The organism is Mesorhizobium sp. M0772, assembly GCF_040320135.1.
In the GTDB taxonomy this organism is placed as follows: Bacteria; Pseudomonadota; Alphaproteobacteria; order Rhizobiales; family Rhizobiaceae; genus Mesorhizobium.
In genome coordinates this window covers 224,324-280,011 of the sequence record NZ_JAMYPB010000001.1, presented here as the reverse complement: position 1 = coordinate 280,011, position 55,688 = coordinate 224,324, and the positions used below count along the sequence as shown (strand labels likewise).

Sequence of the window (55,688 nt, the reverse complement as noted above, 5' to 3'; positions counted from 1 at the left end):
TCCATAGTGACCGAGCTCGGCCCAGGCGATCTCCTCAACATCCGCGCCACGCCGTCGCCGGTCGGCAGAACCCAGGCGCGCCTGCCGATCGGCTCGAGCGTCAGGAATTTCGGCTGCAGCGAAGTGGACGGCCACCGCTGGTGCAAGGTCGAGGAGATCGACAATCCACTGGTCAAAGGCTGGGCGCCCGCGCGCTATCTTATCCCCGACAATCCGACCGTGGTCGAAGTTGACGCCGCGCCGCTCCAGGCGACCGCCAGCGCTGAAGCCGGCGGCCCGACGCTCGCGCCCGACATGCCGACGCAGCCGGCCGACGTGGCCGCAGCGCCCCGGACGACTGCACCCGCCGCCTCTGCCGCTCCGGCTGCACCCACTCAGGCTCCACCCACCCCGGCTGCACCCGCGCCGGCTCCACTCGACCTGACGGAGCGCCTTGGCAGCACGGATCCGGGCGCGCCGAAGTCCGCCGCCGAGATCGGCAGGACCGCCATGCAGGATGCTTACGGCCTCGCCTTCGCAGCCAATGAAAGCCCGAGGACGGGCGAGATCCCCGCCACGGAGGCTCCGGCGACGGAGGCCACGGGGACGCCGGTACAGGATTCCGCCGCGTCTGCGGGAGCAGCGCCGGATACGGCGTCCGCGCCGGGGGTACCATCCCCGACGCCACGGCCAGACCAGGCCAAAGCTGCGACCGCTACGCAAACCGTTGCACGGCTGGAACCCCCGCCCGCCCTCGGCGCCACCGCCGAGATCCCCTGCGCCCGCTATGTCGGACAACCGATGACCCGCTGCGCCGTCAACATCGTCCACAATGGCGCCGACAAGGCAGACATCACCGTGACCTGGCCCGACGGCGGCACCCGCGTCATCTCCTTCTCTGCCGGCATGCCGGCCAACTCGGATTTGGGCAAGGACTTCCGCTTCACAAGGGAAGGCAGCCTCAACATGATCCGCGTCGGGGTATCAGAGCGGTTTGAGATTACGGATCAGCTCGCGCTGGGGGATTAGGTGTCAGGCAGTAGGGAATGGGCAATAGGCGCCTTAACCTCGCTCCTGCCTAATCCCCACTGCCTGATCCCTACTGCCTAATCCCTACTGCCTAGCCTCATTTTCGGGGTTACATCTCCCAAAACTCTTCCCTATAAGGCCCTCCTAGCCTGATACCAGAATCGCAAGCACAACCGGCCGGGTCTTCCCGTCCCGGTTTTTCGTGCAAGCCGCTCGCCGAACGGAACTCACAACGATGCCAAGACGCACCGACATCAAGTCGATCCTGATCATCGGGGCCGGCCCCATCGTCATCGGCCAGGCCTGTGAGTTCGATTATTCCGGCACACAGGCCTGCAAGGCGCTGAAGGAAGAGGGCTTTCGCGTCATCCTGGTCAATTCCAACCCGGCCACCATAATGACCGACCCGGAACTGGCCGACGCCACCTATATCGAGCCGATCACGCCTGAAGTCGTCGCCAAGATCATCGCCAAGGAGCGGCCCGACGCGCTGCTGCCGACCATGGGCGGCCAGACCGCGCTCAATACTGCTCTGTCGCTGCGCCGCATGGGCGTGCTCGAACGCTACAATGTCGAGATGATCGGCGCCGACGCCACGGCGATCGACAAGGCCGAGGACCGGGCGCTGTTTCGCGAGGCGATGAAGAAGATCGGCCTGGAAACGCCGAAGTCGATGCTTGCCAATGCCACCGATGTCAAGAACGCCGACCGCAAGACGCACGAGGCCGAGCGCGCCGCCGTAAAGGCCGAGGCGCCTGCCGACCTCGATGCCGCGCTCGACGCGCTGGAAACCCGCTGGAACCTCGGCGAAGGCGACCGCAAGCAGCGCTACATCAGCCATGGCATGGCGATTGCCGCCCAGGCGCTCGACCATGTCGGCCTGCCCGCCATCATCCGCCCGTCTTTCACCATGGGCGGCACCGGCGGCGGCATCGCCTACAACCGCGCCGAATTCTACGACATTGTCCAGTCCGGCCTCGACGCCTCGCCGACCACCGAAGTGCTGATCGAGGAAAGCGTGCTCGGCTGGAAGGAATATGAGATGGAGGTCGTCCGCGACAAGGCGGACAATTGCATCATCGTCTGCTCGATCGAGAATATCGACCCGATGGGCGTACACACCGGTGACTCGATCACCGTCGCGCCCGCGCTGACCTTGACCGACAAGGAATACCAGATGATGCGCAACGCCTCGATCGCGGTGCTGCGCGAGATCGGCGTCGAGACCGGCGGCTCCAACGTGCAGTTCGCCGTCAACCCGGCCGATGGCCGCCTCGTCGTCATCGAGATGAACCCGCGCGTCTCGCGCAGTTCCGCCTTGGCTTCGAAGGCGACCGGCTTCCCCATCGCCAAGATCGCGGCAAAACTCGCCGTCGGCTACACGCTGGACGAGCTGGAGAACGACATCACCGGCGGCGCCACGCCCGCCTCCTTCGAGCCGAGCATCGATTACGTCGTCACCAAAATCCCGCGCTTTGCCTTCGAGAAATTCCCCGGCGCCGAGCCGGTGCTGACCACCGCCATGAAGTCTGTCGGTGAAGTCATGGCCATCGGCCGCACCTTCCAGGAGTCCCTGCAGAAGGCTTTGCGTGGATTGGAAACCGGCCTCACCGGCCTAGACGAGATCGAGATCCCCGGCCTCGGCCACGGTGCCGTGGCTGCCAACCACGCCGACGACCGCAACGCCATCCGCGCCGCGCTCGGCACGCCGACGCCCGACCGGCTGCGCATGGTGGCGCAGGCGATCCGCATGGGCACCTCGCTGGAAGACGTGCACGCCATGTGCAAGATCGACCCGTGGTTCCTCGAACAGATCGCCGGCATCGTTTCCATGGAAGCCCGCATCCGCGAGCACGGCATTCCGCAAGACGCCGTCAATCTGCGCATGCTGAAGGCGATGGGCTTCTCCGATGCCCGCCTCGCCTCGCTGACGAAGACCGACGCCGAAGTGATTGCGAAGATTCGTGAAAAGCTCGACGTTCATCCGGTTTATAAGCGCATCGACACTTGCGCGGCCGAGTTCGCCTCGCCCACCGCCTACATGTACTCGACCTACGAAGTGCCCTTCGCCGGCGCGCTGGCCAATGAAGCGCAAGTGTCAGCGCGGAAAAAAGTCGTCATCCTTGGCGGCGGTCCGAACCGCATCGGCCAGGGCATCGAGTTCGACTATTGCTGCTGCCATGCCGCCTTCGCGCTGCGCGACGCCGGCTATGAAGCGATCATGATCAACTGCAACCCCGAGACGGTCTCGACCGACTACGACACCTCCGACCGGCTGTACTTCGAACCGCTGACGGCGGAGGACGTGCTGGAGATCCTGCGCGCCGAACAGGCCTCGGGCGAACTGGTCGGCGTCATCGTCCAGTTCGGCGGCCAGACGCCGCTGAAGTTGGCCGATGCGCTGGAGAAGGCCGGCATTCCGATCCTCGGCACGTCACCCGACATGATCGATCTCGCCGAAGACCGCGACCGCTTCCAGAAGCTGCTTCACAAGCTCAACCTCAGCCAGCCGAAGAACGGCATCGCCTATTCGGTCGAGCAGGCGCGCCTAGTCGCCGGCGAGCTCGGCTTCCCCCTGGTGGTGCGCCCGTCCTATGTGCTCGGCGGCCGCGCCATGCAGATCATCCATGACGAAGGCATGCTGCAGAGCTACCTGCTCGACACCGTGCCCGGCCTGGTGCCGGAGGACATCAAGCAGAAATACCCCAACGACAAGACAGGCCAGATCAACACGCTGCTGGGCAAGAACCCGCTTCTGTTCGACACCTATCTCTCCGGCGCCATCGAGGTCGATGTCGACTGCCTCTGCGACGGCACGTCGACCTTTGTGTCGGGCATTCTCGAACACATCGAAGAGGCCGGCATCCACTCCGGCGACAGCGCCTGCTCGCTCCCCGTTCACTCGCTGCCTTCCGAACTGGTCGACGAGCTGGAGCGCCAGACGGCGGCGCTTGCCCGCGCGCTCAATGTCGGCGGCCTGATGAACGTGCAGTATGCGATCAAGGACGGCACGGTCTATGTGCTGGAGGTCAATCCGCGCGCATCGCGCACCGTGCCCTTCGTCGCAAAAACCATCGGGCGGCCCATTGCCAAGATCGCCGCCCGCATCATGGCCGGCGAGAAACTGGAAGACGCCTTCGCCCATTACGGCGCCCTGCCCGACCCCAGGAACCCCGGCCACATCGCCGTCAAGGAAGCCGTCTTCCCCTTCGCCCGCTTCCCCGGCGTCGACATATTGCTTGGGCCCGAAATGCGCTCCACCGGCGAGGTCATGGGGCTCGACCGCGATTTCGCGCTGGCCTTCGCCAAAAGCCAGTTAGGGGCCGGCGTCGACCTGCCGCGCTCCGGCACGCTGTTCGTCTCGGTGCGCGACGAGGACAAGGCCGGCATCCTGCCGGCGGTCAAGCGCCTCGCCGGCCAGGGCTTCAAGGTGCTGGCGACATCCGGCACGGCCCGCTTCCTCGCCGAAAACGGCGTCGACGCCCAGAAGATCAACAAGGTGCTGGAGGGACGTCCGCACATCGAAGACGCCATCCGCAATCGCCAGGTGCAGATCGTTTTCAACACGACGGACGGCCAGAAGGCGGTGTCGGACTCGAAGTCGCTGCGCCGCGCAACGCTGATGCAGAAGGTACCGTATTATACGACGCTGTCGGGCGCCGCGGCGGTGGCGGAGGCGATTGCGGCGTTGAAGGCGGGGAGCCTGGAAGTCAGGCCGCTGCAGGAGTATTTTGCCTGAGGAGCGCCTAAGCAACCAACCCCTTTATAGCTCGCCGTAGCGGTTCAAATTCCAGTTCTGATTGTTTAGTTTTTAACGGCAGTTTCTTGCCAGTAATCGGAAGCAGAAGATTGCGCTGACGAAGCAGTTCAGAAGACGGTAGGGTCGGCCGTTTTTGAGACAACTTGTCCGACCTTCGCCCTGCCTCTGCCATTGTGACAGTAGTGTATAGCAATGGGCAATCTATACCGTTGCCTGAAAGCAATTCATCGATAGTCTTAATTTGAATGCGAGGATGTCGCCCTTGCGAACTTTCAAAGAAGCCGGCGGTAGCTGCCTCGCGTTCCATCTGTGGTGTAGGCGGCGTTAGACAGATGAAAACGCCCATCTCAGCTTGCTCGCGCTCAACTGTCCCACGCAATTCTCTTATCATGGCCGGGTTGAGGTTCTTCCCAGCTTTGACCGATATGATACCCGTTCCATCAGTTTTGCTGTCCATCTTGAAAAAGAATTGTCCATCCACTCCCTGATCGCCACCCTTACCGTAGCGGGAATGCGCGCCGACCAACGCAACAGCCCAAAACTGGAATTGAAATTTGTCGAGATCGGCCAGAGCCGCGGCATCTTCGGTAGTCTGCGGGATACCGCCAACCACATACTGGGCGGAAGGAAGGTAATGCCGGATCCTATCATTTATGACTTGTATCGCCGGAAATGTGACATCAATGCCAATCCAGTGACGCCCACCCTTTTCCGCTGCATGTACGGCAGTGCCACAGCCACAGAATGGATCGAGTACTATATCGCCGGCGTTGCTCGATGAACGAATAATTCGTTCTAGAAGAGAAATCGGCTTCTGTGTTGGATATCCAAGCCTTTCTTTAGAGCTCGGTGGTTTTATATCATCCCAATTGTTCTGCAGCGGGACACCTGGCATCTCATCAAGATAACGCCTATAGCTAGGCATCCCCGATGTCGCGTAAGCTATTCTACCGCTCTCTTCGAATTTGACCATATTTTCGTAAGAGTAAGCCCAGATCCGCTTGCCATAGGGAATCTTGCCATCATACTCCCACATCGGTTTCGGAGACTTATAACTGTCCGTAAGGTCGGCAACCCAATTTCCACCAAGTGGGCGCATTATGCGCCATTCATAGCGAGTATCTCCGCCGGGCTTAGCCGCAGTAAGGTCGCTAAGGCGATATCGACGGGCCGCGTTTCCATCTGTATACTTATAGAAATCCGCAATGTATTCGACATCATATTCAGTGTATTGCCAATTCCAAGTCCATTCAGCCGCGCTCTTCGAGTAAAATAGAATAACGTCTCTGATATTGCCGTATTGCCTCCTACCCTGTTTTGCATCGTTGTGTGCAGAGGATCGCTTCCAGCTTATTTCCGTTCTAAACGATATTGGGGAAAATATGCTGTCAAGGATCACCTTTAGATAGTGACTCGCCGTTGGATCACAGTGCAGGTAGAGGCTGCCTGTCGATTTCAGAACTCTGTGTAATTCGATCAAGCGAACACACATCATGCTCAGATAGGCAAGGAGATCATTCTCGCCGAGAGAATTGCGTAGCGCACGCAGCGTCGTTGCCGTTCGCGCTCCCGAGCGCATAACATCGTCGTACGCTTCCTCCGCGGCAATGCCCCAATGCCAAGTATCATCAAACGCCTCGATTTGCGCTTGAGACTTTTTGCCGCCGGGACCCTTGAATAGTATATTGTAACTGGCATTCGAATTAAACGGAGGGTCTAGATAGATCAGATCCACGCTATTAGAATTCACATATCTGCGCAGAATGTGGAGATTATCTCCAAAGAAAAGTTGCCCACTCATGGCGATTGCCCCTGAAATCCCGAGGGCATTATGCCGACAATTACTTCCAAATGGCTAAACGATATAAACCCTATCTGGTTCTTGATAGTGCTAAAAACGAGTATCAATCAAAGGCCGTCGAACAGTGGTGAGAATGTACGATTCCGCCAAGTCATAAAGCAAAGAGCTTGACCTGATTAATCTCCCGAACCAGCAAGGGAGAGCAAACCCCTCACGCCACCGCCACACACTCGATCTCGATATCAAACTCCATCGGCCATGACGCCACCGGCACGAAACTGCGCGCCGGCGGGTTGACGCTGAAATACCGGGCATAGACCCGGTTGATGGCGTTGTAGAAGCCGGAATTGACGGCGTAGATGCGCACCATCACCACGTTGTCCAGCGAGGTTCCGGCCGCTTCCAGGCAGTGCTTCAGCGCCTTCAGCGACGCCTCGGTCTGCGTTTCGATGTCGCCGCGCACCATCTCGCCGGTCACCATGTCCACCGGCGGCGTCGCCGAGATGAACACGAAGCCATTGGCCCTCACCGCCGTCGAGCACGGCAGCCCGAGCGCCCGCACCTTGGCCGACATGACGGGCACTTCGATGACTTCTTTTTTCATGGTGATCTTCCCCTTGTTTGCCAAGCTGGCGCCAAGGCCCCCTCACCCAGCCTCCGCTTCGCTCGGCTGACCTCTCCCCGAGGGGAGAGGAGCCGGTCAGCGCCAGCGCTTCCCTCTTCTCCCCAGTGGGGAGAAGGTGGCCGCGAAGCGGTCGGATGAGGGGGCCTGCGCCACCTTTGATTGTGAGGAGCTTATCCCCCCGCCCAGCGAACGCCAGCGCCGGACCATAGTCCAGCCGTCACCCCTGCCCCGGATAGGGCATGCCGTCCTTGTGCAGGAACCTGCCATCCGAACTCGGGCTCATCATGTCGATGTCGGAGCAGGTGATGAGATCATCCGGATCGCGCGAGCCGACCTCGAGATAGCGCGCCGTTGTGGACGAGCGGTTGATCATGTGGTGGCCGTTGCCGCTGTTCTTGGCAAAGGTCGCGCAGTCGCCGGCCTTGAGCAGCGTCTCGCCGCCATCCTCGACCAGCACCAGTTCGCCTTCCAGCACATAGACGAGCTCGTCCTCATGGCTGTGCCAGTGGCGCTGGCTGGACCAGCCGCCTGATGGCAATGTCATCAGGTTGACGCCGAAATCGGTGAGGCCGCCGGCATCGCCGAGGCGCTGGCGTGTGCGCTCGGCGCAAGGGGCGTCGAAGGGTGCGGGGTAGCCGGAGCCCTTGCGGACAGGCACGGTGGACAGGTCGATCTTGGGCATGGGAGCTCCATTGAATTGGTGGCGGCAGTGTATGTCACTGCCGCCGCAGCCACAGAGCCACTTTGCCGCAATGCCTTGCCAACGGCAGGCATCGGCCGTCGCACTCTACGGCGCCCCCCTCTGTCCTGCCGGACATTTCCCCCACAAGCAGGGAGATTGGCTGTCGCCTCAGCCTTCGCCAATTTTCACCGTCGGTAGAAAAGCACGGCGCCGACGCTGCTGATCTCCCCACTCGTGGGGGAGATGTCCGGCAGGACAGAGGGGGCGCCGTAGAATGCTATTGCTGGCCAGTCACCAGTCCTCAACCCTGATGCGCGGCCGCGAGTTCCTTCACGTGCTTCTCGTGCATCTGCAGCGTCGGCAGCGTCTTCTTGGCGAATTCCTTCATCGCCGGGTCGTCGCCCGAGTTGGCATAGCTGCTGAACAGGGCAACGGCCTCCTTGTGCGCGTCCGTCTGCATCTGGATGTACTTGGCGTCAAAATCCTTGCCGCTTGCGCTCTTCAACTCGTCGAGCATTGCCTGCTCCTTCGGCTGCAGGGCCGGTCCCGCGGCTTTGGTCGAACCGGTGGTCTGGCCCTGGCTCAGCGCCGCCTTGAACTCCTTGCCGGCTTTGGTGTGGTCCTTGACCATCTGCTTGGCGAATTTCCTGACGTCAGCCGCCTTGGATTTCTCCTCGGCGAGCTTGCTCGACTGGATTTCGAATTCGTTGGAGCTAGGCACGGTCTTGACGAAGGTTGGGGTATCGACCTTGCTGGCGGCCATGGCAGGCGCGACCGCAGTCGAGTTGGCCGCAAAGGCGGCAGGGGCACCGGCGAACAAGGCGACGGCGGCAATGGTGAGAAGCGTTTTCATCTGAGGTCTCCGATTTGAAAATTTCCCTCGGCTAATCAAACGCGGCATTGGCGGCAGGGTTGCGTCCGGAGAACTATTCGTCAGCGACCATCTGCCGAAGAGCCGTCCCGAGCCCCTGGCGGACAAACCTCAGGACAGCACGCCTCGCCATATTGCAGCTGTTCGTTCCAGTTCGGCCGACCCTCAGGCGTGAAATCCATAAGGTTCCACAGGATCTCGCAGATGCCGATGGCGCGCTGATCCTAATGGACGGCGCTGCATTGGGAGCCGGTTGCACTTCCCTGTATTGCGTCTGCAGGTTAGATTTCCGGAGCTGGGGAGACACATGCAAGAGGATGAAGAGATCGATCTGCGCTGCCCGCAAGTGGTGGCCGACAATGCCGCCAAGGGGTTGAGGCTGCGAAGAGAATTCGGCCGGGGCGGCACCGAGATCGGCGTGGCGCGGGCGACGGAACTCAAGAACCGCGAAAAGCTGGCGCCATCCACTATCCGCCGCATGGTCAGCTACTTCGCCCGCCACGAGGTCGACAAGCGCGGCAAGAATTACGGCAATGAAGACAATCCATCGGCCGGCCATATCGCCTGGCTGCTGTGGGGCGGCGACGAGGGCCGCGCCTGGGCGCTTGAGCTCAAAAAGAAGATCGGCAATGCGCCCGATATCTGAGGGCTGCCGTAAAACGACTGGCGGGCCCCAAACCCCCGCCTGGGACCCGCCAAGGAGTGGCTGAACACATGCCGGTGCAGCCCCTCCACATCTGCCAGTCGTCGATCCGCCATCGGTCGAAAGGCATGGATGGTGAGGTAGCATCCGGTTGCGGCGGCCTATGTGAAGCAGTTCACAATCCGAAGGATTTCAACAGCGCTCGAGCAATTCCAGGAAAAGTGGGAACCGGTTTTCCTGGGAAAAGCGCGTAGCGTTTTCCCCAGGGAATTGCGGCAAGAAAAAAGCCCTTACCCTTCCCAGGCGACAGGCACCATTCCCAGCCGCTCGTAGAGCCCGAGCGCGGCGGCGTTCTCGACCGTGTTGGTCTTGAGGTCGACATGGGCCGCGCCTCGATCGCGAAAGGCGTTGAAAGCCTGCCACATCAGCGCTTCGCCAATGCCTTTGCCGCGCGCTTCGGGATGGACCGCGAGGTCCTTGACGAAGGCCCTGGTCCAGCACAGCGCTGCGGCCGCCAGCCGTCCCTTGGCGTCGATGACCAGGAAACACAGCGCCGGGTCGAATTCGGCATCGCTGGATATGCGCGGCCACCATTCGTCGAACGGGCCGTCGGTGCCGTCGTCGAACACCTCGGTCAAAAGCGCATGCAAGGGCTGCGCGTCACCATGTTCGAAGCAGCGCATGGTAAAGCCGGCCGGCCAGTGCGGTGCAACGAGCGTCTCGTCGAGGATTTTGCGCAGCCGGATGTCGTTTGGAGCCGGCGGGCGCGGTTCAGGCATCGCGCTCAGGCGTCGGGCTGCAGCCGGCGGCGCTTGCGGTCGACACCGAGGCCGGTGGCCTCGAGCAGGCCTTTGCGCTTGGCGTCGAAATAATAGCCGGTCTGGTAGAGCCAATCGGCCTTCTTGGCGTTGCCACCCGCCACCAGCCAGGCGCCACGCAGATATTTGACCGCGTATTTCAGATTGGTTTCGGCGTCGAACAAGCCCTTGGCCGGCCCGTCATAGCCCATGCCGCGCGCCGTCGCGTGCTTGATCTGCATCAGCCCCCAATGGCCGTTATTGTAAGCCTTGGGATTGTAGGTGCTTTCGCGGTTGACGACGTGGCGCACCAGATCGACCGGCACCTCGTAGAGAGCAGCGTATTTCTGGATCAGCCGGTCGACATCGCCGCGCATGCCGGTCGCATGCTCTTCTTCCGGGAGACCGAGCGGAGCGGCGGGGAACTGGCCCAAGGACGCCGGGTCCTGCGGCACGACATAGGCTACCTGCTGCACGCCGGGCATGGCGTTCTGGCCGCCCTTGGCGGTCGCCGGCATGACAAGGCTGGCGGTCGTATATTGCGCCGCGACCGGCTGTCCGGCGTTGGCGGGCGCAGGCGCCTGCCAGGCATTGGCTGCCATCACCGCAGGCACGGCCGGGGCCGTGGGCGTCGCGCCGGCAAAGGCGGCGGTCGCGGCAACCGGCTGCGCAGCGGCATCGAGCGCTGGCGTGGCCGGCGTCGCTTCCGCCGACTGAACGGGTGTTATGCCCGAGGATTGCGGCAGCACCGAAACCGTATCGGGCAGCGGCACGGTGAAGCCGGCATCGCTGCCGGCGGTGGTCGCGGTTTCGGTCAGCGCAGGCGTGGCCTTCATCTGCGAGGTCGATTGGCAGCCGCTGAGGGCAGCTGCGCCGACGATCACAGAGATCGCGAAAAGGTTGAATTTTGCTGGCAAGCCGCGCGGGTCCGATTTGTCGTTGTTAAGAAGTCCTTACACCAGCGATTCCTGGTGGGCAATCGGGACCATCTGGTGGTTTTCGGGTGGCGAGAGCCGGGATCAGATGCCATATTGTTCTGCATATGTACCGGTTGGCATCCCGGTTTTCGCCGCTTTGCGGAAAGGAGCGCATCATGGAAACGGCATCTTCGATCACAGCCGGCCACGCAGTGTTAGAAACAGTGATCGGCTTCATCGGCATCGCCTGGAGCGATAAGGGCCTGATCCGGCTCTGCCTGCCCGAAAGGAGCCGCGAAGCGGTGGAACGCCGGCTGATGCGGCATGCCGGTGTTGCCGCCAATACCACTGCGAACATTGGGCAGCCGCAATGGGTGGTCGAGCTCATCGCCTCGATCAAGGCCTATGCCTCAGGCGAGGACGTCGATTTCTCCGGTGTGCCGGTCGATCTCGACGGCGTCGACGACTTCCGTCTCGCCATCTACGACGCGGCGCGAAAACTGTATTACGGCGAAACCACCACCTATGGCGAACTGGCCAAGCGCGCCGGCCAAGCCGGCCTGCCGCGCGAAACCGGGGCAGCGCTGGGCGCCAACCCGGTGCCGCTGGTCATCCCCTGCCATCGGATTCTAGCCGCGGGCGGCAAGATCGGCGGCTTCTCGGCGCCCGGCGGCTCGGCCACCAAGGAAAAGATGCTGGCCATGGAAGGCGTGCGCGTCGGCCCGCCGCCGGCGGCGCAGGTCTCGTTCGGGTTCTAAGAGCTTGAATGGTATGCCGGCTGGGTATGTTGAGATTCAGGTCAGGCCGCACCGAGAACTATGGTCTTCGAGAACCGGAGCGGAGCGTACTTAATGTACGTGGGCACCGGAAGCGCAGAAGACCATCGTTCGCAGGCCGGCCTCACCTGAATATCAATATGCCCTAATGACGGCGCAGGAAGCGGCGGTGAAAATGGTCGTTCTCGATCCGCTTGCAGAGATAGACCGGGCAGGATTCGGTGTCGGCGCTCGGCACATAGGCGCGCTTCCTGACCTCGCCGACATTGCAGAATTGCTGGCTCTGCACATAGCGGTCGAAGAGCGGCAGCCCCGGCACGCGCCTGGACTGATAGCGCAGGATGACCGCGCCCTGGCGGGCGATCGTGCCTTGCACCCTGTCGCAGCTCATACGAGTGGGGTCGTAGCGCGAGATCGCCTGCGCCTCGGCGGCCGCCAGCGTCAGGCAGGCGGCAAGCAGAATGGTTTTCACAACCGTTTTCATGACAGTCTCCCAAAACCGGACTAACGCCGTCGGGCGTCCCGATCTTCCCGATTGCTCGACGCTTTCATGCGATTGGGGCGGCCTTTGGGCGGCGCCACCGCAACGCCATTTTTCGAGCCATCTTGTTTTTGGTGCGAAACCCGCCTATATCAGCTCCATTGATATTTCGGCCGATCGATCCGGGCCTCGCGATCTTCGCGTTTGCTGACGTCTATCTCCAAAATCTCGATACAAACCGGCTGAACCTCGGTTCGGTCAAACCAAAGCAAATGCGAGGACTATTCATATGGCAACTGGTACGGTCAAGTGGTTCAATGCCACCAAGGGCTTCGGCTTCATTCAGCCTGATTCGGGCGGTGCGGACGTTTTCGTTCACATCTCCGCTGTCGAGCGCGCTGGACTGTCGACCCTGGTCGAAGGCCAGAAAATCAACTTCGAGATCGAGCAGGACCGCCGCACAGGCAAGTCGTCCGCTGGTTCTCTGAGCAAGGCAGCCTGATTTTGCGATAGCGCGCGCCGGACGAGAGTTCGGGGCGCGCGGCAAGTCACGGATGTACTGACGGTCGCGCGAGAAGCGCGCTGGAGCGGAAAGACCCGACAAGCTGGATCAGCAGATAGCTGCCGGCCCGGACTTAAACTCCGATCAGGCTACCGAAAATGGGAAGGCGGGATTTATCCCGCCTTTTTGTTTGTCTGGACTTAAGAGGTCATAGGCGGCCATGGTCTCACCGGTGGTACTTTTGGCCCAATAGTGGTACCATTCCCCCATGACCAAACTTGAACAAGTCGAAAAATCTGTCGCCGAGTTGAGTCCTGACGAACTGAAGGCTTTTGCCGCGTGGTTCGAGGCGCTTCAGGCGGACATGTGGGACCGGCAGATCGAAGCGGACGCGCAATCGGGCCGGTTGGACAAGCATGCCGAACAAGCTTTGGCTGACCATCGCGCTGGCCGGACCCGGCCTCTGTGAACCACGTCGCCTCTCCATCATTCTGGGAGGCTTATGAAAAACTCCCATTATCGATCAGAGCAAAGGCCGATAGGCGTTTTGCCAGATTGCGTTATGACCCTTTTGACCCGTCACTGCATTTCAAGCAGGTCGGACGCTATTGGTCGGCCAGAGTGGATGACAGTTATCGGGCTGTCGCCATTCGCAACAATGACGATGTGATCTGGTTCTGGATCGGCACTCACACCGACTACGATCATCTGCTGAAGTAGTCCCAAGCCATTCGCGCTACGGCCGAAGGCCGCAAGCCCAACCTGGCATCGCGCCCGTTGGCGTCCGGTCCGGAACGAGCCGCGAAGCGGCGGCAAGCGCGAGCACAAATCAGCGCCGCAGATGCAGCGGCACCACCTTGTTGTCGGCGCCAAGCAGCGCCTCGATCGACAGCGGCTCCCGGTTGAAGATCGTGCCGGCCAGCGCCGGGCGGCCGAGATGGAACCCCTGTAGCAGGTCGACGCCGCCATCCAGCGCGACGCGCAGATGCACGGATTGCTCGATGCCTTCCACCAGCACCTTGGCGCCGCGATCGTGCAGCGACGAGACGAGCGGCCGGAAGAAGCGCTCGGCGGCAGCGTGGCGGCAGAATTCGGCGAACCAGCCGCCGTCGATCTTCACAATATCCGGTTGAAGCAGGCTCATCCGCTCCGCGGTCGAGTGGCCGGTGCCGAAATCGTCGATGGCGATGCGGATGCCGTGGCGCCGCATCTCGCGCACCAGCGGGGCCAGCACACGATCGTCGGCCGCCTGTTCGGTGATCTCGCAGACCAGCATGGCGGCATGCAGGTCGAGATCGCCGAGATGCCGCGTCATCAGCCGGATCTCGGCCAGCGCCCGCCCGAGATGATCGTTGATCATCGGGTTGTAATTGAAGAACAGGCCGAGCCCGTCGACGCCGATGTTGCGGAAGTTTTTCAGATGCAGCATCCGGCACATCGTCTCGACAAACAGGCGGTCGCCCGGCGCAACACTGTCGAAGAACATGGCCGGTGCAACCGGCATGGAAGCGCGCTGCGGTTCGATCAGCGCCTCGACGGCAACCGCGGCCAACGCGCCACCGCGTGGCGCAAAGATCGGCTGGTAGGCGCTCTTCAGCCGGAACGCGCCGTAGACGCCGTATTCGATGCCGACCTCGTCGGCAAAGATCGCTTCGCCGATATCGCGACGCCTCTCGCGCTGCCCGGTCATGGCCCGGTCCTGCGCCCGAACACCCTGCCCGGCCGCGCCGGAGGCGCTGCAGTCGGGCCGGCAGGCGTCTTGCCAGGCTCGGCCGCCGCGACAGACGGCTGCCCATCCTTGCCGAAAGCGCGAAAGCTGGTCGGCGCCAGTTCCGGCTTCGCCAGCACGAAGCCCTGCACCATCGATGCGCCGGATTTCTCGGCCAATTCAAGCTGCCAGCCTTCCTCGATGCCTTCGAACACCGTGCGGATGCCCTGTAGTTCGAAGTTCGTCACCATGGCAGTCAAGAGGGCAAAGCCGGCGCCGGATTCCATGAGCTGCGTGATCCAGTGCGCATCGAATTTGACGATGTCGGGCTTGAGCTCCTTGATGCGGTTGATGTCGGATTCATCGGCGCCGTAGTCGTCGACGGCAATGCGAAAGCCATTGGCCCGCAGCGCCTCGACAAAGCTGTAGAGCGTTTCCTGCGACGCCGACTTCTGCTCGGTCACCTCGCAGACGATGCGGCGCGGATCGATCCCGGCTTCGTGCAGCACCAGCCGCATGTCGCGCAGCGCGTTATCGGCGATGGAGCGCTCGGTAAACACCGACGGGTCGAAATTGACGAAGATCGAAGCCTCTTGCGGCAGGCAGGCGCCGGCATTGAGCAAATGCAGCGTGCGCGTCAGCGCCTCGATGTGCAGGCGGTCGCCGGCCGGACAGGTGCGGAAGAAGTTCATCGGCGATTGCGGCTCGCCGTCACGAAACGGCCGGATCAGCCCCTCGAACGCTGCGATCGAGAGCTTGCCGTCCTTGAAGGCGAAGATCGGCTGAAAGGCGCTCTGCAGCGTGTAGGGGCCCCAGACACCTGAAACGGTGCCGTCATCGTGACGGATGATGTGGGCAAGCCCGGTGCTGCGCGACAAGGGTCCCTCGCTCCGCGAGACAGGCGAAATGGCTGGCGATCCTGCCGTCAAAGGTTTTAGCGGCCGTTGATGAATTTAGTCTTGCCGGGGATAAGCCGTCGATTGCAGAGCCCGCAACGCAGAGTGAAACCGTCATGCACGCGCTCCAAAAAGCCGATCTCCACAGGTCCTTGAGCCCTGGCTCATCCGACAATGCTTGCACTTGCCGGGTCGATGCGACATGAGAAGCGCCGCAGCTGTTTGCGGTTGCGCCGACCCCTCTGGAGATATCTGGTCATGGCCTTTCTTGCCGACGCCCTTGCCCGCGTAAAGCCTTCCGCCACCATCGCGGTGACGCAGAAAGCCCGCGAGCTGAAAAATGCCGGCCGTGACATTATCGGCCTCGGCGCTGGCGAACCGGATTTCGACACGCCCGACAACATCAAGAATGCGGCGATCGAGGCGATCCGCCGCGGCGAGACCAAATACCCGCCGGTTTCGGGCATCGCGCCGCTGCGCGAGGCGATCGCGAAAAAATTCAAGCGCGAGAACGATCTCGACTACAAGCCCGAGCAGACCATTGTCGGCACCGGCGGCAAGCAGATCCTGTTCAACGCCTTCATGGCGACGCTGAACCCAGGCGACGAGGTCATCATCCCCCGCCCCTATTGGGTCAGCTATCCCGAAATGGTGGCGATCTGCGGCGGCACCTCGGTGTTCGCCGATACTTCGATCGACAATGGTTTCAAGCTCACTCCCGCCGTGCTGGAAAAGGCGATCACGCCGAAGACCAAATGGCTGCTGATGAACTCGCCGTCGAACCCGTCCGGCGCCGCATACACGGAAGCCGAGCTGCGCGCGCTGGCCGACGTGCTCTTGAAGCATCCGCATGTCTGGACACTGACCGACGACATGTACGAGCACCTGACCTATGGCGACTTCGTCTTCAGGACGATCGCCGAGGTCGAGCCGAAACTCTACGAGCGCACGCTGACCATGAACGGCGTCTCGAAAGCCTATGCCATGACCGGCTGGCGCATCGGCTATGCAGCGGGTCCGGTGCAGCTGATCAAGGCGATGGACATGATCCAGGGCCAGCAGACCTCGGGCGCCTGCACAATCGCGCAATGGGCCTCGGTCGAGGCGCTCAACGGCCCGCAGGATTTCATCGCGAAGAACAAGGCGATTTTCCAGGGCCGTCGCGATCTCGTCGTGTCGATGCTCAACCAGGCGCGCGGCATAACCTGCCCGTCGCCGGAAGGCGCTTTCTACGTCTATCCGTCCTGTGCCCAGCTGATTGGCAAGAAGACCAAAGCCGGCAAGATAATCGACACCGACGAGACCTTCTGCTCCGAATTGCTCGAAGGCGAGGGTGTCGCAGTGGTGTTCGGCTCGGCCTTCGGCCTCGGCCCCAACTTCCGCATCTCCTACGCTACGTCGGAGACGCTGCTGGAGGAAGCCTGCACCCGCATCCAGCGATTCACTGCATCGCTGACCTGATCAGGCTCCGAGACATGAAACCCGGCCTTTCGAGCCGGGTTTTTGTCAAGAGCAGACCTCAGCCGCCATACTGCTCGCTGGTGACCGCTTCCATCCAATCTGCGTGGACGCCGTCCAGCGCTTCCTGCATGGCGACGTGGGTCATTGTCGTCTTTGGACCCGCGCCGTGCCAGTGCTTCTCGCCGGGCTCGAACGAGATCACGTCGCCCGCCTTGATCTGCTGGATCGGCCCGCCCCATGTCTGCGCAAGGCCGGCCCCCGCAGTGACATAAAGCGTCTGGCCGAGCGGATGCGTGTGCCAGTGGGTACGCGCACCGGGCTCGAAGCTGACCAGCGTGGCTCTGAGCCGGGCCGGCGCTTCCTTCTCGATGATGGGCGTCTGCAGCACGCGGCCGGTGAAATACTGGTCCGGCGCGATGATGGTCGGCACGCTGCCGCAGGCAATGATCTTCATCTCTGGTGATCCCTAAGTTTGGCAGAACCTACCCTGCCCCGGTGCCGGCTACCACCCCAGCCGGGGCCAGAACAGGCCGGCACGTACGCGATAGTCCGCGTAGGCTCCGGCCAGCGGCGTGCGCGAAAATTTCTTCTCTTCGTCCAGCGCCGCAAACACATAGAGGATAGCGATCCCGGCGACCGGCACCAACGCCCAGACCGACCAGGTCGCGATCCCCCAGCCGATCCAGAAGACGATGTAGGACGTATAGAAGGGGTGGCGGACATGGCCGTAGGGGCCGTGGGTCAGCAGGCTGTGCGGATCGTCGGGTGCGAAGACGAAGCGCAGCCGCACCTTGCGCGACGTGACGATCGCCCACCAGAACAGGGCAGCGCTCGCCAGTTCGACGGCAAGTCCGGTGAGCTTTGCCGAACCCGGCTGCAATTGGATCCAAAGGGTGGCGAGAAAGAACAGCGCCGTGGCGATGACCGCCGCCGAAATCACCATGGCGCCTGGAGACATCGCCTGCGATTGGAAATGCGCCCGCATCGACCAGACATATTGGCCAAGCATCGCGATGCTGCAGATCGAGACAAGAAGATCGAGGACTGGTTCCATTGTCGGGATTCCGCGCGTGATTGCCATGAGCCAGCAATCGTGCCGGCTATCTCTTTAGAAATCCTTTCTTAACCACATGTTTAAAGAACATATAGAGCCAGCGATGCGATGTTGGCGGTCAGGCAAATCTCAAGGTCTAATCCAGCATGAGCATCACTCACCGCACCATCCGCACGCCGCAGGCCGACTTGCGCCTCAGCCAGTCGTCTGGGTCCGGCATTCCCATCGTCATGATCCATGGCTCGGGCAGTTCGCGCGCCGTGTTTGCCCGTCAGTTCGATAGCCCGCTTGCCGACGCCCATCGGCTGATCGCCTTCGAACTTCCCGGCCACGGCGAGTCCTCCGATGCCCGCGACCCGGCGACCGCCTATACGATTACCGGCCTTGCCCAGACCACAGCCCGGCTTCTCGACGCTTTGGGCATCGGCCACGCCATCATCTTCGGCTGGTCGCTCGGCGGCCATGTGGCGGTCGAACTGGCCAGCTTTCACCATGCGGTCAGCGGCCTGGTGCTGACCGGAGCGCCGCCGGTGTCGCGGGGGCCGCTTGGCATGCTGCGCGGCTTTCACGCCAACTGGGACATGCTGCTCGCCTCCAAGAAGGTCTACTCCGAACGCGACATCGAGCGTTTTGAGGCTCTGTGCTACGGCGACACCGCCAGTCCGTCTTTCCGCGAAGCCATCAGGCGCACCGACGGTCGGCTTCGCGCCGGCGTGGCGCGCTCCATGTTTGCGGGCAAGGGCGCCGACCAGAAACAGGTGGTCGAGCACGCTCCGTTCCCCGTCGCGGTGATCAATGGCGAGCATGATCCGCTGGTGCGGCTGAGCTATTTCGAGACCGTCGCCTACAGCTCGCTGTGGGAACAGTGCCATGTCATACTAGGCGCCGGCCATGCGCCCTTCTGGGAACGTCCGGACCTGTTCAACCCGTTGCTGTCGCGCTACGCCGAGATGGTGGTGAAGCAGAGTGCAGCCGCCACGCCCACGCGCCGCACTCAGGCAAGCTGAAATCGCCCGACGGTTCTGATCCCCGGGTCTTGCCTCGGCCGCCTGACGGCGGCGCGATTTCTATTTTCCTTGCCCTCCCGGCTAACCCGTGGGACGATGGGTTGGGCAGGTGGCTAAATGAAAACAACCCCGCCCGCGACGGTCGAACAGGCCGGCCGCCGCTCACGACAGGGTGCGATCGGCGCAAAACCGTTTCCACTTTTGCTGATCGCACTCCAAGGGCAACGCCTGAGTGGAGGTCAGCCATGGGTACTCGCGCCGGAAGACGACGCACGGGACCGAAATGCATTGCCATAGTCGGTCCCTTTGCAAGCGGTAAGACGACACTTCTCGAAGCCATCCTCGCCCGTACGGGCGCCATCCCCCGCCAAAATCCCGTTTCATCGGGAAGCACCGTTTCCGATCATTCGCCCGAGGCGCGGGCGCACGCCATGAGCGTCGAGGCGACCTTTGCCACCACCGAATTCATGGGCGAGCAGATCACCTTCGTCGACTGTCCCGGATCGATCGAATTCTCCTTCGAGGCCGAGCCGGTGCTGGCAGCCTGCGATCTCGCGGTGGTCGTCGCCGAGGCCGACGAGAAGAAGATCCCAGCCTTGCAACTCATCATGCGCAAGCTCGACGATCTCGGCGTGCCGCGCATCCTGTTCCTCAACAAGGTCGACAAGGCAATCGCCGGCGTACGCGATACGCTGAAGATGCTGCAGCCGACGAGCGCGGCGCCGCTGTTGCTGCGCCAGATTCCGCTGCGCAAGGACAATGTGGTGATCGGTTCCATCGACCTGGCGCTAGAGCGCGCCTACATCTACCGCGAATATGCCGAAAGCCAGGTTGCCGAAATTCCAACTGATGACAAGGCGCGCGAACTGGAGGCTCGCTTCTCCATGCTGGAGACGCTTGCCGACCATGACGACCAGTTGATGGAGCAGTTGCTGGAGGAGATCGAGCCGCCGAAAGACGCGGTCTTCGACGATCTGTCCGCCGACCTGCGCGCCGGCGCCATAACGCCGGTGCTGATCGGCACCGCCGAAAAAGGCAACGGCGTGCTGCGCCTTTTGAAGGCGATCCGCCATGACGCACCGGATGTCGAGGCGACGCGCAAACGGCTCGGCGTCCCCGACGGCAATCACACCGTGGTCCAGGTGATGAAGACCATCCACACCGCGCATGGCGGCAAGCTGTCCGTGTCGCGCGTACTCTCCGGCCAGATCGCCGATGCAGCCGAACTCTATTTGTCGAATGGCGAGACGGCGAAGGTCTCCGGCATCTACAAGATGCTCGGAAAGGACCAGTCCAAGCTCACCGCTGCCAAGGCCGGCGACACGGTGGCGTTGGGCAAGCTGGACGAGGTCAAGACCGGCCAGACGTTGAGTTCCACGAAGGGCGGTATCAAGCCGCTGGTCACGCTTACGCCGCCGCAGCCGGTCTTTGCCTTTGCGCTACGGCCGAAGGAGCGCAAGGACGAGGTCAAAATGTCGGCGGCCATCCAGCGCCTGGCCGAGGAAGATCCCTCGCTCACCTTGCGCCACAATCAGGACTCGGCCGAGACCGTGCTGTCCGGCCATGGCGAGATGCATCTGCGGGTCGTGCGCGAGCGGCTGGAAGGCAAGAATCAGATTCCGGTCGAAGGCCATGCGCCTGCCGTCCCCTATCGCGAGACGATCCGAAAGACGGTGCAGCAGCGCGGCCGCCACAAGAAGCAGTCCGGCGGCCATGGCCAGTTCGGCGATGTGGTGATCGAGATCAAGCCGCTGCCGCGCGGCTCCGGCTTTCAGTTCTCGGACACCATCACCGGCGGCGTCGTGCCCAAGACCTACATCCAGTCGGTCGAAACCGGCGTGCGCGATTATCTGAAATCCGGCCCGCTCGGCTTCCCTGTGGTCGATGTCGCCGTCAACCTCTCCGACGGCTCCTACCACGCCGTCGATTCCTCCGACATGGCTTTCCAGATGGCGGCCAAGCTGGCCATGAAGGAAGGCATGGCGGCCTGCTCGCCGGTGCTGCTCGAGCCGGTCATGAAGGTCGAGATCGTCACGCCGTCCGAAGCCACTTCGAAGATCATCGCGCTGATCCCGCAACGGCGCGGGCAGATCCTTGGCTACGACGCGCGGCCTGACTGGCCGGGATGGGATGTCGTGGAGGCGACCATGCCGCAGGCCGAGATCGGCGACCTGATCATCGAACTGCGATCGGCGACCTCCGGCGTCGCCAGTTATCGTTGCGCCTTCGATCACATGGCCGAGCTGACCGGACGGTTGGCCGACGAAGCGATGAACGCCAACGGCAAGGCTGCCTGACAGGCCAAAGGATGATCCGCACAAAAAACGGCGCCCGGATGATCCGGACGCCGCTCTTATTGCGGACCGTCTTCTTGGGAGGAAAACGGCAGGTCCGCCGCACGTATCCGCCGCGCCATACGGCACTGGCAGACGAATAGGTTCGGACGCGGTAGCCGCCTGAGCCCGGATCTTCCGAGTGATGCCCCCATCTCCCGGTCGAACCACACCGCGTCCTATGATCTGCTTAAACGATGAATCGCGCCTGCGGCATGTTACCTGAGGTTACATGTCACTGTTACGCGGCGATTTTGCTCGATTTTTCGCTGGCTACGGCAGGCCCGGAAACAAAAAAGCCGGATCAATGAAGATCCGGCTGAGTTTGATTGGAAGTGCCCGTTAAGGCTAACCTCCAGAGGGGAACACTCGAGGGCGCTAATGGGAGGAGAACGCGCCCAGGAGATGATCTGTATATGTGCTGTTCATGCCCAAGAAACAAGCATCTATTTTGCAACACACGCATGCAAAAAGGTACAGGCTGTGGTCTAACCCATGTCTAGGGGTCATAGTACCACGAAAATCTGCCAAATGAATGGCGCGACGGTGCTGTTGCCTTCGCAGAACCGCAAGTCGGGCTGATTCTCGCGCTCGCGGGCAAAAAGCCGAATGACGTTGAATCGGGCAGCAGGCGTTTATTTTTGCGGCAGCGGGATGGGAAGGGTCGGCCGGAAGAAGGGAGACCTGACATGCGGACACCCCAGGCGATCGCCGGCAGCGCGGTCTTCTTCATCGCCGCACCTTGTGTCGTCGCCGGGCTGGTGCCCTGGCTGCTGACGGACCGCTACCGTCTGCCGCTGTCGACGGTGCCCGGCTTCGTGCCGGCTGGCTCCCTCCTGATCGTCGCGGCCATCGCCCTGCTCGTCCATTCCTTTGCCCGCTTCGCGCTCGAAGGCCTGGGCACGCCGGCGCCTGTCGCACCCACCGAGAGACTGGTGGTCGGCGGCGTCTACCGCCATGTCCGCAACCCGATGTATGTCGCCGTGCTGTCGATCATCCTCGGCCAGGCGTTGCTGTTTTCAAGCTGGAGCGTCGCTACCTATGCCGCCATCGGCGCGATCGTCATGGGCTCTTTCGTCAGGTTCTATGAGGAGCCGACTCTCGCCCGCCGCTACGGCGGCGAATACGAGACCTACCGCCGCAATGTTCCCGGCTGGCTGCCACGGCTGACGCCGTGGCGGGGGTGACCAGCACCTCCCAAGGGCATGTTTAAAATGACCAGCTGCGCGCCTTGGCGATGATGAAGTCGCGGAAGACGTGCAGCTTGGCCTGGTTCTTCATTGCATCGGGATAGGCGAAATAGGTGTCGAAGGACGGCACCTCGGTCTCCGGCAAAAGCTGCACCAGATCCGATTCCTTGGAGATCACGTAGTCGGGCAGCATGGCGATGCCGGCGCCGCCCTGCACGGCGCGCTTGATCGACAAGATGTCGTTGATCTGCAGCGTCGGCACCCTTTGCCCACCGTCGAAATCGCCGATCGTTTCCAGCCAGTTCAGCTCCGACAGATGCGACGGCACCGGCACGCCGAAGGTGACGATGCGATGGTTCTTCAGATCGGCGACCGAGGTCGGCTTGCCGTGCTTGCCGACATAGGATGGTGAGGCATAGAGGTGGAAATGCACGGTGAACAGGCGGCGCTGGATAAGGTCGGGCTGCTGCGGCTGGCGCAGCCGTATCGCGCAGTCGGCCTGGCGCATGGTGAGGTCGAGTTCCTCATTGGCCAGGATCAGCTGCAGGCTGATTTCCGGATAGAGCTCGATGAATTCCTGCACCCGCTCGGTCAGCCAGCCGGCGCCGAGCCCGACCGTGGTCGTTACCCTCAGCACGCCTGAGGGACGGTCCTTGGCCTCGGTCAGCTTCGACTTGATGGTCTCCAGCTTCATCAGCACGTCATGCGCCGTGCGGAACAGCATTTCGCCCTGCTCGGTCAGCACCAGGCCGCGGGCATGGCGATTGAACAGCGGCACCCCGACATCATGTTCGAGCGCGCTGACCTGGCGTGAAATCGCCGATTGCGACAGGTGCAAAGTCTCGGCGGCATGGGTAAACGACCCAGCCTCCGCCGCTGCGTGAAACACGCGAAGCTTGTCCCAGTCCAACGCCATTGAATTCCCCTCGTTCTGTTCTTGGCGTCTGAATGAAAAATCAGGCTTTTGAACGGCTTGCGACGCCGTCTTGATAGATTTTATTCCGCCGCTTCGCGGTGCACCTCGATGCCGGCCAGGTATTTTTCCGCCTCGAGCGCGGCCATGCAGCCGAGCCCGGCGGCGGTCACCGCCTGACGGTAGATGTCGTCGGTCACGTCGCCGGCGGCGAACACGCCGGGAACGTCCGTGCGGGTCGAATTCGGCGCCGTCCACAGATAGCCGTTCGGCTTCTGCTTCAGCTTGCCGACAAACAATTCCACCGCCGGCGCATGGCCGATCGCCACGAACACGCCGTCCACCTGGAGATGGGTGACCTCGCCGGTCACCGCATTTCTGAGCTTCAGCCCTTCGACCGAAGGCGGCAGCGGCGTCTTGCCGGGCCGGCCGGTGATCTCGTCGACGATCGTATCCCAGATGACTCGGACATTGTCCTTTTTCAACAGCCGCTCACGCAGGATGCGCTCGGCGCGGAAATCGTTGCGCCGGTGGATGACGGTCACGCTCTTCGCCAGATTGGAGAGATAGAGCGCCTCCTCCACCGCCGAATTGCCGCCGCCGATGACAGCGACATCCTTGCCGCGATAGAAAAAACCATCGCAGGTGGCGCAGGCCGACACGCCGAAGCCCATGAAGGTCTGTTCGGTGGGGATGCCCAGCCATTTCGCCTGCGCGCCGGTGGCAATGATCAGCGCGTCGGCCGTGTAGGTGGTGCCGGAATCGCCCGTGGCGCGGAACGGCCGCACATTGAGGTCAACCTCGGTGATGATGTCGTTGATGATATCGGTGCCGACATGCTCGGCCTGCTTCAGCATCTGCTCCATCAGCCACGGGCCCTGGATCGGATCGGCGAAGCCCGGATAGTTTTCGACATCGGTGGTGATCATCAGCTGCCCGCCCTGCTGCAAGCCTGCTACGAGCATCGGCTTGAGCATGGCGCGCGCGGCGTAGACTGCGGCGGTATAGCCGGCCGGGCCAGAACCGATGATAAGGACAGGCGCGTGCTTGGTGGTCATCTAAAGCCTCTGCGGGGCAGACAATCGAGTGTGCCTTGGAAAACGACGTGAAACGGTGCTGGTAATGTAAGGGTTGCCAACCACACCAGCAAGACGATCAGGCCGTCGTCCCCGGAAAGCTTCGGCCTACAGGCTTATTCGCGCAATGGCCGCTTTCGTTACGGTTGCGAAATCGCCCGACCAAAGGGCTGGCATCGACACAAAAGTCGTTTAAGGACGAGAGCGCGAAAGATTCTTGCGCTTAAGCTGAGACCGCCATGCCCCTGAAAGCCGACCTCGACGCCATCGACTGGAAGATTCTGCGCGAGCTTCAGGCCGACGGGCGCATGACCAATGTCGAACTGTCGAGCCGCGTCGGCATTTCCGCCCCGCCCTGCCTGCGCCGTGTCCGGCGGCTGGAGGAAACCGGCATCATCAGAGGCTATCGCGCCTTGCTCAACGCGCCGGCGCTCGGCATGGATGTCGTCGCCTTCTGCCTGATCGGCCTGCATCACCAAGCCGACGCGGAGCTCAAAGCTTTCGCCGAGCGCACTCGCGGCTGGCCGATCGTGCGCGACGCCTGGATGGTCTCGGGCGAATCCGACTTCCTGCTGCATTGCGTGGCGAGCGACCTCGGCACGTTCCAGACCTTCGTCATCGAAGAACTGGCCTCGGCCCCCAATGTCGACACGGTGCGCACCGCGCTGACCATCCGCCGCGTCAAGGATGAGGGGCTGGTGGCGTTCAGCGCCCCATGATCGTCCTAGATTCGGGCAAGCGACTCGACAGCCCTCAAAAGCCGTTCCAGATCATCGGGGTTGCGCAGCGGCAGAACCTCGAAGCCCGACTCATTACTTCCCTCGCCATCCACCAGCCAGCCGCGCGGCAGGCCGGCACGTTGTCCGGCCTGCATATCCGCGGCCTTGTCGCCGACGATCAGCGAGCGTTTGAGATCGAGGCCGAGGCGCTGCTGGGCCTCGAGCAGCATGCCCGGATTGGGCTTGCGCATCGGGTGGTCGGCGACCGCCAGTGGCCCGCTGCCCGCCTCGTGGTAGGCGCAGGCCAGAACCATGTCGACGAAGGCATCGCCGGCGGCAAGCAGCTTGAGAACCCGGCCGTTGACCGCGGCAAATTCCTTCCAGCCGAAATAGCCGCGCGCGATGCCGGACTGGTTGGTGACGATGACCACCGGGATGTTGCCCCGGTTGGCCGCCGCGATGACCGGCACGATGCCGTCGCGCAGCACCATTTTGGCGGGATCGTCGGGATAACCCGTATCGACATTGATGGTGCCGTCGCGGTCGAAGAACAGCGCCGGGGTCCCAGCGAGAAAGGACTGCAAACCCACCCGCTCGACCCACAGGCCGGGTTCAGCCAGCGGGTATGGGCCGTAGGCCCCGGTGTCAGCCATTCGACAGACGGTCTTCCACCACCTCGCAGAGATAGTGGTAGAGGCAGAGATGTCCCTGCTGGATGATCGGCGTCGAGGTCGAGGGCACGTTGAGCAGGATGTCGGTGAGCGGCTTGAGTTTGCCGCCGCCGTCGCCGGTGAGGCTGACCACCGTCATGCCCATCATGCGCGCCTGTTCGGCGGCAGCCAGAATGCTCGGCGAATTGCCGCTGGTCGAGATCGCCAGAAGCACGCCGCCGGCCGCGCCATGCGCTTCGACCTGGCGCGAAAACACGGTGTCGAAGCCATAGTCATTGCCCCAGGCGGTCAGCATGCCCGCGTTGGCCGGCAGCGCAATCACATTGTAGGCCTTGCGCTCCTTAAGGAAGCGGCCGACCAGTTCGGTGGCAATGTGGATGGCGTCGCTGGCCGAGCCGCCATTGCCGCAGACCAGCAGCGCCTTGCCCGAGGAAAGCGCGGCGACGACCGCACTCACAGCACGTTCCATCTCGGCGGTCAGGTCACGCTCGACTGTCGCGGTGATCGCGGCCGCCGAGCGGACCAGATAGTCATTCAGTCCGGACATGAAATCCCTCAGTTGGTACCGCCGCCGGCGCGCAATTTGCCGATCGTGCCGGTGGTGCTCTTGCCGGCGACAAGGTCGACCAGGACGACGCGCCCGCCCGCCTTCTGCACCACATCGGCGCCGACAACGGTTTCGACCGTGTAGTCGGCGCCCTTGACCAGAATGTCGGGCAGAAGCGCCTCGATCAGCGCCAGCGGCGTATCCTCTTCGAACACCACGACCGCATCGACCGAGGCCAGGGCGGCCAGCACGCAGGCACGATCATGCTGATCGTTGACCGGGCGCCCGGCGCCTTTCAGCCGACGCACCGAGGCATCGCTGTTGAGGCCGAGCACCAGCCGGTCGCACTGGCTGCGCGCCGCGTGGAGAAGACTGACATGGCCGGCATGCAATATATCGAAGCAGCCATTGGTGAAGCCGACGCTCAGGCCCTCGTCCTTCCACGCCGCCACCATGCGCGCGGCCGATGCGGCGTCGAGGATGGCGTCCTTGTGGGCGGTGGGGCCGTGCGAGCGGAACAGCGCGCCGGTGAGTTCCTCCACGGTCAGCCGCGCGGTGCCGCGTTTGCCGACCACCACACCGCCGGCGGCATTGGCGATTGAGCCGGCCATGACGCGATCGGCGCCCGCGGCCAGAGCCAGCGCGAAGCTCGCGATGACCGTATCGCCGGCGCCCGAAACGTCGAACACTTCGCGCGCCTGGGTGGCGATGTGGCGCGCCTCATCCGCGCCGACGACGCTCATGCCCTTTTCGCTGCGGGTGGCGACGACGAAGTCGAAGCCATGTGCCGAAATCAGCTGGCGTGCCGCCGCGACGATCTCGTCGTCGGCGAAAACCGGGCGACCGACAGCTTCGCCAAGCTCCTTGCGGTTGGGCGTGATGGCGGTCGCGCCGGCATAGCGCGCATAGTCGCGGCCCTTGGGATCGACCAGCACCGGTTTTCCCGCCTCGCGGCAGATGGCGATCAGGTCGGCGGCGACGCCGTCGAGCAAGATGCCCTTGCCATAGTCGGACAGAATGACGATGTCGGCGCGCGTGAGTGCGGCGCGAAAATGCCGGACCAGGTCCGCCCGTTCCTTGTCGTCGAGCGGCTTGATCTCTTCCTCATCGAAGCGCAGCACCTGCTGATTGAGCGCGCTGAAGCGGCTCTTCGACGACGTCTTGCGGCCGCGCTCCTGCCCCATATCAGCCGTGTCGGCGCCGAGTTCGCCAAGCATCCGCACCAGATTGTCGCCGGCCACATCGGTGCCGATCACCGATATGGGAATAGCGCTGGCACCCAGCGAGACGATGTTGGCGACAACGTTGCCTGCGCCGCCCATCGTCGAGGTCTCACCGCGCCCGTGCAGCACCGGGATCGGCGCTTCCGGCGAGATGCGCTCGATGACGCCGTTGACGAAACGGTCGAGGATGAAGTCGCCGACCACCAGCACGGCAACGTCGCCAAAGCGGGCAATGGCGCGGTGCAAAGGTTCGGGCGAAGGCGGATTGTGCTTGATCATGTCACTGGCAATGCGAGGGAAAGGCCGACCTCAATCACGCTGAAAATTGTCAATTTACGGGCCGGATCGTTCATGGCGAAGCCGATATACCGCAAATCCGCGCAGCGCAACGTCAGGGCGGCCGTCAGCTCTTCTGCAACGCGACGTGGACGCCCAGTCCGACCAGCACCGCCCCGCCCGCCCGCTGCATGATGCGCTGCGCACGGCTGGAGCGCTTCAGCCGGGCGATCACCATGCCTGCCAGCAACACGCAGACAATATCTGCCGAAGAGAACATTAAATTGACGATGGTGCCCAGCACGACGAATTGCAGCCACACCGGGAACCCCGCCGAGGCATCGATGAACTGTGGCAGGAACGCCATGAAGAAGATCGCCGTCTTCGGATTGAGCACTTCGACGGTGATGCTCTCGAAAAATGCCCGGCGCGCCGATTTGCGCTCGATCGCCGGCAGCGCCGTGTCACCGTCCCCGCGCTTGCGGAACAAGGACACGCCAAGCCAGATCAGATAGAGCGCGCCGATGAGCTTGACCGCCATGTAGAGCGGCGGCACCGCATGGAAGAGCACCGACAGCCCGGCGGCAGCCGCAAAGACATGGAAATAACCGCCAAGATGGATGCCAAGTGCCGCCGTCAGCCCCGACCAGCGCCCGCGCGCCATGGTCTGCGCGGCGGCATAGAGCATCGCCGGTCCTGGAATATAGGCAAAGATCGCCGTGGTGGCGAAAAACGCAATGAGCAGTTCGGTCGACGGCATTTTTTGTCCCCTAGCTTGCGGGCCTCGAATAAAGCGGGCCGCTCCGCGGTCTCACTATGGCGTCGTGGTGCTTCATCGACAGCCCGGCTGCCCTCCCTTATAAGGACCGGAATCGCAAGCAACCAGAGGCCTTCATGATCATCGTCACGGGCGGGGCCGGCATGATCGGCTCCAACATCGTCGCCGCACTCAATGCCGAAGGCCATGATGACATCCTCGTCGTCGACGACCTCACCGACGGCCACAAGATCGCCAACCTGGCCGATTTGCAGATAGCCGACTATCTCGACAAGGACGAATTCTTGGCCACCTTGGAAGCCGGCGACCTAGGCCGCGTCGAGGCCGTCTTCCACCAGGGCGCCTGCTCGACCACCACGGAATGGAACGGCAAGTTCATGATGGACGTGAACTACGCCTTCTCAAAGCGCTTGCTGCATGGCTGTCTTTCGCTGCGCATACCGTTCCTCTATGCCTCCTCGGCTTCCGTCTACGGCGGCGGTTCGGAGTTTCGCGAGGATCCCGCACTTGAGCGGCCGCTCAACGTCTACGCCTATTCGAAGAAACTATTCGACGACTATGTCAGGCGCACCGTGTTCGACACCGATCATTCGCAGGTCGCGGGCCTGCGCTACTTCAACGTCTATGGCCCGCGCGAGGCGCACAAGGGCGCCATGGCCTCGGTCGCCTTCCATCTGTTCAATCAGGTCGGGCGCGGCGAAAACCCAAAGCTGTTCGGCGCCCATGACGGCTTCGGCCCCGGCGAACAAAGCCGCGACTTCATTCACGTCGGCGATGTCGCCGACGTCAATCTGTGGCTGTGGAAGCGCGGCTCGAGCGGCATCTTCAACTGCGGCACCGGCCGCGCCCAGCCGTTCCGCGCCATTGCCGAGACCGTGATCGATACGCTGGGCCAGGGCGAGATCGAGTTCATCGAATTCCCCGATCACCTCAAGGGCAGCTACCAGAGTTTTACCCAGGCTGATATGTCCCGCTTGCGCGCAGCCGGCTATAATGGGCAATTCCGCAGCGTGGAAACCGGCGTCAGAGACTATGTCGAATGGCTGAAAGCCCAACGATCCTCGTGATCGGCCCACGCTGGGTGGGCGATATGGTCATGGCTCAGTGCCTGTTCTCGGCATTGAAGGAGCTCCATCCCAACGCCGCCATCGACGTGCTTGCCCCGGCCTGGGCGGCCCCGCTGGTCAAGCGCATGCCCGAGATTCGCCAGCAGATCGATTTCCCGCTGCAACCCGGCGCGCTTGAATTCATCATTCGCCGCCGCTTCGGCCGCCTGCTGCGCGGCCGCTACGACATGGCCTACGTCCTGCCGGGTAGCTGGAAATCGGCGCTGATCCCGTTCTTTGCCCGCATTCCGCGCCGTTTCGGCAATTTGCGCGAAATGCGCTATGGCCTGCTGACCGACATCTTGCCGCTGCCCGATGCCGTCAAACGGCACACCGCGCAGGCCTATTTTGGCCTCGCCCAAGGCGGACATTTCCGGCCGCCGCGGCTCACCGTCGACGCCGGCAATCAGAAAGAGCTGCTCGCTCGTTTCGCACTTCAGCCGGGAAAATTCGTCGCCATGATGCCCGGCGCCGAATTCGGTCCGGCCAAACGCTGGCCTAGCGAAAGCTATGCCGGCCTCGCCGGAGAGATGATGGCGAAAGGATTCAAGGTCGCGTTGTTCGGCTCGAAGAACGATCGCGACGTCACCGCCGAGATCGCAGCACTCGCGCCCGGTGTCGTCGATCTGGCAGGAAAGACACGGCTGGAGGACGCCATCGACCTGATCGCCGCGGCCAGGCTGGCGGTGTCCAACGACAGCGGGCTGATGCATGTCGCGGCCGCCGTCGGCACGCCGGTCGTTGCCGTCTACGGTTCGACCTCGCCGGAAAACACGCCGCCGTTGGCTGAACAGCGCGAACTGATCTGGTTGCATCTGTCCTGTTCGCCCTGCCATCGGAAGATCTGTCCGCTCGGCCACCTCAACTGCCTGAAGACGCTGGACGTTGCCCGAGTGGCAGCGGCGGCGGACAGGTTGCTGGAACTCCCGGCCGCCGCATGAAGGTGTTGATCGTCAAGACCTCCTCGATGGGCGACGTCATCCACACCTTCCCCGCCGTCGAAGATGCACGCCGCAAGCGCCCCGATATCGCCTTCGACTGGTGCGTCGAAGAAGCCTTTGCCGGCATCGTCGCGCTGCATCCGGCGATAGCAAAGATCCATACCGTCGCCATCCGGCGCTGGCGCAAGCATCTGTTCAACGCCGGCACATGGCGGGAGGCGACAAGCTTGCGCCGCGCTCTGCAAGCAGGCGAGTACGACCTCGTCATCGATGCGCAGGGGCTGCTGAAATCGGCCCTGGTGGCGAAACAGGCAGCGGCACCAATCGCAGGTTTCGACCGCGCAAGCGCGCGGGAGCCCTCGGCAACGTTGTTTTACCAGCGCAAATACGCCGTGCCGCGCAACCTGCACGCCATCGAACGCACGCGCCGGCTGTTCGGGCTGGCGCTCGGCTACGAGCCCGATCTTTCGGCGCTCGCATCCGGGATTGTGCCGCCTCCCGGCGGCCTGGCCGGCATTGACGGCAAGACGGCCTTCCTGCTGCACGGCACCAGCCGCGAGGACAAGAAATGGCCCGCCGAAGACTGGATCGAAACCGCTCGCCTGCTGGTTGGTACCGGAATGACGCCGGTCACCACCTGGTCGAACGAGCGTGAGAAGGCGGTCGCCGAGGCAATCGCGAAAGCCGTGCCGTCAACGATCGTGGTGCCGAGATCGCCGCTGGGAGACATTGCCGCGATCCTTGGCCGCTCGACGCTGGTTATCGGCGCCGACACCGGTCTGACCCACCTCGCCAGCGCCTTCGGCCTGCCGACGGTAGCGGTGTTCCTGGCGACCGAGCCGGGTTTGACCGGCCCGCGCGGGCAATATGCCTCAACGTTGCTGGCCGCATCGGGGGAGCGCCTCGTGCCGGCACAAGTGGTGTCGGAAGCAGAAAAGCTATTAGCCCTTAAGCTCCAAGCTGCGGCATAGGACCTTCCAGCAATTCTGAGGCGCTAGATAAATTGCACCTGGACGATCTCGTAACCCCTGGCGCCGCCAGGTGCGTTGACCTCGATGGCGTCGCCGACTTCCTTGCCGATCAGCGCGCGCGCGATCGGCGAGGAGATCGAAATACGGCCCGATTTCACATCCGCTTCCTGGTCGCCGACAATCTGGTAGGTCTTCTTTTCCTCGGTGTCCTCGTCGACCAGCACCACCGTGGCGCCGAACTTGACCTTGTCGCCGCTAAGCTTGGTGACGTCGATCACCTCGGCCCGAGCAATATAGTCTTCCAGTTCGTTGACACGGCCCTCATTGAGGCTCTGCGCCTCTTTGGCGGCATGATATTCGGCATTTTCGGACAGGTCGCCATGCGAGCGCGCTTCGGAGATCGCCTCGATGATACGCGGCCGCTCTTGCTGCTGGCGCCAGCGCAGTTCTTCCTTCAATGACGCGAACCCCTCGCCTGTCATCGGGACCTTGTTCATGATGCCTGACCTTTCCTGCCGCCACCCCCGCATTTCGGGGAAAGCCTTGTCGATGGGTATAAAAAGAAAACGGGTCCGGCAGCCTCGGGCTAACGGAACCGTTTCACCGCAGTTTTCCCCAATATAGCGATCCTCGCGCGTTTTTCACGCTGAAAAAGCAGGCTTTTTGAAAAATCATGAGCCGATTGTCCAATTGTCGTTACGGCACGTGCAGCGTGTTGCAGTTGCGACAACAAAAACCGGCTGCGATTGCTCGCAGCCGGCCCAGAGAAGCCGTTGGGGTGGGGTCAGCTTCTCATGAAATGGTAGATCTGTTCGGCCAGCATGCCGTATTCGCGCGAATCTTTGCCCGTCCGCTTCTCGATCTCGGCCAGTTGCGCCTGGGCGCCGGCCAGATCGCCGATTTGCAGATGGGCCTCGCCGAGATATTCGCGCACCAGCGTGTAATCCGGGTTGATGCGGAGCGCTTCCTCGTAATAGCCGAGGCCGACGGTGACACGGCCGGAATGGCGATGCGAATAGCCGAGATAGTTGAGGATGCGTGGATCCTGCTTGTTGGCGGCAAGGCTGAGCACGGCGATCGCCTCATCATAACGCCCGGCCATGGCCAGGTCGTGACCAGCATCGTAGATGTTGTCGTCGTCCAGCATGCCGTACTTCGGCGCGACGCATTTCTGCCTTTTCTTGTCCCAGACCTGCCCCTTCTTGCACTGGGTGGTGGTCTCGGTACCACCGCCACCGCCGCCGGCCGCAAACACCGGAACCGCAAAGAACTGCAGCGCCACAAGCGCCGCAGCCGCCTGGATCAACACTCTTTTATGCATCGAAGCCTCCTTGAGGGATAATGACGAGCTTGAGGGAAAATGACGATAATGAAAAGCTAACGCCGGGATGCAGACTTTTCATCCCGGAAACCCGCAGCCGCCGAAACTATTTGTGCGGCCGTGCCTGACCTGAATTCGGTCAAAGGCGGGAGCCAGGGATCAGAACATGACGTGACGCGCGCTGCAAATCCGCTATCATTCGGGAAATGATCAGCGGGGGTGCCCGAGAGTGCAACAGCGCCGTGAGCGGGAATGGGAGCTATCGATCGGCCCGGACACCGTGCGCCTGTTCATTCTCAAGGCAAAGGGACTGAGTGCTGCCGTCAACGAAGACTATGCCGACGGTGCCGAGCATGAGGTCGAGCTCGATGGTGAATCACATGCCAATCACCACCATGACGGTCTGGCGGAGGAAAGCGCGGAAGACCTCACCGAGGAAGAGCTGCGCGAGCTGATCAACGACCTCAACGTCGACGAAGCGGCCGAGTTGATCGCGCTGGCCTGGGTCGGCCGCGGCGACTATGACGCAGCGGAATGGTCCGATGCGGTTGCCGCTGCGCGCGACCGCGCCAACAAGCGCACGGCGAAATACCTGCTCGGCATGCCGCTTTTGGCCGACTGGCTGGAAGAAGGGCTGGAAGCGATTGGCGCGTAACGACGTCGTTACCGTTCGTGATGGGCCGCAGGCAACCTCCGGGCGTCCGCGCCGTTGAGGACGATGGGGTCTGTTGTACTTTCCCGAACATGCAGGGTTGCACTGGTCATGGTCGTCACGGCTCTGCTGCTGACGCCCCTGCTGACGCAAGCCGACGCCAAACAGCGCAAAAAGCATTACACGCCGCTGTCACAGCGGTTGGAGCAGCTGTTTTCACCGCGGGTCGACTCGCATCCTAAGCCGCGCAGCAAGCACCGCCAGAAGCCCAGTCCAAAGCGGCACATCACGCCAAAGCAGGTGGAACAAAAGACCCCGGATAAAAAGCCCTCGCCCGCCGATGTTCCGGTGCAGCCCTCGCGCGTTGTCCCGCTGCCCGAGGCGCGTCCTTCAGAGGCGCCGAAGACCGGCGCGGCACCGATCGAAAAGCAAAAGGCCGAAGGTCCGAACCCCCTTGGCGCGCCCAACCGGTCCAATGACGATCGATTCAACGAAGAAAAGTCCCGTTTTAAAAAGCAGGCGCGGCCCGGACCGTCAGCCCCGAAGCCGTCGACCGATAGGCAAAGCGAGCCCGAGCCGCCGGCCGCGGTGCCGATTCCGACACAAAAGCCAGACACTTCGGAACCTGAAGCTCAGCCGCTGGCCGTTGCTCCGCAACCACCTGAAAAACCCGATGCCGGCGACAAGAAGATGCTGCCCGATGCGCGCTCGGCCGATGTGCCCGATGCAAAAATGCCGGCGGCGGAAGTCGCCTGTCGCGAGCGGCTGACGGCCCTTGGTGTCGAATTCGAGGAGCATAAGGCGGAAAGCAATCCCGACATCGGCTGCTCGATCCCCTATCCCCTGGTGCTGAAGTCGCTCGGAAAATCCATCGCCATCGGACCCATGACCGAACTCAACTGCCCGATGGCCGAGGCGGCAGCCCGCTTTGCCGCCGAAATCATACAGCCGGCGGCGAAAGCCGAGTTCGGAGCCGACCTGAAATCGATCAACCAGGCATCGGCCTTTGTCTGCCGGCCGCGCAACGGCACGCGCCATCTGTCGGAACATGCCTTCGGCAATGCGCTCGATATTGCCAGCTTCACGTTGTCGGATGGCAGAAAGGTCGAAGTCGGTCCAACGCCGCCCGAGAAGGACGGCAAATTCCTCAATGCGGTGCGCAAGGCCGCCTGCGGACCGTTCAAGACCGTGCTTGGGCCGGGCGCGGACCCGGACCATTCCCTGCATTTCCATCTCGATCTCGAACCGCGCCGGAATGGTGGCACTTTCTGCCAGTGATGGCCCTTCAGTGATCGTCATGCCAGTGATGGTCTGGCTGCCGCATTTCGGCCGCAGGCATGAACGCGGACGCTGAGTTTTCCTTTACCCTTGATCGTTAAAATCCCACCGATCAAGGACAGGATTCCGCCCATGGCCGCAATATTTCGCGCCGCGAAGGCAAAAAGCGCAACGATACTGGCCGCCGGTCTTGCGCTGGCCGCCGTTTCGGCTTGCAACACTGGCAGCGTGCTGTCGCTGCAGCCGGCCGTCGATGTCGGCTCGCAGACCGCGGCCGTGCCGCAATATGAAGGCATGCAGAAGCTCGTCCCGTCCAATCCCTATATGACTGCCGCCTATCCGCGCATGGACGAGCCGATGTCGGAGTCGGAGCCGCAGCAGATGCCGGCCAGCGAAACCGATTGCCGTGGCGAGCTGAAGCGCCTTCGCGTCGTCTACACCGATGTCCAGCCGATCCATGAGGGACAGTGCGGCATAGACTGGCCGGTCAAGGTCTCCGCCATCGGCGGCATCCAGATGAAGCCCGCCGCAACATTGACCTGCGACATGGCCGCAAGTTTCGCCGCCTGGACCAGCAACGAACTGGTTCCCTCCGCCCGCTGGCGCTATTTCTCGGGCGTCAAGACCATCCACCAGGGCTCAAGCTATTCCTGCCGCAACATCGCCGGCGAAGGTGTCCTGTCCGAGCACGGCAAGGGCAACGCCCTCGACGTCATGAGCATCGAGCTCAACAACGGCGACGACATCGACGTGCGCAAGCCCGGCCTGTTTGCCTTCCGCACCCGCGGCTTCCTCAACAATGTGCGTGCCGACGGCTGCCAGTATTTCACCACCGTGCTCGGTCCCGGCTACAATTACGATCACCGCAACCATTTCCATTTCGACATCAAGAACCGCAAAAGCGGCTACCGCGCCTGCCGCTAAGGCGTTTCACCGTTCAGAAATCAGTCGGGATTGGCGTTCCTGGTGGAAGCGATGATTTGCTGGGCCACCAGATCCTGGATGCGCCAAAGGTTCCTGTCGCGGATACCGCTCTCTTCCAACTTGCTGACGGTTCGGAACAGGTATTGAGCCGACGAGCCCCAATGCCCGGCAGCCCGCGCCAGCGTGTCGGCAACCTGCTCCAATGGCAGCCGGCCCGCATAGGCCCTGCCGTCTGGCGCGGCGACGAAAGCCAAGGCCCGCAACGGCCCATCCTTGGTCTTGACCTTGATCCAGCATGGCACGTTAGTCGGCGGATTGGCATCGATCTCGCGGCGCATCAACTGGCCAAGTTGCCCGACATGGTCTTCCGCGGGCAGCCGATAGACGATGCCGTTGCAGCTGCCGCCTCGATCGAGCGCCAGCATCAGCGCCGGCAAATCACGGGTTCCGCGCCAACGGGTCAGCGTCAGGCAGAACGAGCGGTGCCATCCTGGCGCCGTGGCCGGGCGCTGCTCGACATGGGCAAATTCGGGGTTCCAGATCAGCGACCCGTAGGCAAAGACCCATAGCGCTTCAGGCCGATGCTCCGACAGAAGTTGCTCGACAAGACTATCGAACTCCGCGTCTGTATGCTCGGTTGTTCCGGGCTCGGGACCCGGATCCGGTTCGACACGCTCGACCCTTGCGACAAGGTCCGCGGTCAATGCCATCGAGCTGCGACCCACCGGCTTCTTATCCATTCCTGCTCACCCCCCGCAAAAACGATGGCCGACGATAGAACGGCTGCTCGCCGCTGGCCATTGATTTCCAGGGTCCGTCAGGCACAGATACCGCACGGATCGAGCCGCTTTCATGAGCCGACGAAGCCTGCAACGACGCGCATTGACCTGGCTCGCCGCTCTTCTGGCGGTCTGGCTGGCCCTCGCCTATGTCGCTGCGCCGGAATTCTGGACGGTTCGCGACCGCGGCTTTCGCACGCAGACTTTCGAGATGGTGACACACACGCCGCAAGGCATTCCGGGCGACCCGATCAATATCGGCCTTGTCGGTACCGAAAAAGAGATGGTCCATGCCTTCGCCATGACCGGATGGGATACGGCCGATGGCGTGACGCTAAAGACCGCGATCGAAATCGGTGAGAGCGTGCTGTTCGACCATCCCTATCCTGACGCCCCGGTCAGCCGGCTGCTGTTCGAAGGCCACGCCCAGGACCTCGCCTTCGAAAAGCCGGTCGGCGGCAGCGCCGACCGGCGCCATCATGTCCGCTTCTGGCGCAGCGATGCGACCGGCGACGACGGCCGAACGCTCTGGATGGGCTCGGCCAGCTTCGACCGCGGCGTTGGTCTCAGCCACGATACCGGCGCCATCACCCACCATATCGCCCCTGACATCGACGCCGAGCGCGATCTCGTGATCCACGACCTGTCGGCGGCCGGCATGGTGATCTCGGCGAGCGACATCCCGGGCATCGGCGCTACCAGGACCGGACGCAACGGCGGCGGCGATCCCTATTTCACCGACGGCAAGGCTGTTGTCGGGGTGCTCAGGCAATTCCCCTGAACCACCGTCATTTTCCAAAAATCATCGCGGACTATTTTCCTGCGGCCCGCCGCAATGCTATTGAGCCCTGATGCTATACGTCGAAATCGCCACCGTGGTCGTCCTCATCTGTGTGAACGGCCTTCTGTCGATGTCCGAGCTCGCCATCGTGTCGTCGCGCCCGGCGCGGCTCAAGGCGATGATCGACCGCGGCGTCAATGGCGCCGGGCGTGCGCTGACACTCGGCTCCAATCCCGGCAAATTCCTGTCGTCGGTGCAGATCGGCATCACTCTGGTCGGCGTGCTGTCGGGCGCCTTCTCCGGCGCCACGCTGGGCGACAGGCTTTCGGTGTACCTGGCCACGACCGGCATGCGCGAAAACATCGCCGACCCGCTCGGCGTCGGGATCGTCGTCGCCATCATCACCTATTTCTCGCTGATCGTCGGCGAGCTGGTGCCCAAGCAGATCGCGCTGCGCGATCCCGAGCGTGTTGCCGCCCGCGCGGCGCCTGCGATGACCATCCTAGCCACCGTCTCCGCGCCGCTGGTGATCCTGCTCGACATTTCCGGCCGCGCCATATTGTGGCTGCTTGGCCAGCGCGGCGAGAGCGAGGAGAAGGTCACCGACGAAGAGATCAAGATGCTGGTCGCCGAGGCCGAGCACCACGGCACCATCGAATCCGACGAGCGGCGCATGATCGCCGGCGTCATGCGGCTCGGCGATCGCGCCGTGCGCGCCGTGATGACGCCGCGCACCGAGGTCGACTGGATCAATTTGCAGTCCGATGAGGGTGCCATCCGCAAGCTCTTGATGGAGACCCAGCATTCGCGCCTGCCGGCCGGCGACGGCGGCGTCGACGTCATGGTTGGCGTTGTTCAGACGCGCGACGTACTGGCCGCCCTGCTCGCCGGCCGCGCACTCGATCCGCGCAAGCATGTGCGCGCCGCCCCCATCGTCTACGACCAGGCCGACGCGCTGGATGTGCTGCAGAAGCTGAAGGAATCCGACGTGCCGATGGCGCTGGTGCATGACGAATACGGCCATTTCGAAGGGATCGTCACACCTGCCGACATCCTCGAGGCCATCACCGGCGTCTTCCGGGCCGATACCGACGCCGGCGACGAGGAAAACGCCGTCAAGCGCGAGGACGGCTCATGGCTGCTCGCGGGATACATGCAAGCCGACGAGATGGCTGACGTTCTCGGTATCGACCTGCCGGAAAACCGCGACTACGAGACCGTCGCCGGTTATGTGCTGTCGCACATGCACCATCTGCCGGCGACCGGCGAATGCGTCGACGCGCAAGGCTGGCGTTTCGAGGTCGTCGACCTCGATGGCCGCCGCATCGACAAGCTGATCGCCACCCGGCTGCCCAGCGGCCATCGCGAAGTGGTGCGTTGACGCTCTGCCGTCAAAGCGAATAGCGCCCTCAGACCGCGGCTTCGATCGGTTCGGCAAGCTTCGGATTGGAGCGCGAGGCGATCAGGCAACTGGCCACGATCAGGGCCGCTCCAGCCAGCGTGGTCCAGGTCGCCGCCTCGTCGAAGAACAGCCAGCCAAACACGATCGCCCAGATGAAGGCGGAATACTCCGTCGGGATTAGATATTGCGCTTCGGCGCGCGCGTAGGACCAGCTCATCAGGAACTGGCCGGAGAGCGACAGCGCCGTCACCCCGGCCAGTGGAAGCCAGAGATTGCCCGGCAGGGCAACCGCGAGCCAGGGAGCGGCGGGGAGAAGGACGGCGGCAACGCACAGGTTCTGGAACAGCATGATCTCGACTGGTTTGGCCACCAGCGCCTGCCGCCGCGAGAGGATCAGATTGTAGGCGTAGAACACCGTCGATGCGAGCACCGCCACCGTGCCAAGCAGGGCATCCCCGGTATAGTTCCCTTGCCCGAACTGTCCGGCCATGATGATGACGACGCCGGCGATGCCCGCCAGCGACGCCCAGATCGCCTGGCGCTGTATGCGTTCGCCCAAAAGCAGCGCCGCCAGCAGGAGAGCGAACAGCGGCGCGACGAAACTAAGCCCGATCCCATCCGCTAGCGGCAATCTGGCAAGGCCCCAGAAGAACGACAGCAGAACGATGCCCACGATCACGGCGCGCAGCGCGTGTAGCCGCAGCACGGAAGGCGTGGGAAGGGAACGCGGCCCCGCCGCCCAGGCCGTGCCCGCGACCACGCTCGCAAGCATGCTTCGCCACAGCACCGTGTTGTAGACACCGACGGCGATGACCAGGATTTTCATCGCCGCATCCATGGCGGACAGAAGGAAGATCGCAAGTGCACAGACCAGCACCGGGGTCATGGGGGAAACGACGCCTGACAGGCTGGGTGACTTCACGGGGCATGCTCATGTGATGGATCGCAGCCGGATATATCAGGGGAGGACGGCCAGGCCAGATGGCAGGGCCGTGCATATGGCGGTCCAACCGATCTTCGCAGCCCCTCGATTTGAATTCGGTGCGTCGGCAGCGCCTTTCGCTATCGGCCCCAGCCTGCCCTCACCCATGATTGATCCGCTGGAAGAATGGCAAAAGCAGCCAAAGCCTCTATATCGATTGTCATGGATGCATCGAACGAACACGCGCTAAACGACGAGCTTCTCCAAGATATCCAGCGCCTGTCCTTCGAGTATTTTCTCAACGAGGCCAACCCTGCCAACGGCCTGGTCGCCGACCGCAACACGCAGGCGTCGCCTGCCAGCATAGCCGCCGTCGGGCTCGCTTTGTCGTCCTATCCCGTCGGTGTCGAGCGCGGTTTCATGACGCGCGATGCCGCAATCGAGCGGACGCTCGCCACGCTTCGCTTCTTCTGGAACGCCCCGCACGGGCCGGAGCCCGATGCCACCGGCTACAAAGGTTTCTACTATCATTTCCTCGACATGAAGACCGGCCGCCGCGTCTGGAATTGCGAACTGTCCACGATCGATACCGCCCTTTTGCTTGCCGGTGTTCTGGCCGCCGGCGCTTATTTCGACGAGGACGATGAGCTCGAACTGGAAATCCGCCAGCTTGCCGATGCGCTCTACCGCCGTGCCGACTGGCGCTGGGCGCAGAACGGCGGCGCCACCGTCACCCATGGCTGGCGGCCTGGAAAAGGCTTTCTCCGCTACCGCTGGGAAGGATTTGACGAGGCGCTGATCCTGTACGTCCTGGGTCTCGGTTCGCCGACCCACTCGCTAACTCCCGAGAGCTACGCGGCCTGGCTGTCCACTTACAAATGGAAGACCATCTACGGCCGCGAGATGGTCTATGCCGGCCCGCTTTTCATCCACCAGTTCTCGCATATCTGGATCGATTTTCGCGACATCCGCGATGCCTTCATGCGCGATCACGACCGGGACTATTTCGAAAACAGCCGCCAGGCGACGTATCTGCAGCGCGATTACGCAATCCGCAATCCGAGGGGGTTCGCGGGCTATGGCGAGAATTGCTGGGGCGTCACCGCCAGCGACGGCCCAGGTCCGATCGCGCGGCGAGCCGATGGACGCCGCTTCTTCGGTTATCTCGCCCGCGGCGCACCGTTTGGCCCCGATGACGGCACGCTGTCGCCATGGGCGGCAATCGCCTCCTTGCCTTTTGCGCCGGAAATCGTGCTGCCGGCGCTGCGCCATTTCCACGAGATGGACCTGCGCGACGGCAACCCTTACGGCTTCACCGCGAGCTTCAACCCGACGATCGCTGCCGACGACGGCCGCGCCTGCGGTTGGGTATCGCCGGACCATGTCGGCATCAACCAGGGGCCGATCGCCCTGATGATCGAGAACTACCGGTCCGACTTCCTGTGGCGATTGATGCGCCGCGTGCCGGCCATCACCACAGGACTGCGCCGGGCCGGGTTTTCCGGCGGTTGGCTGTGACAGGCGGCGATCCTTCGCGCGGGATCGTCAAGGCATCAGCGCGACCTTGCCGGTCCGACTCCACCATCCGGCCAAGGGAGCCGAGAGCGCCTCTTCACGTGAATGAAAAAGGGCGGCGCAAACGCCGCCCTTTGGAAAAATCATCGGTCCTTGGGAGGATAAGGCTCAGGCCGCCTGGGCTTCGCCGGCAATCGCGTCGGCCTGACGCGCTGCCTTGAGCACGCGGGCCCACCAGGCAACGTCGTTGACCAGCGCCGTGGCAGCCTGGTTCAGATGCTCGATCTCCTCGAGCTTCTTCTCGCCCTGGCGCACCGCCAGGAAATCGCTCCAGGCAATGTGAACGGCGGATTTGACCGGCGCCATCTGCAATTCGACCGCGGCAAGACGCAAATGTTCGACAGCGCGCGAGCCGCCGACGCTGCCATAGCCGACGAAACCGGCCGGCTTCTTGTTCCATTCATTGGCGGCGTAATCGATGGCGTTCTTCAGCACGGCCGTCGGGCCATGATTGTATTCGGCGGCGGTGAAGATGAAGCCGTCGAATTCGGCGACCTTCTTTTGCCAGCGCTGGGCAACTTCGTTCTGCGACGGCGCCCAGGCGGACGAGGCGACCTCGTCGAAGAAGGGCAGCGGCCAGTCGCGCAGGTCGACGGTCTCGACGTCGATGTCGGCATGAGATTTCGCGATCTTGGCGATCCACTGGGCGGGCACATCGGCGAAACGCGCGGCGCGTGTCGAACCGACGACGATGGCGATTTTGGGCTTGGACATGGGGCTCTCCATATATGCAAAAGCTGGTATCGTTTGGATACCGGCGCTATATGAGATACTGACAAATGGCAGCGCAAGGAGGCACCGTTATGTTACTGAGGCACCCGCACAACACCGAAGACTGCCGCGCCGTCTCGGAAATCCTGCAGCGCGTCGGCGACAAATGGACCGTTCTGGTCGTCGGCAAGCTGGGCGGCGGACCGCTGCGTTTCAATGAGTTGCGCGCCGCTGTCGGCGGCATTTCGCAGAAGATGCTGACCACCACCTTGCGCGGTCTTGAGCGCGACGGCTTCGTCACCCGAACCGTGTTCCCGACCATCCCGCCACGCGTCGACTATGAGCTGACGGAGCTCGGCCATGAGCTGCTGGTGCCGGTCGGCGCGCTCGGCGAATGGGCGCGGAAGAACACCTCGCGGGTCCAGGCGGCGCGTGAAAGATTCGATGGCGTGCACGCCTGAAAACCGTTGCCCAGCAATAGTTTACGGATTTTGCCGTCGACGACGCGTACCCGGGTTTAACTGGATCCGCCCTGGCATCGTTGGTCGCGCCATCGCGACATAGCTGCAGCGTTTCGTTCGCCGGCGCATCATCATTTTGAGGCTGACGAGGTCTTCCGCTGACGGGCCCTCAGGCCTTTGACGCAGGGTTGCTGCAACACACTGCGCCGCACGTCTCTACCCTTGCAGACCGCTGGGCAGTCCGCTCGTTGCCAACGGTCCGGTCGTGCGTGCAGGCAACGCTTGGAAGCTCTTTCCTGATCTCGGTATAAGCGGTCGTGCCAAGCAGGCAGATCACCGCGACGAGGGCCGCCACGAGCCAGCCGTTCAGCATGTGTTGACGCATTGTCTTCCCTCCGCCGCCCGCAGAATCGGATGTGAAGGCAACCATTGGATGTCGCGCAGCGCATCGCCCGCGCGGGGGATGTTACATAAGCGCAAGCTTGGCAGAATCGACGATGTCAACTTTCGGTTGGAATCGGCTTCGGCTTGCCGTCGCTATCCAGCGCCACCATGACGAAATCGGCGTGGGTGACCTTCTCCATCAGGTCGGAGAGGTAGCGTTGCGCCCAGGCCTCGACCTTGAGCGTCATGGAGGTGCGGCCGACGCGCTCGACATGGGTGTAGATGCACAGCGTGTCGCCGATCTTCATCGCCTTGGCGAAGGACATTTCCTTGACCGCCGCCGTCACCACGCGGCCCTTGGCCCGCTCGGCCGCACGGATGCCGCAGGCAAGATCCATCTGCGCCATCACCCAGCCGCCAAAGATGTCGCCGGCCGCATTTGCATCGGCCGGCATGGCGAGCGTACGCAAGGTCAGATCGCCGATCGGCCGTCCGTCCGCGTAATGCACCATCCGAGATTCCCCTAAAGCGATAGCCCTTGATCCCGTAGCGTCACGGGCCCAAGAGGTCAACGCGACGGGCGAGGCTCCCGGCGCAATGTCGGTTCCATGGTGGCTTTTCCGACCAGGCGTCTCACGGTCGCTTTTTTCACAAGCCATGCCGGAAGCCGCAGGGGCGCGGCCAAGCCGTCGCGGATAGGCTGCGCTCAGTTTTGCGGAGCCGCCAACACCAATCATGCAGACTTATGACTTCATCATCGTCGGCTCCGGCTCGGCCGGCTCGGTTCTGGCCGACAGGCTGTCGATTTCGGGCCGCTTCTCCGTGCTGGTGCTGGAGGCCGGCGGCAGCGACCGCCGCTTTTATGTCCAGATGCCGCTCGGCTACGGCAAGACCTTCTTCGATCCGGCGGTCAACTGGAACTACAAGCCCGAGCCGGACCCCGGCCTTGCCGGCAATGTCGACCATTGGCCGCGCGGCAAGCTGCTTGGCGGCTCCAGCTCGATCAACGCCATGGTCTGGATCCGTGGCGCGCGCGAGGACTTTGACGACTGGCGCGATGCCGGAAATCCCGGTTGGGGCTATGACGATCTGTTGCCGGGCTTCAAGGCGCTTGAGGACAATGAGGCCGGCGCCGACAGATGGCGCGGCACCGGCGGGCCGCTGCATATCACCGACACGACGAACGCCGTCCATCCGCTGACCAGGCGCTACCTCGCAGCCGGCCAGCAGGCTGGGCTGCCGCTCAACCCTGACTTCAACGGCGCCGCCCAGGAAGGCGTCGGCGTCTACCAGATCTCGACCAGGAATGGCCGCCGCATGTCGGCCGCGCGCGCCTTCCTGCGCCCGGCGATGAAGCGCGCGAATGTGCGCGTCGAAGCCAATGCGCTGGCGACCAGAATCCTGTTCGAGGGCAAGCGAGCCGTCGGCATCGAATATCTGCAGAACGGCGAGACCAAGACGGCGCGGGCCGGCCGCGAGGTGATCCTGTCCGCCGGTTCGATCAACTCGCCGCAGCTGCTGCAACTGTCCGGCGTCGGCCCCTCGTCACTGCTCAAGGGGCTTGGCATCCCGGTCGTCCACGGCAACGAAAATGTCGGCGCGCATCTGCAGGACCATGTCGGCATCAACTATACCTTCAAGGGAAACGTGCCGACGCTCAACCAAATCCTGCGGCCCTGGTGGGGCAAGCTGCTGGTCGGCATGCGGTACATCCTCACCCGCTCCGGCCCGCTGTCGCTGTCGATGAACCATGGCGGCGGCTTCTTCCGAACCGACCTGGCGTTTTCGCGCCCCAACATGCAGCTTTATTTCCAGGCTTTCTCGACCGTCATTCCGAAGAGCGGCGAGCGGCCGATCCTGACGCCGGATCCGTGGCCGGGCTTTTCCATCGGCCTCTCCAACTGCCGCCCGTCCAGCCGCGGCGAGATCATGATCCGCTCCAGCAATCCGCTGGACTATCCCAGGATCGTCGCCAACGCCTATTCCACCAACGCCGATGTCGACGAGATGCTGGCGGCGGTGAAATTCGTGCGCAAGATAGCCTCGATGCCCGCCATGGCCGAGATCATCACTGAGGAGGTTTTGCCGGGCCCATCGATCCAATCGGATGCCGATCTGATCCAGGATTTCAGGAAGCGCTCAGGCACCGTCTATCACCCGGTCTCGACGTGCCGCATGGGGCCGGGCGCCGGGGCCGCCGTCGTCGACCCGCGCCTGAAAGTGCACGGGCTCGCAGGTCTGCGTGTCATCGACGCCTCGATCTTTCCCGCCAACATCACCGGCAACACCAACGCCGCCTCGGTCATGACCGGATGGAAGGGCGCCGAACTGGTTCTGGAGGACCAAAAATGAAGATCACCGACGTCAAGACCTGGGTAGTCGGCAACCCGCCGCCCGGCATCGGCGGCAAGTATTTCATCTTCGTCAAGCTGACCACCGATGGCGGCGTCGTCGGTTACGGCGAGGCCTACAACGCCACCTTCTCGGCTCACATAACAGCGAAGCTGGTCGAGGACATGGCCGAGCGTTACCTGATCGGCCACGATCCGCATGACATCGAGACCTTCTTCCGCCGCGCCTATTCCTCAGGATTTACCCAGCGCCCCGACGTTACCGGCATGGGCTGTTTCTCGGCGCTGGAAATGGCCTGCTGGGACATTGTCGGCAAGGAAGCCGACAAGCCGGTCTACAAACTGCTCGGCGGCCAGGTGCACGAGACGCTGCGCTCCTACACCTATCTCTATCCGCACACCGGCAGCGTCCATTCGGAGGACGCGCCGGACGGCCGGAACGTCTACAATGACCCCGAATTGGCGGCCGCCTGCGCGCTCGAATATGTCGAGCAGGGGTTCAACGCCGTCAAGCTCGACCCGGCAGGCCCCTACACCGCCTTCGACGGCCACCAGCCGCGCCTGATCGACATCGATGTCTCCACCCGCATGGTCAAGGCGATCCGCGAAGCCGTCGGCACCCGCGCCGATATTCTGTTCGGCACGCATGGCCAGTTCACCGCATCGGGTGCGCTGCGCATGGCACGCGCCATCGAGCCCTACGATCCCTTGTGGTTCGAAGAGCCGGTGCCGCCCGACATGCCCGAAGTGATGGCTCAGGTGGCGCGAGGCACGTCGATCCCGATCGCCACCGGCGAGCGGTTGACGACCAAGTTCGAATTCGCCCGAATCATCGAGAACCGCGCCGCCACCATCCTGCAACCGGACCTTGGCCGTTCCGGCGGCATTCTCGAAACCAAGAAGATCGCCGCCATGGCCGAGGCATACCACATCCAGATCGCGCCGCACTGCTATTGTGGGCCGATCGTTGGGGCCGCCAACATCCAGCTGGCGGTGACGCTGCCCAATTTCCTCATCCTGGAATCGCTGAAGCAGTGGGACGGCTTCCACGCGACACTGCTCAAGAAGAAGATCGAATGGCAGGACGGCAATGTCATTCCATCGAAGGAGCCGGGCCTCGGCGTCGAGCTGGACGAAGCGGTCTGCGACGCGCATCCCTACACCGGCAAGGACCTGCATTTGCAGATGATGCAAACGCCGCTGATGCCGTGAGCGAACGCTACGCCTTCATCGGCCTTGGCCATCTCGGCGGCAACCTTGCCGCCAGCCTGTTGCGCAACGGTTTTGTCGTCATCGTCTTCGACCGCGACCCCGCCGCCGTCGAGCGCCTCGTGGCGCTCGGCGCCACGGCCGCGACCAGCCCGGCCGAAGCGGCGGCACAGGCCGGCAATGCCATTACTTGCCTGCCCTCGCCCAAGGTCAGCGAAGCGGTGCTGGCTAATGCCGGCGGCCTGCTCGAGGGTCTGCCCAGGGGCGGCTCCTGGATCGAGATGTCGACCAACGGCCGCGACGAGATCCTGCGCCTCGCCGCCCTCGCCGCGGCCAAAGGCATCGAGACGCTGGAGTGCCCGGTCACCGGCGGCGTGCATCTGGCCGCGGTCGGAAAGATCACCGCGCTTGTCGGCGGCGATGCTGCGCTTTACGAGCGCCATCGTCCGGCCATCGAAGCGATGTGCGCAAAGTCGTTCCTGATGGGTCCGGTCGGCTCCGCGGCGGTGATCAAGGTGATCACCAACATGCTGGCCTTCATCCATCTCGTCGCCGCCGGCGAGGCGCTGATGTTGGCCAAGCAAGGCGGCCTCGACCTCGCGCAATCCTACCACGCCATCGTCGCCTCCTCCGGCAACAGCTTCGTCCATGAGACCGAAAGCCAGCTCATCCTCAACGGCTCCTACGACATTGGCTTCACCATGGACCTGGCACTGAAGGACCTCGGCTTTGCGCTTGCGATGGGCAGAGAGTTCAGACTGCCACTCCAACTGGCGCCGCTTGTGAGTGAGATTTTCCTGATGGGCAAACAGGAATATGGCGGCGGCGCCTGGTCGACCCAGATCGTCAAACTGCTCGAGGATGCCGTCGACATGGATCTGCGTGCGCCCGGTTTCCCAGCCAAGCTGGAAAGCTAAGCCGGGTAAATATGTCCTGCGATTTCAGGCCTTTGGCCGGTTCGCCGGAATCGCCGCTCAAACCACCTGAATCAATCCCTCAACGCCTTGATTCAATATCTCAGCGTCAGCGCTCCGGGCAGGATCTCAAACGTCGCGGGTATACGCCCCGGCGACTCGCCATCTATGTCGACCAGCGCGCCGTTCTTCTCGACATCGCCGATAGGTTCGACCACCACTTTCCGGCCACGCAATATGGTGATGGCCGGATGGTTGCGGTGCCGGCCGCCATAGAGCAGCCGAATATCCCAGATCAGCTTCAGCTTGCCGGCCGCGCGCAGGATGACGATGTCGAACTGGCCGTCGGCGAGTTCGGCGTCCGGGGCGATCATCATGCCGCCGCCGAAGAACTTTCCGTTGGCGACCGCCACCAGCGCCATGCGCGCCTCGACCGGGGTGCCATCGTCGACGGTGATCCTGACGTCCTGGAAGCGGTAGCGGATGAACTCGACCACGGTGCGCCAGAAAAACAGCGCCTTGGCCGACATCCCGCCCTTGCGCTTGTCGGCATTGACCGCACGGTCCGTGGCGCCGGATAGGCCGAGGCTGGCGATATTGATGAAGTGCCGGCTGGCCAGCGCGCCATGGTCGTCGATGTAGCAGATGCGCCCTGCATCGACCTTGCGCGCCTTGGCTTCGGCGATCCGCTTCAGCACCGCATCCACCTCTTTCGGCAGCCCGAGCCCGCGCGCGAAATCGATGCCGGTGCCGCAAGGCAGCAAGGCAAGTTCGGTTGTCCGGCCGCTCTCATCGAAAGCCTGCAGCAATCCGTCGGCCACTTCGCTGGCGGTGCCGTCGCCGCCGGCCGCGATCACCAGCTCGAAGCCGCTTGCCGCGAGGTCGAGCGCCAGCCTTTCGGCGTCGCCCTCGGCCTGCGTCTCGCGCAGCTCGAATTCGCCGAAATGCTTTTTCAGCGAAGCAGCCACCTCCGGCCAATGCCGTTTCAGCCGGCCGCCGCCGGCAATCGGATTGAGCACCACCCCGACTTTCAATGCGCACCCTCCCCGCACCGAGCCGATAGGCTTGATGCTTTGCCGGCATTGAAGCCCGCGCCAGCCGGCGGAGCAAGGGGCACAGCCGATCAGGCGCCAAAAAGCGGGCGGGCTGTCTAATGCAGCTGGAGTCGAAATTCCGAGCTTTGTGGCAAACGATCCCCGATAATCCCGTTATCCACAGGCTCACGCCCATTCCCCAAAACCCTTACCCAGCGTAAGTTTAGCCCATCTCAGGCGGCTACCGATCGCCACGCCGAAAGGCAAAGCGAAAAGGCGGATTTCCTGAGGCCCGTACGGCCCGAAGCGAGAGCAGGCTTGCCTGTTCGAGGGACGGATGCCGAGACCTACGGGGCCGCGGAAAGCGTGCGAACGCCAACGGCGGACCGATGCTGCCATGAAGGACGGCGAAAACCTTCGATGGCGCGCCGAACGAAGCTCGCAAGGGTGGAGAACGGCGTGGTCTGGAACGGGCACTGCCCTCGGGCGGTGACTGGCAGGACCGTCAAAATCAAGGCCGGCATGGCGCGACGACTTCACGGAAGTTGCTGCCGCGACCGTGTCCTGATCTGACAGGGAGGCGCTGGGAGAAATCCCGGCGCCGACTGTCTTTTGGGCCAAGGGTCCGGTCGGCGAAGCGACGCGTAAGAAGCCGATACTTTGCTGGAACGCGATTTCGGCGCTGACGGCACCATCTTCATCACCAGGCGCGGTCAGCAATTCACCGACATGATCCCGCGCCTGATCGACAGAGGCGTGTCCTTCGTCGAGATCGGTGGCAACGACGCGATCATGCTCACCGTGCTTTCGGCGGCAGACTTCGCTCCGCCCGAAGGCGCCCGGGCGCTGTTCAGCCAACCGTTCCGATCGATCCGGCCACCCGTCGCACCGGGCTGATCGTCGCCGTGCGCAAGCTGCACATCGTGCTGCCGGCGCTGTTCGAAGCAGGCGCGAGGCTGGAGCGCGTCTACAACTGAAGCCGCGCCCTGCACCGCGGCCTGCCCGGCGGGCCAAGCTACTTCTTCGGGCCGATGCCCGGGATCAAATTGAGGCCAGCGTTTATATATTCCGGCCGTATGGCGCCGCTGATGAGCGTGAAGGTGGCGAGCATGATGCTGGCCAGCGCACCGTCATGCCATGGCCTGAGGGCCAGCGCGTTTACGGCATAGGCCCAGAATGGGAAGGCGAGCATCGACATGACGATGTTGGCTCCCGGAGCCTCCGCATTGTCGGCTGAATCGCTGACCGATTTCAGATACACCGGCGTCATCGCCAGCGCGACGATCAACATAATCCATGAAATGGTCCAGACGCTGATACCGGCCATTTCAATCTTATAGATGGCTGCCTGCACCTTACCCGGAATGTCCCCCGGATTGCCTTTGGTCTCTTCCGCCACCGCATCGGTCAACGCCTTGGCAACCGGCTGCTCAGTGGCATTGACCAGGATGGAGTTGACGAAGATGAAAAATGCCACGACTTCGGCAGGCACGTACTTCGCCACCCGGTCGAGATAGCCGTCGCCGCCTTTCGATCCTTGATCTTCTTGCTTGTCATCGTCGACGCCGAGCGGAGCATCGCCTGGAATGCCCTCGAGCGTTGAATCCCTTTTCGGCACAGGCTCAGCGGACCGAACAATTCTTCCCATGACAAACCCCTCCTATATTGTTGTATCGCCCCGTGAGTATCGTAGTAGAAAACCGGGCCAAGAAACAGTTGTCGCGGCCATAGCCGACAAGATTTATTCAGGCTTCTTCCTGCAAATGCATCACGCTCCCGCCCTATCTGCTACCGGGTGTCTCGAAATCCACCTATAGTGAGCCGTACCCGAAAAACGCATCCCCCGGCTCATCGCGTGATCGCGGCCAAAATCCCGCCTTGTTCGCGCGCGATGGAAGGACTGGCTGCCGGGGGGCAATCCGAAGGACAAGACCGTGATCAAGACCGCCCTTGTCGCCATGACCATTGTCGGCTGCGACTGCGACGCCAAGCTTTGCGAATATATCGGCGAGACGCCGGCGAAGTGGGCGACTATCGCTGACTGCGAAGCGGCGATGAAAAGCCAGATGCTGCACCAGAAGAACTTCGACTATCCGCTGGTCTCCGGCATATGCCGCAGCAAGGGGTCGGCGTCTTCTTCGCAACTGGCGGCGGCCGCATCCCGCCCGGAACTGAAGCCGGCCAGCCGGAATGTCCAAACCCCGTTGCCGCCGGAACTGAGCCATCGGCCGAGCGTTTCCGTCGGCTCCCCGACGACGGCCATGGAGGCAGCAGCGGCACGGCCCGTCGCCTACGAGCAAGTGGTCGATGGCGGAACAGGCGTGCTCTACCGCACCAGGAACGGCTACGCCGTGGTGAAGACAGATCTCGGCCGCGTCGCGTCGGCAACGGTCGGCATGGCCAAGCGGTCCGCGAACTGGCTGGCAGGGCTGGTGCCGAGCGGGTTGTGAGCGGCCTGCCGCCGGACCATACCACGCTGTCGCACTGCCGTTGAAAACTCCAGATAGATGCATGATGGTGTCAGGCATCGACACGCAGGAGCGCCATTTCATGAAGCATGCAGTTCGAACCATGCTGTCCCTGGTGCTGGCCTTGGCGCCGATTCCGGCCGGTGCGCAGGATTCCGGCCAGGGCGGCGACAAGGTTGTAGGCGTCGCCAGGGACGATCCGGACATGGCGGCGGCCATTGCGCAGGCGCGCGCCAGCCTCGATGAATTCCTGTCCTTGTCGGATGCGCCGCCAGCCGGGACAACCAGCTACAAATTGAAGGTCGAGGTCAGGGACGGAGACGCCTCGGAGCATTTCTGGATCATCCCCTTCCACAAGACCGCGACCGGCTTTGCAGGAACATTGGCCAATGAGCCGCAAGCGGTGCACAATGTCGTGGCCGGCCAGGAACTCGAATTTAACCGGGACGATATTTCCGACTGGGGCTACACCAGAAACGGTCGCCAGGTCGGCAGCTTCACCGTCTGCGTGATGTTCAAGACGATGGCGCAAGAAGACGTCGAATATTATCGCCAGAACTACGGCTTCGACTGCTGACGAGCGGCAGCCTGGCTAATGCATGCGCCCAAACAGGACCGCCGTTTTGGCGCAACGATATGCATGAAAACAAGACCTGAAGCGCGTCGCATGAATTCGTTTCGACGCGCGGCGCTTTAGGCCTCGCCATCCGTCGCGCCGATCTTGCGCACCAGCGCCGCGGTCGCCAAGATCGCGCCCATATCGGCGATCATCGGCGCGATGTGCTTGGTGTAATCGAGTGGCACGGAAATGGCGGGCAGTTCGAAGAAATTCTTCGGCTGCGGCAAGAGCAGGAAACCATCGCTGCCATTAAGTGCCACCCGCGCCGGATCATCGCGCCATGTCTCGTGCAGCCATTTCAGCGCCTGCGCCAACCGGCCGCTCACCAGCGGCTGCGCGGCGGCGACATTGTCGGTGCGAAATTCGTAGTCGCCGTCGAGCAGCGGATCGCCGCTGGACAGTTCCTGCATCTTGCCGGCGAAGATGCCGCGGAAGAAACCGACCACCGCGTTGCTGCGGCGCGTCGCGACCAATATGCCGGGGAACGGCGCGATCGTCTCGAACGCAACGATGACGCCCTTGAAGACCGTCGACGAGCCTTTGCCCGAACCTTGGCGCAACTCCGCCTCGTAGAGCTCGAACGGAAAATCCTCGTAGCGGCCTGACACGATGTCGTCGAAGCTCTGCCGGTTGAAGGCGCCGACCACGGCGCGCGGCAGCCGGTCGAAGGAATTCGGCGTCACGCTGTGCTGATAGCGCACATCCCTGATGAAGCCGAAGATGATCGGCAGCAGTGTGTCACGGAACGATTGCTGCACCCTCGTCGCCGGCCTGATCGCCAGGAAGTACAGCAGCAGCGCCGCGAAGAAACCGCCGACATAGAGGAACACATGCGGCGTCGAGAACCATTGCTCGTTCAAGTCGGCGACCTTGTTGAACAGCCAGGCCACCAGCACGACAAAAACCAGCAGCAGCCCCAGAAACACCGGCACCCGCCAGCGCACCTGGCGGCAGGCCGAAGCCCGTCCAGCCTCATAGATCTCGATATTCTTCCTGATGCCGGCGACCACCGCTTCATCAGGCATGAACTCAGCTGCTTCCATCGCCCCCTCGCAAAGTCCTATTACACCTATGATAACGGGAAAGTTGTCAGTCGCCAAAGATCGCCTTCAGCCTGGCCTCGACCTTGCCCTTCATCCGGCCAGTCAGCGCCTCGACCGGAACCAGCCGCTCATGCCCGCCTGCGCGCAGCCGCATGAAGGGATGCATCCGGTAGCCGGCGATCGCGCCGCGCTTGCCGAGATCGGCGCTGACATCGACGACGAAAATGCCGGCGATGCGGCCGGGCCAGGGCTGCCGCGCCAGCGCCGTGCCGAGGAAGTCGCCAAGCCCGTAAGCCACGAGCGTCTTGCCGACCCATTGCACCGGCTGCACGACATGGGCGTGGTGCCCGGCAATCAGCCCCACGCCGTGACCGGCCAGCAACCTCGCCAGCGTTTGCGTTTGCGGCTGCGGAAAATGCCGGAACTCCCAGTCCCAGTGCGGCACCGCACAGATGAGATCGATGTTCTTGTCGGCCGCGCCTCTCGGCCATGCCGCCGGATCGCTTTGCATCGAGACAAGCTCGGTGAATGGCCCGGCGTCGCCATTACGCCACAGTGTGAAGGCGGCAAAGCCGATCGTCAGCGGCCCGGCCTTGACCTGCTCGACCGGTCCTTTTTTCGCGGTGCCGATGGTGCGGATGCCAAGCCGCTTCAACGCCGCAACGGTCTCGTCGAAACCGGCGACGCCCTGGTCGAGCACATGGTTGTTGGCCAGCGACAGCACGAGCTTTTCACGCGCGATGCCTACGGCGGCAAGCGCCGCGGCAAGAAACCGCTCGCTCATCGCATGGTGAGTGCCAAGCCGCGTGCCAAACGCCACGCTCGGCCGCTCGACGACCGGACTTTCGCAATTGCCGATCACCAGATCGGCTGAGCCCAAGAGCTTTGCGATTTCCGGATCGCACTCCGGCGCACTACGGTTGGCCACCGCCGAAATATCGCCGACAAAGGCCAGCCGCACCTTCCGCCCCGGCGGCGGATCGATGATCGTCGTCGCCGCCCTCGGTGCAAAATCCCGGACATCGCCGCCGAGAGATGGTTTCAGGAAGCGCGGCAGCCATGACAGTTTGTAGGAAAGCGGATAGTTCGACACGCGACGCCCAATCGTTTGCCCAATCGGTTAGCTTGTGTAGACGGTCTGCCCGGGGAGTGTCGACCGTCAGTCCTTGAAACGCTGCCGCCGGCAGACACGGCGCCAAATGCGTGTAATGTCTGCGCAATGGCATAGTGGAGGAATGAGATGACACGTTTTGCAGGCCTGCTGGCGTCCGCCTTCCTCCTGTTGCTGCCTTTATCGTCGGCCCGCGCCGCCGCGCCCGAAGCGGCGACCGCGCTGTTCGAGGCCAAAACGGTGGCTGAGCGCAACCGTGCGCTCACAACGCTTGAGTCTGCAGCGAAAGGCGATCCGGCGTCAGCCTACGCCGCCGGCGCCGGCGAATTCTTCACCGCCCTGGAAATCCTGGCCGGCGGCCTGCACCGCCACGGGTTCGAAAGCCCGCAATCCTTCATGCTGCCGCTGATGCGGCTGCCGATTCCGGACAATCCCAATCCCGAACCGCTGACCTATGAGCAGTTCCGCGCCATTCTGGTCGCCTTCCGCGACCGGCTGGAGACATCCGCGGCGACTCTGGGGTCGGTGCCCGCCGATGCCGGCATCGGCATGGTCGTCGACCTCACCCATGCCGGCATCGATCTCAACGAAGACGGTGCCATCGCGCCGGATGAAAGCATGGCCGCGATCATGGCCTCGCTGTCGCGCGGCGGTATCTCGTCGGACGGCGCCGCTCCCTCGCTCACATTCCGCTTCGACCGGGCCGACGGTTTCTGGCTGCAGGGCTATGCCGAATTCCTGATGGCGCAGGCCGATTTCTGGCTGGCGCATGATTTCAGGACCATGTTCGACGGCTCGTTCCACATGCTGTTCCCGCGCGCCAAACTGCCGCTGCAGGACGTTCTGGTGCCTCCCGCCGGGGACATGGGCAGCAGCATCTTCTCATCGGAATGGCGCATCGCGGATTTCATCTCCATGGTTCACCTCGTCAACTGGCCGGTGGTCGAGCCCGAGCGACGTCAAGCGGCGCGCCGCCATCTGCTCGAAATGATCCGGCTGTCGCGCCAGGACTGGAAGGCGATCCGCGCCGAGACCGACAATGACCGCGAATGGCTGCCGGGACCGCAGCAGAAGGGCGAGAACCCGCTCACCGGGCTCGAAGTCGGCGAGGAGCAGGTCGAGGCCTGGCTCGCCACTCTGACCATGGCCGAAGACCTTTTGGAAGGCCGCAAGCTGCTGCCGCATTTCCGCATCACGGTCAGCACCGGCCAGGGCATCAACATGAAGCGTTTCTTCGAAGAACCGAAGCCTTTCGACCTGGTGCTGTCGATTACCGGCCCGGCCATCGCGCCCTACCTCGAGAGCGGTGAGATCGTAACCAGCGGCGAGTTCGACCAGATCCAGCGCCAGTTCGGTGGCGGTGGGTTTTTGACCTTCGCGCTGTGGTTCAATTGAGCAGGCGGCCTGGCTTCGCGTAACACAGCTCCTGACACCCTTGTGTCAGGAGCTTCGACCCGCTTAGCGCCCTTCGCCACTGCACTCTTTCCATTTTGGCGGACTCTGCCCATATTTGGGGCATGGCCAAACTCCCTGACAAAAAGACACCGTCTCCGGCGGGTGACAACGGCGCTTCGCCGCCGAAGCGGCGCAGCCCGCTGACCGATTTCCTCGATGCCTCGGAGCCTCTGCACAGAGGCGGCTTCGCCGAGGCGCCGCAGGCCGACTTCACCGGCACGCCGCTGAGCGGCTCGATTGCCGACTGGGCAGAGCAGATAGAGCAGGAGGCCGAGAAGGAAGGGCGTAGTTCCGGCGGCGCCAAGCCGCCGAAGGTGGCGAAGAAGATTCCGGAACGCTCAACCTCCCCCGGCCGCAGTTCGCGCGGCACCTCGATGGGCGGCGCGGCCACGGCCCGCGAGCGCACCGCCGCCGGCCTCAACCCGGTCGCCGGTCTCGACATCTCGCTGGAAGACGCCGAGACGATGGCCTCGGGCAGCGTCACCGCGACGGTCGCGGCGCTGTCGGCGCTGATCGAATCCGGCAACCCGCTGCACAAGGACGGCGTGCTGTGGACGCCGC

57 protein-coding genes (2 of these 57 running past the window's edge) are annotated in these 55,688 nt (G+C 63.0%); 30 read left to right on the top strand and 27 right to left on the bottom strand.

The annotated features are described in order from the left end of the window. Window positions 1-1,008, top strand: the 3' portion of a protein-coding gene (locus NKI06_RS01380; protein ID WP_352983633.1) for an SH3 domain-containing protein. It extends 45 nt beyond the left edge of the window; 1,008 of the gene's 1,053 nt are visible here — the last part of the coding sequence; its start codon lies off the left edge, out of view; its stop codon occupies window positions 1,006-1,008. A gap of 235 nt (window positions 1,009-1,243) precedes the next feature. Next, window positions 1,244-4,747 (top strand): carbamoyl-phosphate synthase large subunit, encoded by a 3,504-nt coding sequence (gene carB, locus NKI06_RS01375; protein WP_352983619.1) that lies wholly within the window; start codon window positions 1,244-1,246, stop codon window positions 4,745-4,747. Between the two features lie 7 nt (window positions 4,748-4,754). Here the strand turns inward: carB and NKI06_RS01370 are convergent, their stop codons facing one another. From NKI06_RS01370 to NKI06_RS01355, 4 genes are all read right to left on the bottom strand, one after another. Continuing rightward, window positions 4,755-6,569, bottom strand: a complete 1,815-nt coding sequence (locus NKI06_RS01370) for a DNA methyltransferase (protein ID WP_352983616.1) — start codon at window positions 6,567-6,569, stop codon at window positions 4,755-4,757. 211 nt (window positions 6,570-6,780) lie between these two features. Beyond that, on the bottom strand, window positions 6,781-7,173 hold the full coding sequence (locus tag NKI06_RS01365) for a Rid family hydrolase (protein ID WP_023833494.1): 393 nt from the start codon (window positions 7,171-7,173) through the stop codon (window positions 6,781-6,783). Window positions 7,174-7,411: 238 nt separating this feature from the next. Continuing rightward, complete coding sequence (locus tag NKI06_RS01360) at window positions 7,412-7,876, bottom strand: cupin domain-containing protein (protein WP_352983614.1); 465 nt, start codon at window positions 7,874-7,876, stop codon at window positions 7,412-7,414. Window positions 7,877-8,177: 301 nt separating this feature from the next. Further along, the gene (locus tag NKI06_RS01355; protein ID WP_023672417.1) at window positions 8,178-8,729 is read right to left on the bottom strand and encodes a DUF4142 domain-containing protein; all 552 of its coding nucleotides are present in this window, start codon (window positions 8,727-8,729) and stop codon (window positions 8,178-8,180) included. 325 nt (window positions 8,730-9,054) lie between these two features. On the opposite strand from NKI06_RS01355, the gene NKI06_RS01350 reads away from it, so the two are divergent. Then, on the top strand, window positions 9,055-9,393 hold the full coding sequence (locus tag NKI06_RS01350) for a hypothetical protein (RefSeq protein WP_023697061.1): 339 nt from the start codon (window positions 9,055-9,057) through the stop codon (window positions 9,391-9,393). Window positions 9,394-9,680: 287 nt separating this feature from the next. On the opposite strand, the gene NKI06_RS01345 is transcribed toward NKI06_RS01350, so the two are convergent. After that, complete coding sequence (locus NKI06_RS01345) at window positions 9,681-10,169, bottom strand: GNAT family N-acetyltransferase (RefSeq protein WP_023740207.1); 489 nt, start codon at window positions 10,167-10,169, stop codon at window positions 9,681-9,683. 5 nt (window positions 10,170-10,174) lie between these two features. Continuing rightward, entirely contained in the window at window positions 10,175-11,104 is a 930-nt protein-coding gene (locus NKI06_RS01340; protein ID WP_352983612.1) for a transglycosylase SLT domain-containing protein, read from the bottom strand. Between the two features lie 176 nt (window positions 11,105-11,280). Here NKI06_RS01340 and NKI06_RS01335 point away from each other — a divergent pair, with 176 nt between their 5' ends. Next, the gene (locus NKI06_RS01335; protein WP_352513927.1) at window positions 11,281-11,862 is read left to right on the top strand and encodes a methylated-DNA--[protein]-cysteine S-methyltransferase; all 582 of its coding nucleotides are present in this window, start codon (window positions 11,281-11,283) and stop codon (window positions 11,860-11,862) included. A gap of 163 nt (window positions 11,863-12,025) precedes the next feature. Here NKI06_RS01335 and NKI06_RS01330 read toward each other — a convergent pair whose 3' ends face one another. After that, window positions 12,026-12,352, bottom strand: a complete 327-nt coding sequence (locus NKI06_RS01330; protein ID WP_023689728.1) for a hypothetical protein — start codon at window positions 12,350-12,352, stop codon at window positions 12,026-12,028. Between the two features lie 298 nt (window positions 12,353-12,650). On the opposite strand from NKI06_RS01330, the gene NKI06_RS01325 reads away from it, so the two are divergent. The 3 genes from NKI06_RS01325 to NKI06_RS01315 all read left to right on the top strand — a co-directional run bounded on the left by NKI06_RS01325 (window position 12,651) and on the right by NKI06_RS01315 (window position 13,583). Further along, window positions 12,651-12,863, top strand: a complete 213-nt coding sequence (locus NKI06_RS01325) for a cold-shock protein (RefSeq protein WP_015316174.1) — start codon at window positions 12,651-12,653, stop codon at window positions 12,861-12,863. 268 nt (window positions 12,864-13,131) lie between these two features. Beyond that, a complete protein-coding gene (locus NKI06_RS01320; RefSeq protein ID WP_352983610.1) occupies window positions 13,132-13,332 on the top strand; it encodes a hypothetical protein in 201 nt (66 codons plus the stop codon). Next, window positions 13,329-13,583 carry a type II toxin-antitoxin system RelE family toxin gene (locus tag NKI06_RS01315; RefSeq protein WP_023817651.1) on the top strand — a complete coding sequence of 85 codons (255 nt, stop codon included), beginning with the start codon at window positions 13,329-13,331 and terminating at the stop codon, window positions 13,581-13,583. The genes NKI06_RS01320 and NKI06_RS01315 overlap by 4 nt, the downstream gene beginning before the upstream one ends. 109 nt (window positions 13,584-13,692) lie before the next feature. On the opposite strand, the gene NKI06_RS01310 is transcribed toward NKI06_RS01315, so the two are convergent. Both NKI06_RS01310 and NKI06_RS01305 read right to left on the bottom strand, forming a co-directional pair. After that, window positions 13,693-14,553, bottom strand: coding sequence for an EAL domain-containing protein (locus tag NKI06_RS01310; RefSeq protein ID WP_352983608.1), 861 nt, complete (start codon window positions 14,551-14,553; stop codon window positions 13,693-13,695). Then, on the bottom strand, window positions 14,550-15,449 hold the full coding sequence (locus tag NKI06_RS01305) for an EAL domain-containing protein (RefSeq protein ID WP_352810812.1): 900 nt from the start codon (window positions 15,447-15,449) through the stop codon (window positions 14,550-14,552). Before NKI06_RS01305 ends, NKI06_RS01310 begins: the two co-directional genes overlap by 4 nt. Before the next feature lie 276 nt (window positions 15,450-15,725). Between NKI06_RS01305 and NKI06_RS01300 the strand changes: the two genes are divergently transcribed. Then, window positions 15,726-16,928: a pyridoxal phosphate-dependent aminotransferase gene (locus NKI06_RS01300; RefSeq protein ID WP_352983605.1), complete on the top strand. Its 1,203-nt coding sequence runs from the start codon at window positions 15,726-15,728 to the stop codon at window positions 16,926-16,928. Between the two features lie 58 nt (window positions 16,929-16,986). On the opposite strand, the gene NKI06_RS01295 is transcribed toward NKI06_RS01300, so the two are convergent. Further along, window positions 16,987-17,382 carry a (R)-mandelonitrile lyase gene (locus tag NKI06_RS01295; RefSeq protein WP_023741101.1) on the bottom strand — a complete coding sequence of 132 codons (396 nt, stop codon included), beginning with the start codon at window positions 17,380-17,382 and terminating at the stop codon, window positions 16,987-16,989. Window positions 17,383-17,430: 48 nt separating this feature from the next. Further along, the gene (locus NKI06_RS01290) at window positions 17,431-17,982 is read right to left on the bottom strand and encodes a methyltransferase family protein (RefSeq protein WP_352983602.1); all 552 of its coding nucleotides are present in this window, start codon (window positions 17,980-17,982) and stop codon (window positions 17,431-17,433) included. A gap of 146 nt (window positions 17,983-18,128) precedes the next feature. Between NKI06_RS01290 and NKI06_RS01285 the strand changes: the two genes are divergently transcribed. The 3 genes from NKI06_RS01285 (at window position 18,129) to NKI06_RS01275 (ending at window position 22,509) form a co-directional block, all read left to right on the top strand. Then, window positions 18,129-18,989, top strand: a complete 861-nt coding sequence (locus NKI06_RS01285; protein WP_352983600.1) for an alpha/beta fold hydrolase — start codon at window positions 18,129-18,131, stop codon at window positions 18,987-18,989. A 245-nt stretch (window positions 18,990-19,234) separates the two neighbouring features. Continuing rightward, window positions 19,235-21,286 (top strand): elongation factor G, encoded by a 2,052-nt coding sequence (locus NKI06_RS01280; protein ID WP_352983597.1) that lies wholly within the window; start codon window positions 19,235-19,237, stop codon window positions 21,284-21,286. A gap of 725 nt (window positions 21,287-22,011) precedes the next feature. After that, window positions 22,012-22,509 carry a methyltransferase family protein gene (locus NKI06_RS01275; RefSeq protein ID WP_352983594.1) on the top strand — a complete coding sequence of 166 codons (498 nt, stop codon included), beginning with the start codon at window positions 22,012-22,014 and terminating at the stop codon, window positions 22,507-22,509. A 22-nt stretch (window positions 22,510-22,531) separates the two neighbouring features. On the opposite strand, the gene NKI06_RS01270 is transcribed toward NKI06_RS01275, so the two are convergent. Both NKI06_RS01270 and trxB read right to left on the bottom strand, forming a co-directional pair. Beyond that, window positions 22,532-23,428, bottom strand: a complete 897-nt coding sequence (locus tag NKI06_RS01270; RefSeq protein WP_023671970.1) for a LysR family transcriptional regulator — start codon at window positions 23,426-23,428, stop codon at window positions 22,532-22,534. An 80-nt stretch (window positions 23,429-23,508) separates the two neighbouring features. Then, window positions 23,509-24,483: a thioredoxin-disulfide reductase gene (gene trxB, locus NKI06_RS01265; RefSeq protein ID WP_023705868.1), complete on the bottom strand. Its 975-nt coding sequence runs from the start codon at window positions 24,481-24,483 to the stop codon at window positions 23,509-23,511. 257 nt (window positions 24,484-24,740) lie between these two features. Between trxB and NKI06_RS01260 the strand changes: the two genes are divergently transcribed. After that, window positions 24,741-25,220: an Lrp/AsnC family transcriptional regulator gene (locus tag NKI06_RS01260; RefSeq protein ID WP_023713930.1), complete on the top strand. Its 480-nt coding sequence runs from the start codon at window positions 24,741-24,743 to the stop codon at window positions 25,218-25,220. Window positions 25,221-25,225: 5 nt separating this feature from the next. Here NKI06_RS01260 and NKI06_RS01255 read toward each other — a convergent pair whose 3' ends face one another. From NKI06_RS01255 to NKI06_RS01240, 4 genes are all read right to left on the bottom strand, one after another. After that, entirely contained in the window at window positions 25,226-25,873 is a 648-nt protein-coding gene (locus NKI06_RS01255) for a D-glycero-alpha-D-manno-heptose-1,7-bisphosphate 7-phosphatase (RefSeq protein ID WP_352983590.1), read from the bottom strand. Continuing rightward, window positions 25,866-26,438 (bottom strand): D-sedoheptulose-7-phosphate isomerase, encoded by a 573-nt coding sequence (locus tag NKI06_RS01250; RefSeq protein ID WP_023701614.1) that lies wholly within the window; start codon window positions 26,436-26,438, stop codon window positions 25,866-25,868. The genes NKI06_RS01255 and NKI06_RS01250 overlap by 8 nt, the downstream gene beginning before the upstream one ends. Window positions 26,439-26,446: 8 nt before the next feature. After that, complete coding sequence (rfaE1, locus tag NKI06_RS01245) at window positions 26,447-27,940, bottom strand: D-glycero-beta-D-manno-heptose-7-phosphate kinase (RefSeq protein ID WP_352983587.1); 1,494 nt, start codon at window positions 27,938-27,940, stop codon at window positions 26,447-26,449. Between the two features lie 124 nt (window positions 27,941-28,064). Continuing rightward, window positions 28,065-28,697, bottom strand: a complete 633-nt coding sequence (locus tag NKI06_RS01240; RefSeq protein WP_023671977.1) for a LysE family translocator — start codon at window positions 28,695-28,697, stop codon at window positions 28,065-28,067. Between the two features lie 134 nt (window positions 28,698-28,831). On the opposite strand from NKI06_RS01240, the gene rfaD reads away from it, so the two are divergent. The 3 genes from rfaD to waaC are packed head-to-tail and all read left to right on the top strand — an operon-like array spanning window position 28,832 to window position 31,733. Then, window positions 28,832-29,782, top strand: a complete 951-nt coding sequence (rfaD, locus tag NKI06_RS01235; RefSeq protein ID WP_023683756.1) for an ADP-glyceromanno-heptose 6-epimerase — start codon at window positions 28,832-28,834, stop codon at window positions 29,780-29,782. Further along, window positions 29,755-30,762 (top strand): lipopolysaccharide heptosyltransferase II, encoded by a 1,008-nt coding sequence (gene waaF, locus NKI06_RS01230; protein ID WP_352667221.1) that lies wholly within the window; start codon window positions 29,755-29,757, stop codon window positions 30,760-30,762. Before rfaD ends, waaF begins: the two co-directional genes overlap by 28 nt. Next, on the top strand, window positions 30,759-31,733 hold the full coding sequence (waaC, locus tag NKI06_RS01225) for a lipopolysaccharide heptosyltransferase I (protein WP_352667218.1): 975 nt from the start codon (window positions 30,759-30,761) through the stop codon (window positions 31,731-31,733). Before waaF ends, waaC begins: the two co-directional genes overlap by 4 nt. Before the next feature lie 23 nt (window positions 31,734-31,756). Here the strand turns inward: waaC and greA are convergent, their stop codons facing one another. After that, the gene (gene greA, locus NKI06_RS01220) at window positions 31,757-32,230 is read right to left on the bottom strand and encodes a transcription elongation factor GreA (RefSeq protein WP_023683753.1); all 474 of its coding nucleotides are present in this window, start codon (window positions 32,228-32,230) and stop codon (window positions 31,757-31,759) included. 287 nt (window positions 32,231-32,517) lie between these two features. Continuing rightward, on the bottom strand, window positions 32,518-33,054 hold the full coding sequence (locus NKI06_RS01215) for a tetratricopeptide repeat protein (RefSeq protein WP_352983583.1): 537 nt from the start codon (window positions 33,052-33,054) through the stop codon (window positions 32,518-32,520). Window positions 33,055-33,283: 229 nt separating this feature from the next. Here NKI06_RS01215 and NKI06_RS01210 point away from each other — a divergent pair, with 229 nt between their 5' ends. The 3 genes from NKI06_RS01210 to NKI06_RS01200 all read left to right on the top strand — a co-directional run bounded on the left by NKI06_RS01210 (window position 33,284) and on the right by NKI06_RS01200 (window position 35,908). Further along, entirely contained in the window at window positions 33,284-33,709 is a 426-nt protein-coding gene (locus NKI06_RS01210; protein WP_023683751.1) for a DUF3775 domain-containing protein, read from the top strand. 198 nt (window positions 33,710-33,907) lie between these two features. Then, window positions 33,908-34,984 (top strand): extensin-like domain-containing protein, encoded by a 1,077-nt coding sequence (locus tag NKI06_RS01205; RefSeq protein ID WP_352983631.1) that lies wholly within the window; start codon window positions 33,908-33,910, stop codon window positions 34,982-34,984. A 132-nt stretch (window positions 34,985-35,116) separates the two neighbouring features. Further along, window positions 35,117-35,908, top strand: coding sequence for an extensin-like domain-containing protein (locus tag NKI06_RS01200; RefSeq protein ID WP_352983581.1), 792 nt, complete (start codon window positions 35,117-35,119; stop codon window positions 35,906-35,908). Between the two features lie 20 nt (window positions 35,909-35,928). Here the strand turns inward: NKI06_RS01200 and NKI06_RS01195 are convergent, their stop codons facing one another. Further along, window positions 35,929-36,648, bottom strand: coding sequence for a gamma-glutamylcyclotransferase (locus NKI06_RS01195; RefSeq protein WP_023705875.1), 720 nt, complete (start codon window positions 36,646-36,648; stop codon window positions 35,929-35,931). Between the two features lie 112 nt (window positions 36,649-36,760). Here NKI06_RS01195 and NKI06_RS01190 point away from each other — a divergent pair, with 112 nt between their 5' ends. Together NKI06_RS01190 and NKI06_RS01185 are read left to right on the top strand one after the other, a co-directional pair. Further along, complete coding sequence (locus tag NKI06_RS01190; protein ID WP_352983578.1) at window positions 36,761-37,468, top strand: LssY C-terminal domain-containing protein; 708 nt, start codon at window positions 36,761-36,763, stop codon at window positions 37,466-37,468. Between the two features lie 70 nt (window positions 37,469-37,538). Next, a complete protein-coding gene (locus NKI06_RS01185) occupies window positions 37,539-38,849 on the top strand; it encodes a hemolysin family protein (protein WP_352983576.1) in 1,311 nt (436 codons plus the stop codon). Between the two features lie 28 nt (window positions 38,850-38,877). On the opposite strand, the gene NKI06_RS01180 is transcribed toward NKI06_RS01185, so the two are convergent. After that, complete coding sequence (locus NKI06_RS01180) at window positions 38,878-39,756, bottom strand: DMT family transporter (protein WP_023701605.1); 879 nt, start codon at window positions 39,754-39,756, stop codon at window positions 38,878-38,880. Between the two features lie 258 nt (window positions 39,757-40,014). Between NKI06_RS01180 and NKI06_RS01175 the strand changes: the two genes are divergently transcribed. Continuing rightward, window positions 40,015-41,310, top strand: coding sequence for a glucoamylase family protein (locus NKI06_RS01175; protein ID WP_023701604.1), 1,296 nt, complete (start codon window positions 40,015-40,017; stop codon window positions 41,308-41,310). A 165-nt stretch (window positions 41,311-41,475) separates the two neighbouring features. Here NKI06_RS01175 and NKI06_RS01170 read toward each other — a convergent pair whose 3' ends face one another. Then, window positions 41,476-42,081 carry an NADPH-dependent FMN reductase gene (locus tag NKI06_RS01170; protein ID WP_023671992.1) on the bottom strand — a complete coding sequence of 202 codons (606 nt, stop codon included), beginning with the start codon at window positions 42,079-42,081 and terminating at the stop codon, window positions 41,476-41,478. 89 nt (window positions 42,082-42,170) lie between these two features. Between NKI06_RS01170 and NKI06_RS01165 the strand changes: the two genes are divergently transcribed. Then, a complete protein-coding gene (locus tag NKI06_RS01165; RefSeq protein ID WP_023683744.1) occupies window positions 42,171-42,539 on the top strand; it encodes a winged helix-turn-helix transcriptional regulator in 369 nt (122 codons plus the stop codon). Between the two features lie 500 nt (window positions 42,540-43,039). Here the strand turns inward: NKI06_RS01165 and NKI06_RS01160 are convergent, their stop codons facing one another. Beyond that, the gene (locus NKI06_RS01160; RefSeq protein ID WP_023671995.1) at window positions 43,040-43,435 is read right to left on the bottom strand and encodes an acyl-CoA thioesterase; all 396 of its coding nucleotides are present in this window, start codon (window positions 43,433-43,435) and stop codon (window positions 43,040-43,042) included. A gap of 223 nt (window positions 43,436-43,658) precedes the next feature. Here NKI06_RS01160 and NKI06_RS01155 point away from each other — a divergent pair, with 223 nt between their 5' ends. Genes NKI06_RS01155 through NKI06_RS01145 form a run of 3 tightly spaced genes read left to right on the top strand, consistent with a single transcriptional unit; the run spans window position 43,659 to window position 47,400 of the window. Beyond that, window positions 43,659-45,275, top strand: a complete 1,617-nt coding sequence (locus NKI06_RS01155) for a GMC family oxidoreductase (RefSeq protein WP_023701603.1) — start codon at window positions 43,659-43,661, stop codon at window positions 45,273-45,275. Then, window positions 45,272-46,486 (top strand): mandelate racemase/muconate lactonizing enzyme family protein, encoded by a 1,215-nt coding sequence (locus NKI06_RS01150; RefSeq protein WP_023671997.1) that lies wholly within the window; start codon window positions 45,272-45,274, stop codon window positions 46,484-46,486. Before NKI06_RS01155 ends, NKI06_RS01150 begins: the two co-directional genes overlap by 4 nt. Continuing rightward, entirely contained in the window at window positions 46,483-47,400 is a 918-nt protein-coding gene (locus tag NKI06_RS01145) for an NAD(P)-dependent oxidoreductase (protein WP_023683741.1), read from the top strand. Before NKI06_RS01150 ends, NKI06_RS01145 begins: the two co-directional genes overlap by 4 nt. Window positions 47,401-47,492: 92 nt before the next feature. On the opposite strand, the gene NKI06_RS01140 is transcribed toward NKI06_RS01145, so the two are convergent. Continuing rightward, window positions 47,493-48,431, bottom strand: a complete 939-nt coding sequence (locus NKI06_RS01140) for a diacylglycerol/lipid kinase family protein (RefSeq protein ID WP_352983573.1) — start codon at window positions 48,429-48,431, stop codon at window positions 47,493-47,495. A 660-nt stretch (window positions 48,432-49,091) separates the two neighbouring features. Between NKI06_RS01140 and NKI06_RS01135 the strand changes: the two genes are divergently transcribed. Continuing rightward, window positions 49,092-49,328 carry a hypothetical protein gene (locus NKI06_RS01135; protein ID WP_023683739.1) on the top strand — a complete coding sequence of 79 codons (237 nt, stop codon included), beginning with the start codon at window positions 49,092-49,094 and terminating at the stop codon, window positions 49,326-49,328. Between the two features lie 118 nt (window positions 49,329-49,446). Here the strand turns inward: NKI06_RS01135 and NKI06_RS01130 are convergent, their stop codons facing one another. Then, a complete protein-coding gene (locus NKI06_RS01130; RefSeq protein WP_155923215.1) occupies window positions 49,447-50,079 on the bottom strand; it encodes a hypothetical protein in 633 nt (210 codons plus the stop codon). A 286-nt stretch (window positions 50,080-50,365) separates the two neighbouring features. Between NKI06_RS01130 and NKI06_RS01125 the strand changes: the two genes are divergently transcribed. Together NKI06_RS01125 and NKI06_RS01120 are read left to right on the top strand one after the other, a co-directional pair. Then, the gene (locus NKI06_RS01125) at window positions 50,366-50,881 is read left to right on the top strand and encodes a hypothetical protein (protein ID WP_023683737.1); all 516 of its coding nucleotides are present in this window, start codon (window positions 50,366-50,368) and stop codon (window positions 50,879-50,881) included. A 100-nt stretch (window positions 50,882-50,981) separates the two neighbouring features. Next, window positions 50,982-51,476, top strand: coding sequence for a YegJ family protein (locus NKI06_RS01120; RefSeq protein ID WP_023683736.1), 495 nt, complete (start codon window positions 50,982-50,984; stop codon window positions 51,474-51,476). Window positions 51,477-51,592: 116 nt separating this feature from the next. Here NKI06_RS01120 and NKI06_RS01115 read toward each other — a convergent pair whose 3' ends face one another. Together NKI06_RS01115 and NKI06_RS01110 are read right to left on the bottom strand one after the other, a co-directional pair. Then, a complete protein-coding gene (locus NKI06_RS01115; RefSeq protein ID WP_352983569.1) occupies window positions 51,593-52,561 on the bottom strand; it encodes a hypothetical protein in 969 nt (322 codons plus the stop codon). A 46-nt stretch (window positions 52,562-52,607) separates the two neighbouring features. Then, a complete protein-coding gene (locus NKI06_RS01110; protein WP_023705889.1) occupies window positions 52,608-53,654 on the bottom strand; it encodes a CapA family protein in 1,047 nt (348 codons plus the stop codon). 147 nt (window positions 53,655-53,801) lie between these two features. On the opposite strand from NKI06_RS01110, the gene NKI06_RS01105 reads away from it, so the two are divergent. After that, window positions 53,802-55,067, top strand: a complete 1,266-nt coding sequence (locus NKI06_RS01105) for a hypothetical protein (RefSeq protein ID WP_352983567.1) — start codon at window positions 53,802-53,804, stop codon at window positions 55,065-55,067. Window positions 55,068-55,189: 122 nt separating this feature from the next. Further along, window positions 55,190-55,688, top strand: partial view of an excinuclease ABC subunit UvrB gene (uvrB, locus tag NKI06_RS01100; RefSeq protein ID WP_352983565.1) — the start only. It continues 2,666 nt past the right edge of the window; the window shows 499 of its 3,165 coding nt (coding positions 1-499); it begins with the start codon at window positions 55,190-55,192; its stop codon lies off the right edge, out of view.

Coding starts and splice junctions, on each gene's coding strand:
- NKI06_RS01360 (WP_352983614.1), bottom strand. CDS start 7,876: ATGCCCAAGATCGACCTGTCCACCGTGCCTGTCCGCAAGGGCTCCGGC.
- NKI06_RS01300 (WP_352983605.1), top strand. CDS start 15,726: ATGGCCTTTCTTGCCGACGCCCTTGCCCGCGTAAAGCCTTCCGCCACC.
- NKI06_RS01275 (WP_352983594.1), top strand. CDS start 22,012: ATGCGGACACCCCAGGCGATCGCCGGCAGCGCGGTCTTCTTCATCGCC.
- NKI06_RS01130 (WP_155923215.1), bottom strand. CDS start 50,079: ATGGGAAGAATTGTTCGGTCCGCTGAGCCTGTGCCGAAAAGGGATTCA.
- NKI06_RS01280 (WP_352983597.1), top strand. CDS start 19,235: ATGGGTACTCGCGCCGGAAGACGACGCACGGGACCGAAATGCATTGCC.
- NKI06_RS01365 (WP_023833494.1), bottom strand. CDS start 7,173: ATGAAAAAAGAAGTCATCGAAGTGCCCGTCATGTCGGCCAAGGTGCGG.
- NKI06_RS01335 (WP_352513927.1), top strand. CDS start 11,281: ATGGAAACGGCATCTTCGATCACAGCCGGCCACGCAGTGTTAGAAACA.
- NKI06_RS01165 (WP_023683744.1), top strand. CDS start 42,171: ATGTTACTGAGGCACCCGCACAACACCGAAGACTGCCGCGCCGTCTCG.
- NKI06_RS01155 (WP_023701603.1), top strand. CDS start 43,659: ATGCAGACTTATGACTTCATCATCGTCGGCTCCGGCTCGGCCGGCTCG.
- NKI06_RS01350 (WP_023697061.1), top strand. CDS start 9,055: ATGCAAGAGGATGAAGAGATCGATCTGCGCTGCCCGCAAGTGGTGGCC.
- NKI06_RS01190 (WP_352983578.1), top strand. CDS start 36,761: ATGAGCCGACGAAGCCTGCAACGACGCGCATTGACCTGGCTCGCCGCT.
- NKI06_RS01325 (WP_015316174.1), top strand. CDS start 12,651: ATGGCAACTGGTACGGTCAAGTGGTTCAATGCCACCAAGGGCTTCGGC.
- NKI06_RS01105 (WP_352983567.1), top strand. CDS start 53,802: ATGACACGTTTTGCAGGCCTGCTGGCGTCCGCCTTCCTCCTGTTGCTG.
- NKI06_RS01150 (WP_023671997.1), top strand. CDS start 45,272: ATGAAGATCACCGACGTCAAGACCTGGGTAGTCGGCAACCCGCCGCCC.
- rfaE1 (WP_352983587.1), bottom strand. CDS start 27,940: ATGATCAAGCACAATCCGCCTTCGCCCGAACCTTTGCACCGCGCCATT.
- NKI06_RS01320 (WP_352983610.1), top strand. CDS start 13,132: ATGACCAAACTTGAACAAGTCGAAAAATCTGTCGCCGAGTTGAGTCCT.
- waaF (WP_352667221.1), top strand. CDS start 29,755: ATGGCTGAAAGCCCAACGATCCTCGTGATCGGCCCACGCTGGGTGGGC.
- rfaD (WP_023683756.1), top strand. CDS start 28,832: ATGATCATCGTCACGGGCGGGGCCGGCATGATCGGCTCCAACATCGTC.
- NKI06_RS01185 (WP_352983576.1), top strand. CDS start 37,539: ATGCTATACGTCGAAATCGCCACCGTGGTCGTCCTCATCTGTGTGAAC.
- NKI06_RS01175 (WP_023701604.1), top strand. CDS start 40,015: ATGGATGCATCGAACGAACACGCGCTAAACGACGAGCTTCTCCAAGAT.
- NKI06_RS01290 (WP_352983602.1), bottom strand. CDS start 17,982: ATGGAACCAGTCCTCGATCTTCTTGTCTCGATCTGCAGCATCGCGATG.
- NKI06_RS01170 (WP_023671992.1), bottom strand. CDS start 42,081: ATGTCCAAGCCCAAAATCGCCATCGTCGTCGGTTCGACACGCGCCGCG.
- NKI06_RS01270 (WP_023671970.1), bottom strand. CDS start 23,428: ATGGCGTTGGACTGGGACAAGCTTCGCGTGTTTCACGCAGCGGCGGAG.
- NKI06_RS01310 (WP_352983608.1), bottom strand. CDS start 14,553: ATGACCGGGCAGCGCGAGAGGCGTCGCGATATCGGCGAAGCGATCTTT.
- NKI06_RS01180 (WP_023701605.1), bottom strand. CDS start 39,756: ATGACCCCGGTGCTGGTCTGTGCACTTGCGATCTTCCTTCTGTCCGCC.
- NKI06_RS01200 (WP_352983581.1), top strand. CDS start 35,117: ATGGCCGCAATATTTCGCGCCGCGAAGGCAAAAAGCGCAACGATACTG.
- greA (WP_023683753.1), bottom strand. CDS start 32,230: ATGAACAAGGTCCCGATGACAGGCGAGGGGTTCGCGTCATTGAAGGAA.
- NKI06_RS01215 (WP_352983583.1), bottom strand. CDS start 33,054: ATGCATAAAAGAGTGTTGATCCAGGCGGCTGCGGCGCTTGTGGCGCTG.
- NKI06_RS01240 (WP_023671977.1), bottom strand. CDS start 28,697: ATGCCGTCGACCGAACTGCTCATTGCGTTTTTCGCCACCACGGCGATC.
- trxB (WP_023705868.1), bottom strand. CDS start 24,483: ATGACCACCAAGCACGCGCCTGTCCTTATCATCGGTTCTGGCCCGGCC.
- NKI06_RS01260 (WP_023713930.1), top strand. CDS start 24,741: ATGCCCCTGAAAGCCGACCTCGACGCCATCGACTGGAAGATTCTGCGC.
- waaC (WP_352667218.1), top strand. CDS start 30,759: ATGAAGGTGTTGATCGTCAAGACCTCCTCGATGGGCGACGTCATCCAC.
- NKI06_RS01120 (WP_023683736.1), top strand. CDS start 50,982: ATGAAGCATGCAGTTCGAACCATGCTGTCCCTGGTGCTGGCCTTGGCG.
- NKI06_RS01345 (WP_023740207.1), bottom strand. CDS start 10,169: ATGCCTGAACCGCGCCCGCCGGCTCCAAACGACATCCGGCTGCGCAAA.
- NKI06_RS01255 (WP_352983590.1), bottom strand. CDS start 25,873: ATGGCTGACACCGGGGCCTACGGCCCATACCCGCTGGCTGAACCCGGC.
- carB (WP_352983619.1), top strand. CDS start 1,244: ATGCCAAGACGCACCGACATCAAGTCGATCCTGATCATCGGGGCCGGC.
- NKI06_RS01115 (WP_352983569.1), bottom strand. CDS start 52,561: ATGGAAGCAGCTGAGTTCATGCCTGATGAAGCGGTGGTCGCCGGCATC.
- NKI06_RS01285 (WP_352983600.1), top strand. CDS start 18,129: ATGAGCATCACTCACCGCACCATCCGCACGCCGCAGGCCGACTTGCGC.
- NKI06_RS01370 (WP_352983616.1), bottom strand. CDS start 6,569: ATGAGTGGGCAACTTTTCTTTGGAGATAATCTCCACATTCTGCGCAGA.
- NKI06_RS01195 (WP_023705875.1), bottom strand. CDS start 36,648: ATGGATAAGAAGCCGGTGGGTCGCAGCTCGATGGCATTGACCGCGGAC.
- NKI06_RS01295 (WP_023741101.1), bottom strand. CDS start 17,382: ATGAAGATCATTGCCTGCGGCAGCGTGCCGACCATCATCGCGCCGGAC.
- NKI06_RS01160 (WP_023671995.1), bottom strand. CDS start 43,435: ATGGTGCATTACGCGGACGGACGGCCGATCGGCGATCTGACCTTGCGT.
- NKI06_RS01355 (WP_023672417.1), bottom strand. CDS start 8,729: ATGAAAACGCTTCTCACCATTGCCGCCGTCGCCTTGTTCGCCGGTGCC.
- NKI06_RS01250 (WP_023701614.1), bottom strand. CDS start 26,438: ATGTCCGGACTGAATGACTATCTGGTCCGCTCGGCGGCCGCGATCACC.